Below are 57,671 nucleotides of genomic sequence, written 5' to 3'. Positions count from 1 at the left end.
CAGGAGCTGCACCAGTACGTTCGCGAAACAGCCTTGAAAACAGCTTCTGAAAATGGAATGACGGCGCAAGTCTTGCAAGCTGTGAGCGACAACGGGATTACGCTGCAAATTCAAGAGGTGATGTATGACGGTGATCGTCTCTCCATCGGTTATATACAACAGGTTGAGGATGGATTCTCCGGTAGGCATGGTTTCATAGACGGAATCAAATTCAAAATTGACGGCAAGCCATACGCAGACCGTGTCGGTGGCAGCGGTCCTCTACCTATTGATAGCCAAACAGGAATTGGACAAATCAGCTTGCTGCCATTCAAACAGAAGTTACCGGATGAATTCGAACTAACGATCGAGGTAGCAAACGTGGACGGAGTTAAAGGTCATTGGGATTTTTCAATTCCCATTAAAAAGACCGTTTCCGGAACGAAATCATGGATGCCGATGAGGAGTGCAACGGATGGAGAAACCACCCTGCTGATTAAGAAAATAGGCTTTAAATCCGGTACGGGTACGATGGACGTGGAGCTAGTATACAGGCGGCCGGCAGCTAAAGCGCAAGATCCCATGTATGATATCCTAGCTATTACTGATACTGGAATGGAGTTCAAACCTTATGAGATGGTAGGAGATGGCTACGTGGAAGACGATACACATATTCAATTAGGAATCTTTCAATTTAAAGTACCCTTTGTTACGCCAAAGTCCATTACGTTCCGTCCGTATTTGCGCGGGGATGTGCCGGTATATGGAATTAGAGTGCCGATGAAGCATGAACCGTCGACCGATCATCCTCTAATTATTCCTCAAGGGGAATTAGGCCGCCTGTTAGTGACGAAAGTGGAACGCTTAAAAGATAAGACGATCGTACATTACCGGAAAGAAGTCACTGACCCCCTTCAGCAAACCGAGTTGATCCTCGAGGATTTGGAAGGCAAGTACAATTTTTACCCATGGGACATGTACATCATTCCTTCCGAGGAAACGAAGACGAGGTTAATTGATGCCAAAAATAATGCTTACGTAACCGAATTCCCGGCCTTAAATTCGGATCAACAGCCAGTCTTTGTCACCCATGAATACAAAAAACCTATTTTCCTGAAAGAGCTCGAAATGACAATACCGCTTCAATAAAGTAAGCATAGGTCAATTGATGGCATTTGCGGAAATAAAAATTCAACTTCTTTTCTGGAATAAGGGGGTTAGGGGGTTATATCTACCGAGTATTGCAGCAAACACGGAAACGTTTGACACCACCGCCAAACCTATGTACAGTAATAGTCAATAGAATAGGAAGTCCACTAGGGGAGCCGTCAGCGGCTGAGACAAGAGCGTATCTTGGACCCTTTGAACCTGATCTAGTTCGTACTAGCGTAGGAAAGTGGAGCCTTCACGGATAGAGTCCTTTTTGCGCCTGCTTCTGCCGGGCAAGAGGACTATTGCTGAAGCCGCTCCGTTTTTCGGGGCGGCTTTGTTTGTCATGCTCCGAAGAACGTAAATTTTCTGCATCTTCGTTGCCCAGCACGATAGCGCACGAGTACGAGCTAGCAGCATGCAAGGTTGCCATATGCCGTGCATAAAGGGTTGGCCGAGTACATAAAGGGTTGCCGGATATACACATGTAGCCGGGTACAACGGCTGCCGGATCTGCAAAGGTTCCCGGATGCAACCGTTGCCGATATGAAAAAGATGCGGGGTATGCGAAGGTTGCGGGACATACAATAGATACTTGGCTGCCAATGCCCGGATTACCGGGATTGCCGGGTCGCTAGGAGGACTTCCTGCTCTTCATTTCAAGATGGAGGTGGGGATAACAATGACGTTTACCCAAGAGCTTCGCCAGCAGGCGGACGGAATTTTCGAGGCGATTATAAACCATCCCTTCGTGCGGGGAATTGCCGCCGGGAAGCTGGACAGCGACCAGCTGATTCACTACGTGAAGCAGGACTTCGAGTATTTGAATGCCTACATTCGCATTTATGGCATCGCCATATCCAAGTGCACGAGCCGGGAGGATATGGCGGCGTTTAACGAACAGATTGCGTTTATCCTCAACAGCGAGGTGCATCCGCATCAAAATTTCTGCTCGGTCGCGGGAGTGAACTATGAGCAGCTCCAGGGCTACCCTCTTGCACCGTCTGCGCACCACTATATCCGTCACATGCTGACCGTTGCGCATGAGGGAACCCTCGGCGAAATTATGGCGGTCCTGCTTCCTTGTCCGTGGACGTATTATGAGATCGGCCGCAGACTGCTGGATGAAGTTAAGCCGGATCGCACCCATCCGTTCCATGAATGGATTCATTTTTACGGGAATCGAGGGGAGGATGCGGCAGGGAAGTTCCTTGGCCGTGTGGATGCGTGGGCGGAAGGAGCGACGATGAAGGAGCGCGAGCGGATGCGCGAGCATTTCATGCTGAGCTGCCAGCTGGAGTATATGTTCTGGGACATGGCTTACAAGCAGGAGGAATGGCCCGTGCCGTTCCAGCCGTTGGTCAATGCCAAGGGGTATGGGCGCTGAGCATTTGAGTTATGGGACAGACAGGGGTTACGAAAGGTCATGCATTTTGAGAATGAATCAGAATTCGGGTTGAGATGAGATTATGGGTTTCATATGTCGTATGTCATATGCCAAAAACCAAGAAAAGAATGGGAAAGGATGATGGCAATGAGCGGAAATACATGGGATTCGGAGCTTGCGGGGCTTTTAACGAAGGTGCAGCAGCAGAAGCCTCTTGTCCATAACATGACCAATGTGGTGGTTACGAATTTTACGGCCAACGGCTTATACGCGCTGGGCGCGTCGCCGGTAATGGCATTTTCCCCCGACGAGGTGGCGGATATGGCCCAAATTGCCGGAGCGCTCGTGCTCAACATCGGCACGCTGTCCCGCGAACAAGTGGATGCGATGATCATTGCCGGGCAATCCGCCAATACGCATCGCGTCCCGGTTCTCCTCGATCCGGTAGGAGCGGGGGCCACGCCGTTTCGGACCGATTCGGCCCTGCGGATCATGCGTGAAGTGAAGGTTTCCCTGGTGCGGGGCAATGCGGCCGAGGTTGCCAATCTGATCGGCGAAGTCCGGGTGATCAAGGGGGTCGATGCAGACGACTCTGCGTCCGGCGGGAACTTGGAGCTGGCGCTGCGGGCTGCACAGCGGCTAAATACGGTGGTGGCCATTACGGGAGAGGAGGACGTGATCAGCGATGGTGTTTCGGCGCGAATCATTCGCGGCGGGCATGCGATGCTGACGAAAGTAACCGGGGCGGGCTGCCTGCTCACGTCCGTGCTCGGGGCCTTCGCCGCTGTGGAGCCGGATTTGCTGCTCGCGGGAACGGCTGGCCTTGCCTTCTATGGGGCAGCAGCCGCCCGCGCGGCCGAGCAAACGGCCGGACTCGGGCCGGGCAGCTTCCAGATCGCCTTCCTGGATGAGCTTGCAAAGCTCCACTCCGGTTCGCTCGAAGGGCACGCGTCGGTCCGCGAAGCGGACATCCTGACGGAAGGGAGCGTGTCCCGATGACAGACGCGCGGATTCCGAGAGCGCTGACGATTGCCGGGTCCGACAGCGGGGGCGGCGCAGGTATTCAAGCGGATCTGAAGACGTTCCAGGAGCTGGGCGTATTCGGCATGTCGGCATTGACTGCAGTAACGGTGCAGAATACATTGGGCGTCCATGGCGTCTATCCGCTCCCGCCGGAAGCGGCGGCGGAGCAGATCGAGGCGGTGGGCGGCGATATCGGCGTGGACGCCTTAAAGACCGGGATGCTGTTTCATGCGGATGTTATCCGCCTGGTCAGCGCTAAGATCCGGTCGTTTGGCTGGGAGAACGTCGTTGTCGATCCCGTGATGATCGCCAAGGGCGGTGCGGAGCTGCTGCGTACTGAGGCCGTTGATGCACTAAAGCGGGAGCTGCTTCCCTTGGCGATGGTGGTGGCGCCTAATATTCCGGAGGCGGAGGTGCTGGCGGGAATGGGAATCCGCACGAGGCATGACTGCCGGGAAGCGGCTCGCCGCATCGGCGGGCTCGGTCCGCGGATCGTCATCATCAAGGGCGGTCATGGCAGCTTCGAGGAGGATGGAGATCAGGTGGTGGATCTGGTATATGACGGCACCGGCTTTACGGAACTCAGCGCCAAGCGCGTGAACACCGTTCATACGCATGGGACCGGCTGTACGTTCTCTGCAGCCATTACGGCAGGTCTGGCCCAGGGCTTGAGCGCCTTCGATGCGATTCAGAGCGGGCGTTTATTCATTCAAGCGGCCATTGAGGACGGATTAAACTTGGGGCAGGGACAGGGCCCGACCAATCATTGGGCATACAATCGCCGCCGTCAGGAGGTGCTGCAATGACAGGCAGAGTGGCACCTGAGATGATGAGGCGGCATCTGCGGATGTACCTCGTGCTCGGCAGCGTGAACTGCATCGTCGAGCCTAGCTTGGTCGTGCAGGAGGCGTTGGCTGGAGGCGCAACCATGGTCCAATTTCGTGAGAAGGGACATGGAGCACTCAACGGGGAGCCGATGCTCCGGCTGGCTCGCCGGATCCAGGAGCAGTGCCGGCAAGCACGCGTACCCTTCATCGTCAATGACGATGTAGAGCTGGCACTGAAGCTGGACGCCGACGGCGTGCATATCGGCCAGGACGACGAATCTGCGGCTTCGGTACGTGAACGGATCGGCAACCGGATGCTGGGCGTCTCGGCGCATACGGTGGAGGAAGCCCGGCGCGCGATCCTCCATGGTGCCGATTATCTTGGCATCGGACCGATCTATCCGACCCGCTCAAAGGATGATGCCAAGGCTGCTCAAGGCCCGGCAATTCTCCGTGAGCTGCGCGAAGCTGGAATCCGATTGCCGATCGTTGGCATTGGCGGGATTACCGTGGAGCGCGTGGAGGAAGTGATTGGAGCGGGTGCGGATGGCGTCGCGGTGATATCCGCCGTGACGGGAGCGGCGTCGGCGCAGGAGGCTGTGGAGGCTTTTATGGGAAAGATACGCCGAGGAGCCGAAGGGATTTCTTAAGTTGTACGAGGATTATAAGCGGATCAAGAACAAGGGTGCCGACTTTTGAGGCATCCTTGTTTGGTTTACCTTATCGCTCCGTTTTCCTGTCAACAAGCCCTTTTATAGCTCCCTTCCCGTGTAACGTCCCCGTTCAGATTGCCATAGCGACCCGGATATGATATACGTAGGACGATGTACCTGCTCTACGAAGCGTGAGCTCTCCCAATAAGCTGAATAGGAGACCGGAATGAATAACAGGCAAAAAGAGATTTTTCGCAACTTGTTAATGGAAACGAACCGCCAATGGCTCGTTCAGGATCTCGCGGATCAGACCGAGTGCTCGGAGAAGACGATCCGTAACGATCTGAAGGTGATTGAAGAATATATCGTTAAGCACTCCAGTGGCCGTCTGGTGAAAAGGCCGGGACTTGGCGTCTATCTGGAGATTGAAGAAGCGGATCGGGCTGATTTGTTCCACCGTTTGTATTCCAACGAGCGTACCGGCGAGGATGAATCCGATGAGGGAAGGGTGCTGCACCTGGCATATCGGCTCTTGATGAACGCGAAGCCCGTAACCCTGCAGAGCCTGGCTTCGCCGTTTTACGTGAACAAGGCGATTATCCGACGGGATATGGACAAGATTGCGGACTGGCTGCGAAGCTTTGATCTGAGTTTAGTGACGAAGCAGCGCGTAGGTTTCATGATTGAGGGCACGGAGAAGAACAAACGGATGGCGCTGGCGCGGCTGAACCAATTGATCAACCGTCCGGAGTTGACGGGACAGATGATGCGTAACCAGTTTGAACCGCACGAGATTGCAGCCGTGTCCCATGAGTTGAAGGCGCTGCAAAAGCAGCATCAGCTCCGCTTCACCGATGAAACCTTTGAAAGCCTGATGCTGCATATTCTGCTCATGGTCAAACGGACCAAGCTGGGTCAGCCGATTTCGCTCTCTGATCAGGACATGGCCTTTTTGGAGAACAAAACGGAATTTGCATGGGCGACGGACTTTTTGAAGCAGCTGCAAAAACTGTTTGCCGTCCCTTTCTCCAAGGAAGAAACCGCTTATCTAACCCTGCACCTGCTTGGCGGGAAGATCCGATACACGCAGGAGAATGAGGGCGTTGGACGAAGCGATCTGGCAGACAGCCACCCCCTCTTGCCCCGCCTGGTTGAGCAGCTGACCCAGCGGATGTCGGAGCTGAATATGCTTCCTTTCTCCAGGGACCCCGTATTGCTGAACGGGTTAAAATTGCATTTGTACACGACCATGAACCGTCTTCATTATGGTCTGCCTGTGTCCAACCCGATGCTGGCTGAGATCAAAAAGATGTACCCGTATATGTTCGATCGGGTCATTATGGCACTGGAAGAGGTAGGGGAAGCGTTCCATCTGTATTTTCCCGAAGAGGAGGCCGCGTACTTGACGCTGCATTTTCAGGCGTCCGTGGAGCGGCTTCACCAGAATGAAAGTCACCCTCAAAAGGTGATTATCGTGTGTCATATGGGGGTAGGGATGTCCCAACTCCTTCTCGCGAAGGTGGAGCGGAGATTCCCGTCCGTGCATGTAGAGACAACGATGTCCAAAGCGGAGGTAGAGGATTATCTGGCAGCTCATGAGGTGGATCTTGTCATAACGACCGTTGATCTTCCCAAGTTAAAAATACCGCATATCCTCGTTTCCCCTCTGCTCGAGGCCAGTGACGAGCGGAAGCTGGAGCAGGCGATCCGTCGGCTTGATGAGCCGGACGGCAGGGCGGCTGAGGAATCGGTTTTTTTGAAATATACGACACCTTTTCTCATCTTTCCTCAGCAGGAGCTAGAGCGTCCGGAACAGTTAATCTCCAAGTTTGCGCAGATGCTGGTGGACAAAGGGTATGTCCAGGCCGGGTATACGGAAAGTGTGCTGGAACGTGAGAAACTGTCTGCTACAACGATAGGAGGAGGCATTGCCATCCCTCATGGCGGCTCGGAGTGGGTTACACAGTCCTGCATCGTTGTCGTTACTTTGAAGCAGCCGATTACCTGGGGGACCGAGAAGGTAGAGCTTGTGTTCTTGCTTGCGATCCAGCATGATGAGCGAAAAGAGATGCGGCAGCTGTTCAAGGAATTGTCGCGCATCAGTGAGCAGCCGGCACTGGTCAGTGCGTTGTCTAAGGAAACGGATGCGATACGATTGCTGAATAGGTTAAAAGGGTAACATGAATGGTAGAAACGGTGATGATCAAGCAGGACGGCATACGTCCTGCTTTTTACATTTTTCAGGATGCTGCAAAGCGTTTGGGATAAGCATCGTTGCATAGGCCCGTTTTGAGGGATATTTTGCTTGCGAAATAAATCCGTTTTTTCCGGAAGTTCCGGTAATAAGTTCATCCGATAACAGCGCTTTCAGCGTGTACACTATAAATGTAAGCGGGAACATGACAGCGAAGGAGAATGACGAACATGAAAATACTAGCGATTACTTCATGTCCTAACGGAATTGCACATACCTATATGGCCGCCGAGAATCTGCAGAAGGCAGGCGCGAAGCTTGGCGTTGAGATGAAAGTCGAGACTCAAGGCTCCATCGGCGTAGAGAATCAATTCACGGAGCAGGATATCCGTGAAGCCGACGGTATTATTATTGCAGCGGATAAGACGGTGGTGAAGGACCGGTTTGTGGGTAAAAAACTGCTTGTCGTCGGGGTGCAGGACGGTATCCGTCGTCCGGAAGAGCTGATCCAACGGATGATGAAAGGGGATGTGCCCGTCTATCAGGCACAGTCCAAGTCAGCTGAAGATACGACAGGGGAGAAGAAACCTAAACAAAATCCGATTTACCGCCACTTGATGAACGGCGTATCCTATATGGTGCCGTTTATCGTGATCGGTGGGCTGCTCATCGCAATCGCACTGACGATGGGCGGCGTGAAGACGCCGGGTGGTTTGGTTATACCGGATGATTCGATCTGGAAAACGATTGAAAGTATCGGCGCGGCTGCGTTTACCTTCATGGTTCCGATCCTTGCCGGATTTATCGCCATGAGTATTGCGGACAGGCCGGGCCTTGCGCCAGGTATGGTCGGCGGGTTCATTGCCGCGAACGGCAGCTTTTATGGAAGTGAAGCAGGGGCTGGATTCATCGGGGGGATTATAGCCGGTTTCCTGGCGGGTTATGTTGCACTTGCTATTAAAAAGATCAAGGTTCCTCGGTCGTTGCAGCCGATTATGCCCATTATCGTTATCCCGGTACTGGCTTCACTGGTCGTAGGGTTAATCTTCGTCTTTGTGATCGGAGCTCCGGTTGCGGATCTGTTTGAGGCATTGACCGTTTGGCTCGCGGGAATGCAGGGTACAAGTTCGATTCTGCTCGCGCTTATTCTGGGCGCGATGATTTCTTTTGACATGGGGGGGCCCGTGAATAAGGTTGCATTCCTGTTCGGCTCGGCCATGATCGGGGAAGGAAACTATGAGATTATGGGCCAGATTGCCGTTGCCATCTGTGTTCCTCCGATTGCAATGGGATTGGCAGCAATGATAAACAAAAGAAAGTTTACACCTTCGGAACGTGAAGCCGGAAAGGCAACATTTACGATGGGACTGTTCGGTATTACCGAAGGAGCGATTCCATTCGCGGCGCAAGATCCTCTACGCGTCATTCCGAGTATCATGGTCGGTTCCATGACGGGCTCGGTGATTGCCATGTTGGGCAATGTCGGTGACAGCGTAGCCCACGGCGGTCCGATTGTAGCCGTGCTCGGTGCCGTTGATCATGTGCTGATGTTCTTCTTAGCGGTCATGGTCGGCGCAGCCGTATCGGTGATCATGGTGAGCCTGCTTAAGAAAAATGTTGCGGCAGTGACTCCGGCAGTTGTTGGAGAAGGAGCAGAAGCAGTAGCAAAGCCAGCCGGAGCCGAAGCGGCCCCAGCTGCAGCCGTGGCTGCGGACGCAACCGAAGCGGCTTCAGCCAAGAACAGTAACGGTACAACGACGGAAGCATCTCCTATCCGCGTTGAGAAATTGACGGATATCGTAACACCGGATCTCATTAACCTGAATCTGGCCGGTACGACACAGGATGCTGTTATCGACGAAATGATTGCTGTATTGGAGCGGAATGGGGCGGTCAGAGCTGACGGTGATTTTAAACAGGCCATATTAGCCCGGGAACAAGAAAGCTCCACCGGCATCGGCATGAATATTGCGATTCCTCACGGTAAATCGGATGCTGTCCTGAAACCAAGCGTGGTCTTTGGTATTCAGCGGGATGGTGTCGACTGGAAGAGTCTCGACGGCAGCGAAGCCAAATTGATCTTTATGATTGCCGTGCCGCGCAATAGTAAACAAAATGCGCATTTGAAAGTGCTGCAGATGCTGTCCCGTAAGCTGATGGACGATGATTTCCGAGAAGCGCTCTTGGCGGTGACATCGAAGGAAGAGGCCTATCGATTGCTCGATCAGGTGCAATAATTCAAGACGCTAGAATGACTTTACCTGGCCATTGGTTGGGTGGGCAGCAGCCCAAGGAGCTTGGTTTAAGCAAAAAATTAATGGCTGTCGTTAGACAGCGATGAAAGGGCCGGCCATCGGTAAAAGATGGGCCGGTTCTTTATTGATTAATTAGTACGATCGTACTAAAATATAAACATGAGTACTAAAAATAAAGCAAATGACCCCAATGACTTGTCGTTTATCGAAAAAGCCCGCCGTGCTCAAATCGTCCAATGTGCGATCGAGACGATTTCCGAAGTCGGCTATGCCCAAGCTTCCATCGGGCAAATCGCCAAGCGCGCCAATGTTAGCAAAGGGGTGATTACCTATCATTTTGCCAGTAAGGATGATCTGCTGGAAGAAGTGGTGGCGGCTTACGCGATCTCGGCGGAGGCTTTTATCCGTCCAGTTGTGGCTAACGCAGCCACACCGAAAGAACGGCTTAGGAAGTATATGGAGGCGAATCTGGCGTTTATTGCGGAGCACCGGGAAATGGTATTTGCCGTCGTGGAAATCGCGGCAGGCATGCGAACGAAGGATGGAAAGCTTCGGTTCTCAGCGGATGCGGACGAGGGCATCTATCAGCCTATTGAGGAGATTCTATATGCGGGTGCGGAGGCTGGATGCTTCCGGACATTTACCCCGTTGTCGGCACGGGTCACGGCGCTAGCCATTCGCCATGCCATTGATGGATTCAGCCTTGAGCTGATGCGTACTCCGGATCTTAGCGTGAAGGAGTACACGGAGGAGCTGATCGGCATCTTTGAGCGGGCCGTAAGTAACGTAGATTACGAATGAGGAGGGGGCGGGGCATGCTGTTCTACGAGGTGGAATGCTTCTGCTGCAAGAAGAAATTCCGGATTTACGAAGGAAGCGCGGGTTACGCTAATTTTAAGGAAAACAACCAACGCGGGAAGTATACCTGCGAGTCATGCAGCCATACGATCCGACTGGAGGCGATTTTCAACCTGCTGCGAAAATGATGAATACTAACGCAACCAAACATGCGGGATCGCTGAGAAAAGGCAAGGATCCATACTTGCCTCAAACGATCCCTCCCTATACCCCAACAACAAGCCTATAAGGTATAATCATTTTAAAAGTGATTGAAAGCGCTTTATTTAAGAACCCTGGAACGGCGGCTTGAACAGCACGATTCTCTACAGGTTCCGGCATGCAATGTACATATTTCGGGACAAGGGGGATAGGGATGATGTCTCAGCTGAGAACCTGGATCGATTCGATTGGAAGAATAAAAAGGCGTAAGTTCTTTTTAAAGTTAATCGTCACGACCGTGTTGATTACCGTGCTCCCAAGCTTGGTGTCCAATATCTTCGCTTATTACAGAGTATCTGACATTGTCGAGGAAGAGACGGGAAACAACAAGCTGCAGTATTTGAACCAAACGATCAACACGCTTGAGATTCTATTGAACCGGATTAAGGAAAATTCGAATTTGCTTGCGCTTAACCGTTCTTTTATCAGCTTCGAGAATTTTCCTAACGGTGCTTATTACGAGAGCCTTCAAGGGGAGATCCCGAAGGAGGATTTGCCTGCGCTGTATGCTTATTTGGAGGCTAAAAAGAACACCTTCCTCACGATGAACTCATTTAAACTTTCGGATCAATTCGTGGATTCCGTATATTTTTACGACAGCAGCAAAAACCTGGTGATTACCTCGGACAATGACCGCTCGAACCGCCAGTTCCGCCGAGAGGACTTTTATGATCAAGGCTGGTATGAAGCCGTGCAAAACATGCAGATGAACCCCGTTTTCCTGGACACCCGAGTCGCCAAGCAATACCCTCAAGGCGAGAAAGAGCTCCTGTCCGTGATCTACAAGTCCAAGAAAGCCAACAATGCGATTATCGTTAACCTCGATGCATCCATGATTTATGCGGATATTATCAGCAAACTGAACGCGAATGACGACATGTATGTCGTGTCCTCCAGCGGAAATATCGTGTTCCGCAGCCAAGCTTCCGGTAAGGATGACTTTCCGCGAATCGGATTATCCGAAGCGCTCCAACATGCAGGCGGGGCGGGATCTTACTCCATTGAGCTGGACGGCGGCAAAAAGCTGGTCAGCTACTCCTCCTCGAAACTGCTGGATTGGACGTTTGTCAACGTCTCCGATATGGGGGTATATACCCAGGGCACGATTGACATCAAACAGACGATAACTTATACAGCCGGCGCCTTAATCCTCTTTTCGCTGCTGCTGTCCTATTTTTCGTCCAGAAGCTTGTATAAGCCCATTTCCCGCTTGAATGCGCTGGCGAAAGTCAGGGAGGATGATATCCGGCCGGATCGTGGAAAGGGTAACGATCATCAGGATTTCAGGCACCGTAAAGGGAGCGTTCACGTTTCGGATCATACGCATAAGGGGGCGAATGATGAACTCAGCGTCATCGGCAGCTTTGTCAGTTCGACCATCGATGAGCGCAATTATTATAAAGAACGGCTGGAGGAAAGCCTGCCTTTCCAATTGGAACGGTTTAAACAATCATTGCTGCAGCGGCATGCCATGAGTCTTGAAGAGATTGAAGCGAAGAAGGATTATCTTGGGCTCGACATCAGCCTTCATGATCTGTCCGTATTCTTGCTGTCTATTGATGAGGAGCTGGCCTCGAATGGCGAGGATATGCTGGCTCAGGATCTGTGCAAGATCAAAATCATGGATGCCCTGCGGGACAGCAGGGTTTTGGGGCAGGAGACCGCATTTTTCGTGGTCAATGTGGAAAAGGACAAGGTCGCTGTTGTTTTTCATTTTCCCGGCAAGGGACGCCAACCATTATTCCACCTGGCGCAGCAGCTGCTCGATGAAGTCAATGCCAGATTGGGAGCCCAATGCTCCCTCGGCGTTGGAAGCATCTGCAAGGGGATCGGCGAGCTGCCGCTTGCGTATGAAGAAGCGGCGGAGGCGCTGAAATATCGCATTCTGTACGGCAAAGGCTATGTTATATCCATGGACGATATCCGTGCCGACAACGGGCAGACCTTTATTTATCCAAGCCAGCTTGAGGAGAAACTCAATAATTACATCCGGACCGCCTGCTTGGAGGAAGCACTCTCGACGTTCGGGGCCTTTGTGGCCGAGATCGAAGCCTGCAAGAATAAGCTGCATTACAACCAGATCCAGCCGATCTTCATTCAATTGCTTACATCAATCCGGCATTCCTTCAGCTCGTTCGGAACGGACATCGAGATTTTGTTCGGGGACGGAACAGATCCCTATCGGGAGCTGCTTGATCTGGAATCGCTGGATCACATTGTCCTCTGGTTTCAATCGCTTATAACTCGTGGAATTGAATGCATCCGTCAAGAAATTCATGCCAGGGGCAATCAGCATATCGCCAAAATCATCGAGATCCTGGAGAACGAGTACGATAAAGATATTTCGCTCTCGTGGGTAGCCGAGCGGTTGAACCTCAATCCGGCTTATATCAGCAGATTGTTTAAGCAAAGCACCGGTCAGCCCTTCATTGATTATTTGAAGCAGGTTCGGGTCGATAACAGCAAGCGTCTGCTTGCGGAAGGCAGGCTTAAAATCAATGAGATCGGCAGACAGGTCGGATTCGGCAGCGCCCACTATTTTATTAAAGTGTTTAAGGAAATAACCGGACTCACCCCCGGCGAATACAAAAAAATATACTCTTAACCATGATCCCGGCTCCTTACTCCCGCAAAGGAGTACCGGGATTTTTAGCTTCCATAACAAATAATTGATAAGTAGAAATGTTGTTATAAATGTACGGCGTTTTTCATTTAAAGCGTTTACAATCCGTGATAAGGTGTCACCTGACAGAAGGTCCCGGCCATGTTGGAATCGTGGACCCGCAAAGTAGAAGGAGGGATTATGATGAAAAAATTCGCACAGACCACGCTGACGGCCATGCTCGTCCTGGCGATCGCGGCATGTGGCGGCGGAGGGAGCGGGGGCAATGGAACACCAAACGGATCCAAGGAAGCTGATGGAGGTTCCAGCAAGGGCTCCGGGGAAATGCCCAAAATTTATATTTACCAGAATACCGGGGCTTTGAATCAGAAGCCGGAAGGCAGCGTACCGGACGCGTTGGAGGAAATGAAACAGATGTATATGGAAGAGCTCGGCATTGAGCCGATCGCCATTGTGCCTCCGAAAGGCTCCGAGGGCGAAAAGCTGAACCTGCTGCTCGGGTCCAAGGATCAAGTGGATGTATTTCAGGGGGATTGGGATCAGTATGCTTCGAAGGGGGCCATCATTCCGCTGAACGATTTGCTGGAGGAGCACGGCCAGGATATTTTGAAGGCATGGCCGCAGGAAGCCTGGGATTATATGACGGATAAAGACGGGACGATCTGGGGGATTCCCCGCGGCTTGCCTTCCGTTCATTATCCGGTATGGATTCGCACAGACTGGCTGGAGAAGCTGGGCTTGGAAATGCCGAAAACGATCGATGAGCTCGAGGCGGTGATGAAGGCGTTCCAGGAGGGCGATCCTGACGGCAACGGCAAAGCGGATACCATTCCCATGATGACCGATATCAATGGAATCAATAATGCGCTCATGGGCGGCTTCGTTGAAGGCGGCAACAGCAACTGGCTCGACCCTGCCGATAACAAAATCAAGCCGGTCGAGCTGGCGCCGGGCTACCGGGATTTCTTGGCCAAGATGGCGGACTGGTATCAGAAGGGCTACATCTACAAGGAGGCTTTTGCAAAATTTGACCCGCTCGAGCTGCTGAAGACCAACCGGGTGGGCATGTCTTCCATGTGGTATTCAAGAATTACGCTGCTGTTCCCGCAGATCAAGCCAAACCTTCCGGAAGGCGTGGACTATGCGATTGCGAGAGATCTTACGGGTCCTGCCGGCAAGCTGATGACGGCGTCGCGCGGAAACACAACGGGCATGCTGGTCACGAAAAAGGCCAAAAATCCGGAGGCCGTAATCAAGTTTATCAATTATCAATACAAGGACTTGCCGACCAATACCCTGAATGCAGCCTTCGGCAAGAATTGGAAATATTTAGATGACCAAAAGTTCGAGATCGAGCTGCTTAGTCCGGAGCTTCGGTATGCCGGCGAATATATGCTCTCTTTGGGCCTTGCGACGGAGAACAAATACGCCTTCCGCGATCCGGTGAAGAAGATGCACGCCGATTATTTAAATCATGAAATTACGAATGTAAGCGCCGCCAAAATGCCGCTGGATGCGACCGTCGTCTACGACAAGGAGCGGCTGAAGCAGAATGTTCCCATGCTGGAGGACCTGGATCGTTTGCGGAGCGAGGAGCTCGTAAAGTTTGTGACCGGCGTAAGACCTTTGAGTGAATTTGATCAATACATTGAACAATTGAACAAGGCGGGGCTGCAGATGTGGATTGATGAATACACGAAGCAATACCACGAGCTGAAAAAATAAAAGCGGGAGGGCACGCCTATCATGGAGCTTAAAGCAGCGACGGTTTCCCCGCCGGAGTCCAAGAAAAAAAGCCGATGGCCTGCAGTGAAAAAGCATCGGTTCTACTATTACTTAATCCTGCCCGGTCTATTATATTTTCTTATTTTTGATTACGTGCCCATGTTTGGCGTCATCATTTCGTTCAAAGACATCTCGCCGTTCGAAGGAGTACGCGGGATATTAACGGGCGAATGGGTAGGCTTCGATCATTTTGTCCGTTTCTTTCAATCCTATTATTTCTGGAATGTTCTCCGCAATACGTTCCTGATCAGCTTCTACAATCTGTTGTTCGGGTTTCCGGCTGCAATCGTATTGGCACTCTTGATGAATGAACTGAAGAACGGGCTGTTCAAGCGGTTCGTTCAAACCGTCTCGTACTTGCCGCACTTCATCTCGACCGTCGTGGTTGCAGGACTCATCATGATGATGCTGTCCACGGACAATGGATTGCTTAATGCGATCATCGTGTTTTTCGGCGGAGAGCCGATTCTGTTCCTAGGGGAGCCCAAATATTTCCGGTCCATCCTCGTTGTATCCCATGTGTGGCAGACCGTCGGATGGGGCACGATCTTGTACTTGGCAGCCATGGCCGGGATTGATCCGGGACTGTATGAAGCCGCAAAAATCGATGGTGCCAACCGGCTTCGTCAAGCATGGCATATCACGCTGCCAGGCATCTCGCATGTCATTGTCATTATGCTTATCCTGTCGATCGGGGGATTGCTGAATGCGGGGTTCGAAAAGGTGCTGCTGCTGTATTCGCCTGCGGTATACGAGGTGGCTGACATCATCGATACGTATGTGTATAGAGAGGGCCTGACATCGCTTAACTATTCATTCGCCACGGCGGTCGGTTTATTCAAAAATCTTCTGGCCATGACGCTCATCTTGGGTGCGAATTATTTCGCGAAGCGAATGAACCAAACGGGAATCTGGTAAGGAGGGATACGGTGGGTGGAATAAAGCCGACGAGAAGCGAACGTATTTTTGATGCTGCCAACATTGTTTTCCTGATCTTTTTGTCCCTCATGTTCGTCATCCCGTTTCTGGCGGTGCTGTCGACGTCGTTCATCAGCGCAGCGGAATCCATGCGCCGGGGGGCATTCGTGCTGATCCCGGAAAGGCTCGACTTTACGGCCTATGACGTGCTTCTTAACCGGGGGAAGATCATTTTGAATGCTTATCAGGTTACGCTTTTCAGGGTCATCGTGGGCACGTTCCTCAATTTGCTGTTCACGTCCATGCTGGCATACGGTTTGGCGCGCCGGAGCTTGCCGGGCCGAAACGGGCTGGTGCTGTTCATCTTTCTGACCATGATCTTTCAAGGCGGCTTGATCCCTAATTATATGCTGATGGATACGCTGGGGCTTAAGGATACGCTTTGGGTGCTTATTTTTCCAAGCTTGGTCAGCGCGTGGAATTTGTTTATTCTTCGGAATTTCTTCATGGGTCTTCCGGAGGAGCTGGAGGAGTCCGCCGTCATTGACGGGGCTACGCCTCAGCTGATTCTGTTCAAAATCGTCATTCCTCTTTCCATGCCGGCTATGGCAACGATCGGCTTGTTCTATGCGGTTCATCATTGGAATGATTGGTTCGGGGCATCGATCTATATCAATGACATTAACAAGATGCCGATCCAGGTCATCATGCGCAATATTTTGCTAACGGGGATTACGCAAAACGAGGCACAGCTGGAATACGTGCGGAATCCGCCGCCGGCCGCCACTTTGAAGTCAGCGGTTATTATCATCAGCACGCTTCCCATCTTGTTTGTGTATCCGTTTCTGCAGAAGTACTTCGTTAAAGGGGTTATGGTCGGCTCCATTAAAGGTTAGGAGGGTTCGTTTATGATGAGGCCGCTTCGCAAGGCGTTTATTGGCTGGATGGTGTTTATTGTTATGGCTGCCTGCTTCCCTCATGGCCCCGTTAGCTTAAGTAATGCTGCCAAAGCTGAGACAGCGGCCGACGGGGAAGCGCAGTTTCGCAATATCGATTTGTTCGTGGCAGGAACGGAAGGGTATCATACGTTTCGCATTCCAACCGTGTTGACGACCATGGACGGAACCCTGCTGGCGTTCGCCGAGGGGCGGAAAAACAGCGCTTCCGATACGGGAGACATCGACCTTGTGCTAAAGCGCAGTATGGACGGCGGCACGACATGGGGGTCGCTCCAAACGGTCTGCGATATGGGCGCGGATACCTGCGGCAATCCAACAGCGGTACAAGATGAGAGCAATGGCCGCATATGGTTATTTATGAACCATAATTATGGCGAGGACACGATCGAGGAGATCAACAATGGAACGAGCAGGGGCGTACGGACGATTTGGAGCGCATACAGCGACGATGACGGCGCTTCCTGGTCGGAGCCGGTTAATCGGTTTGAAGAGGTGCAGCCGCCTGATATAAGGTGGGATGCAACAGGGCCTGCCATCGGCATTCAGCTTCGGCATGGACCTAACCAAGGGCGGCTGGTGATTCCCGCGATTGGCCGGAACATCCAGAGCGACGATCATGGCTTAACCTGGTATCAGAGCGGCTATATTCAAGGGGATACGAACGAGGCCACCGTGGTGGAATTGACGGACGGCACCTTGATGCGGAACGACCGCTTGTCCGCCAACAAAGAACGGAAACGGAGGGCGATCTCGACAAGCAGAGATCAAGGAGCGACTTGGTCACCTGTGTATTATGCGCCTGAGCTGATTGATCCGGTCGTGCAAGCGAGCATTGTGCGTTATTTGCCGGCCGATAATGATCTTGGCAGCAGGCTGCTGGTATTCGCCAATCCGGCCAGCGAGAACGTCAGGGAAAATATGACGGTCCGCCTAAGCCATGACGACGGAGCCACCTGGCCGGTAGCGAAAACGGTATACAGCGGGCATTCCGCCTACTCCTCGCTCACCGTGCTGCCGGACGGAACGATAGGTCTGTTGTTTGAAGGCGGGGGTTATACACCTTATGACAAAATCATGTTTGCAACCTTCAATTTGGCTTGGTTCGAAACGGAGGATGTGCAGCTGGACGGCCTGGTGTTCTCGGAAGGCTCGCTGTCACCCGTGTTTAGGAGCGATATCGAGCATTACCGCCTTACATTGTATGAAGGAAGCGAAGCAGTGACGGTTACGCCGATCGCATCGAAAGCTGGCGTCGAAATCGAAATAGCGGGCGAGCCGGCAGCACCAGGAATACCAAGGACGATCCGGCTGGGCGAACTTGATAAGCTTCTCGTTACGGCCCGGCTTGGGCATCGCACGCGCACCTATACGATTGAATTGGATAGGTCCAGACCGCGTCCGGAGCTGCTGCTGCACTGGGATTTCGAGCAGGTTAGCGTTGGGGGCGTGACGGATGTGACAGGCAGAGGGCATACCGGCTTGCTGAAGAACGGCGCGGCGATCCTGCCTGGGGCGGTGCGTTCCGATGGACAGGGCCATGTTCTGCATTTGGATGCCATGCAGCGTTCGCACGTCGAGATCACGAAGGCCGATGATCTTCATTTTGGAACCGGCGATTTTACCTTCGCGACATGGGTCAACCCCGAGACGCTTTCCCGGCAGCGGCATCTGTTGATATGGTACGGAACGGCCGGCCGGGGCGTCCCGCAGTGGTGGATGTCGGTTGAACAGAACGGTGCAGTCCGGATGAATCTGAACGGGCTGCCGCTGAACAGGGAGATTGGCATAGCAACGCCGTCCGGTCTGGTCAAGACCGGGGAATGGACGCATGTTGCCGGTGTCCGGCAGGGCGGCAATCTTCTGGTGTACGTTAACGGGGAATTGGCTGCGACATCGGCCCAATTTGACGGTGCCGCTATGAACGTGACGAACGAAGACGCTCCGCCGCTGGTCGGCTTTGATAAAGGCACAGTTGCCAATCGGGATTGGAGCGGCAGTCTGGACGATGTAAGGATATATCGCCATGCGCTGGATCCATCCGACATCAGGAAGCTGTATCAGCTTCCGTTCGACGCAGCCGCCCCGGTCACGGAAGCTGTCGTTACGCCGAACGAGCCGGACGGAATGAATGGATGGTATACGTCCGATGTGACGGTGGAGCTCACGGCAGCGGATCAAGGCTCCAAGGTGACTTACACGGAATATCGGCTGAATGGCGGGGAATGGACGAATTATTCAGGAGCAGTCTCCGTTTCTGCGGAAGGAATCACCACGATGGAGTACCGGGGCCGGGACGGAGCCGGCAATGTGGAAGAGACCCGGACCCTGGTGCTTCCCATTGACAAGACGGAGCCAGAGCTCACGGTCACTCCGAATCTTGAGGTTCTCTGGCCGCCTAACCGCAAGTGGGTGCCGATGGAGATAAGGCTTGACCCCAAGGATGAATCATCCGGAATCGATTCGATTGCATTGGTGTCTGTCACAACCGAAGGCACGCCGGACCCTCTTGAAGGAATTCGGGATGCGGACATCGGAACAGCGGATACGTCCTTTCAGCTGTTGGCCGCAAACCATCGGCGCGGAGAGAAGCGGGCGTATATCATTACCTATGAAGCAAGGGATAAGGCCGGGCATTCAACGACGAAGACAATAACCGTGGAAGTGGCGAGAACGGTTAAGGAGGATGAACGTTAATGGCGATTGAAAAGTTTGCGATCAGCAGAGACGAGGAATGGTATGAAGCATGGCCCGATGTAACGCTAACTGCAGCGGGCAAGCTGGTATGCGTATTTTCCCAATGCACGCATCACGGCGACAGGTCGGCTACGCGCCTGATGCTGACTGAAAGTACGGATAGAGGAAGAACCTGGAGTGACAAGAAGCCGTTTACCTCATGGACGAAAGGATTTCCCTACTGGAACTGCGCTCGGATTTCGAGACTGCGGGATGACCGGCTTGTTATCGTCGCAGATCTGATTAGGGAGAAGAAGGAGAACGGGGGACGGAATTATATATGGATTGGGGATGCCGAAGGGAACCGCTGGTCCGAGCCCATCGAGACGCCGGTTACCGGTATCGTGCCGGATAAGCTGTGCGAGCTTGCATCCGGACGGTGGCTGCTGTCCGCCCATGAGCGAAATGCGGAGACAGGCGTCAGCGAGCAGCGTCTATGGTACTCGGATAGCCAAGGCGAAGATTGGTACGGACCGGTTACTGTGGCCTCGCATCCGGATCTGAAGCTGTGCGAGGGGAGCATACTTCCGCTCCCGGATGGAACCCTGGTTGCCTTCCTGCGGGAGAACTCCGGGCAGGGGCTCGATTGTTACAAATCGATTTCCTATGACCAGGGCGAGACTTGGAGCGGACCCTACCGCGTCCCCATCCCCGGGTGTCATCGTCCGGTTGCAGGGATGCTGCAGAGCGGAAACATTATGATCGCGTACCGTTTCATGCAAGGCGGCAAAGGCTGGCTCGGCACCTGGACGCAGAACTTCTTTGTCGCACTGACGGATCAGGAATCGGCAAAGGCGACCGAGCGGCGGGAGCAGTGGACGAGAATCATGCCCATCGATTATGACCGCAGCCCGGCAGCCGATCTCGGTTATTCGGGATGGGTGCAATTTGAAGATGGGGAAATCTATGTTGTCCAATATATTGCCGACGATGCGCCGAAAGCGCAAATTCGCGGGTACAGCTTTTATGAGGATGATTTTCTGTTAAGACCTAATCCATAAGGAGGGGACTCCCCTTGAACCTGGTAACTGGAGAACGAAGCAAGTTTAAAGGCATATTTACCGCATTGTTGACCCCTATGCACGAGGACGGATCCATCGATTTCGAGTCGTTATCGCGTTTGGTGGAGCATCAGATCTCGCTGGGAATTACGGGCTTCTATGTTGGAGGAAGCACCGGGGAAGCGTTTATTTTGACGACGGAAGAACGGAAGCAGGTGCTTGAGTCCGTCGTCAAGACGGTGAACGGCCGGGTGATCGTGATCGCGCATATCGGCTGCATCAGCACCATGGAGTCGGTTAAGCTTGCCCGCCACGCGGAAGAGCTTGGCGCAGATGCCGTTTCGGCCGTCGTCCCGTTCTATTACAAAGTAACGATGAAAGAGATCCGGGAGCATTATGAAACGATCATGTCCGCCGTGCCGTTGCCCATGCTGGTCTATCATTACCCGGGTGCTACCAGCGTGAGTCTGACGATGGATTTTTACACGGACATGAGCAGTCATTCCCAATGTATCGGCGTGAAATTTACGTCCTTGAACCTGTTTGAGATGCAGCAAATCCGCGCCTTATGCCATGAGCGGTTCATGATTTTTAACGGGCATGACGAGGTATATTTAAGCGGGGCTTGTGCCGGAGCCGATGGCGCGATCGGGAGCACCTTCAATATGATGCCGGGACCATTCATTCAAATGCACGATCATATCAGCACTGCCCAAAGGCCTGATATGAGCCTCCTACAGTCTTTGCAGACGGAGGCCAATGCGGTGATCTCGCACATGATCCAATACGATGTTATCGCGTATGAAAAGTATATTTTATATCTCCAAGGGGTACTGCGCTCCCCGAAGGTACGCCAGCCCTTAAAGCAGCTGACGGATGGCGAACGGCGGCAGATTGATGATTTCTATCGGAATTGCGCCTTGCTGCAGGACCACCGTGTCAGCGTTTAAGCCAGCTATTGGGCAGAGCCTATGTAACGTTCTGGTTAATCGTGGAAGGATGAATCCGTCATTTTGGCACGCTCGTCTACGGTAAAACTTGATCCATGATAAAGCATCAACAGGCCGGTCGTGACCGGCCTGTTGTTTTGATGTTCGTTGCGTTGGGACGATTCAGATCCATTTGAATATCAACATGAATAGCAATATTAATAACAATATCAATATCATCAATACCAATATCGACCATGCCTCCCCAAACAAAACACAACCCCAACGCAAAAAAACAATCAATCGGCACCTGCCGACATCCTATAATGAAGCCATGAACGACCAAGAGCTGCTGATGAATCAGGGCAAGGAGGGCGAGCATGAAACGGGATGAATACATGGACGGTGCTGGACTAAAGACAGGGCCGATGGAGGCGCAGGGATGGAAGAGGGATGAGTTTGCGTCCGAATTCGACCGGCGCATAGCCTGGTGGAGAGCGGCCCGGTTTGGCATTTTCGTGCACTGGGGGCCTTATTCGATGCTGGGCGGCATGTGGAAGGGGAAGCGCGTAGAAGCGAATTATGCAGAGCATATCCAGCTGCGCGGGAAGATTCCCGTTGCCGAGTACGCCGAGGCTGCCGCAGGGATGAAGCCGGATGCCTTTGACGCATATGAATGGGTGTCACTGGCGAAGCGGGCCGGTGCCAAATATATGATTGTAACGGCAAAGCACCATGACGGATTCGCGATGTACGACTCCAAGGTCAGCGATTATTCCATCACTCGCCACGCTCATTTTCCGAGCGACCCCCTCAAAGCGCTGGCGGCGGCCTGCGAAGCAGAGGGGATTCGCCTTGGAATCTACTACTCCCACGCGATGGATTGGCATCATCCGGATTCGCAAGGCAATACGCTGGACTACCCGGACAATGTCGGCGCGTGGGACCTGCTGGAGGATTGGGTGGATGACGACGGCAAAAGAACCCGCTTCGAGCGCTATCTTCAGGAGAAGGCATTGCCCCAGGTCGAGGAGCTGTTGACCGGTTACGGCCCGATCGGCGTGATGTGGTTCGACTGCGGCCATAAGATCAGCGATGAGCACGCCGAATGGTTCCGTGACCGGGTGCGCAGGCTTCAGCCGGATTGCCTCATTAATAAGCGCCTTCGGGACGAGCGGTTTGCGGATTACGGCAATCCGCACGATAATCAGCTTCGATTCCGTCCGGTGCAGCCGGACTGGGAGTCGATCCACACCTTGAACGACTCCTGGGGCTTCCGCTATGACGATGATAATTGGAAGAGCCCGGATGAGCTGATCGAGCAGCTGCTCCGGGTCGTAAGCGCGGGCGGCAATCTCGTTCTGAACATTGGGCCGATGGGAAGCGGGGCGATTGATGATACGTCAAGGCGCCTGCTGGAGACGGTAGGGCGTTTCCTGGAGTACAGCGGCGAAGCGATTTACGGGACAGAGGAAAGTCCGATCGGCGTGCCGCAGTGGGGCTGGTGTACATGGAAGCCGGACGAGTCCGCGTTATATCTGTTTGTAAGAGATTGGCCTTCGGACGGGCGATTGATCCTGCCCGGTCTCGCGAGCCGGGTCCAGTATGCGCAGCCGGTAGGGGGCATCGGAGAGCATGAGCATCCCCGCAGCCTTGCCTTCCGGCAGCTTGGGCCTTGGGACGTGGAGATTGACGTTCGTTCGGTCCGGAAGCATCCGTATGCAACGGTGATCAAGGTCAAGATCCTGGGGGAGCTGAAGGCGGATCCGACCCCCAGATTCATTGCCGGAATGCCGAACACGTTCTGGGCATACGATGGACGGATTGAGGGAGGCGTTCATTACGATAACGGCAAACGCGGGCATGACGGCGTAACTGGCTGGGCTGATCCCGGTGCAGCTGTTCACTGGACATTTCGTTCGGAAGAAGAAAGACCTGTCCGATGTCGTCTTATGGTCACATTATCCGCCGATGCCGAGCAGGCGGGCGGCCGGTTCGAGGTGTCGCTTGATGAGCAGAAGGTGGAGGCAACGATAGAGGAGACGGGCGGCGACGGGAGCTGGGGAGAGCTCGAGACGGGCCCGCTTACGGTAAGCTCGCGGGGACTCCACCATCTTGAAATCCGGGGCTTATCACTAGCCGGAAACTCTTTAATGAAGTTGCGAAAAATAACCTTGCTGCCTATAGAAGAAGGAGGGAAAAGCCATGAGGCTGGTGTTTGATCCTGCACCGGCAGCCGGAGGCTTCCGCATGCCGGGCTATTGGGTCTGGTGCGGAAGCGTAATCGAGGGGGAGGACGGCCGATACCATATGTTCGCTTCGCGCTGGCCGAAATCGCTGCCCATGCATCCCGGGTGGCTTGCGGCCTCGGAGATCGTCCGGGCGGCTGCGGATCATCCGGCCGGCCCGTACCGATACGAGGAAACAGTGCTTGGCGCCAGATCCCCGGCCTATTGGGACGGATGCAGCGTGCATAATCCGCACATCGTGAAGGTGGACGGGATATATGTGCTCTATTATATGGGCACCACGTTCCCGTTCCCTCTGCCGGAGGACGGAAGGCAGCTGCGGCCGGATGATCCGCTTGCCGTTGCGGCAAGAGCGAATAAACGAATCGGCATCGCGACGGCGCCATCCGTTGGGGGGCCGTGGACCCGGCCGGACCGACCCGTTTTGACGCCGCGCCCGGACCGCTTCGACAGCTACCTGGTGTCCAATCCGGCTCCATGCATCCATCCGGACGGCCGGGTGCTGCTCATCTATAAATCCCGACCTTATGCCGGGCATTCTTACGGAAACATGCAGCTTGGGGTGGCCTGTGCAGGATCGGTGCACGGTCCTTACGTTCGCGGCGATGAGCCTCTATTTCCCCCGTCGGTTCATGTTGAGGATCCGTTTATATGGCGTACACCACGCGGATACGAGATGATTGCCAAGGATATGGACGGCTCGCTGTCCGGGGAGCGATATGGCGGCATCCACGCATGGTCCGCTTCCGGCGGCCGATGGCAGTTGACGACGACGCCCGGGGAGCCGGCGTACTCCCGCAGGGTACGCTGGGATGACGGCACCGAGCGGCTGATGGGCAATCTGGAGCGCCCGTTTCTGCTTATGGAGGGAGGGCGCCCTGCCTGGATGTTCGCGGCGACTTCGGATGGAAGCCGCGGATTTCATGACTGCACGGAGACCTGGAATATGGCGATTCCGATCCGGGAAATCCTTCATCCGGATGAATAGCGGCAGCATTACGCGCCGTTAGGCAGACGAGTCTCGCAAGAAGGATGCACCAGCGATGCTGATTACGCGTCGATCCCGGCTGATGGAACGAGCAAGCCGGTATTGCATCGCGCCTTGTCTCTCAGGCGTGCTCTCATTTTTCGCGGGATTCAAGCATGGCCGGCAAAAAGTCGACAGACTGATGTAGAGATGTTTATATCAATCGCTTTTTAAGCGTCCTTTTCCGTAATCCGCGGTTCTTCACCGTGGTTTGGGATTGGACGCTTTTTCACATATAGCGATAATAGCGAGCCTCTATGATGTAATCGGATGGAACGACGCCTCCGTTTGACGGTTGTTCCTGGTGAGAGCTTGTACGTAATGGCAGAGAAAACCGCGTGCAATCTGATAACACTGATAACAACCGCTTCGTACCTACAACGCCATTAAGCGTATTATGGGTTTGATGATCCGCACAGCTTTTGGTCACGACTGGGGCGTCGGCGTTAAGGGTTGTTCTGCGCGGTCGCGCATTGGAATTCGTACTCGTTCGCACTATACTATATCAATAACCTGAGGCTGTTTTTCGCTGCAGGTTCGCCTGCGGGAGATTGCCATGACCAACCAGATAGGGGGGATGGACACAATAATCGGCTCGATCAAGCCGGATCGTAAAAGAACACACAGGATCATAAAAAACGCCAATACGGAAATGAGGCGATTTAGGCTACCATGAAATTGATTTTACGTAAGCGCTTACCTTTGAGTGGCAGGGTGACTGATTGGGCATGGCTCGGCATGGATAAGCGACGGATAGGCATGGACAGATATGAATCATAAGGATCGAGATGGATCGATGGCATGTTGGAGCTTGTTTGATCTCCAAATGAAATGAACGGTTGATGATTTCGTGGAAAGGGGAGAGGTTGATGAAGAGAGGCTTTTCGGTTTTGCTCGTGAGCTGCCTGATCCTAACGCTGCTGGCAGGCTGCGGAGGAAAAGCGGGTGAGGGCGGACAAGCGGGAGCTCAGCCGGGAGCTAAGGATGGGGCGGCCGCATCCGAGAAACTGTCCTTCTCGATTTCATTCTCTACGGGCGGCAATATCTATATTGAATCCTCGCCGGATATCAATAACGACAAATGGGTGCTGAAGCTGGAGGAAATGACGAACACCGATCTGGATATCCGTTTGATGTCGCACAAGGAATTCGACCAGAAGATGAGCCTGATGTTTGCCGGCAACGATATCCCGGATGTTGTGGGAAATATGCGAGGCGGGCCTACGACGGCCTCCATGTCGGGCTCGGTGGAAGCCGGCGTATTCATGCCGCTTGATGATTTGCTCAAGGAGCATGCGCCGAATCTGATGAAAATGGTGACACCGGAGGCATGGGAGGAGGTGTCGTATAACGGCAGCATTTACGGCATTCCCTCCTGGCTGGAGAACCTGTCGCGCCGCGCTACATTTATCCGTACGGATCTGATGGAGAAGGCCGGCATCAAGGAAGCGCCGAAGACGGTCGAGGAGTACCTGGATATGCTGCGCGCGTTCAAGAAGCTGGGCGTTGAGCATCCGTATCAGTATCGCGAGAATTTCAAATATGCGGATACCTTCCTTGGCGCTTACGATGTGCTGCCGTTTCAATTCATGGAGCTGAACGGCGAGGTGGTGCCGAAGTTTTTCGATGTAGAGAATATGACCAAGGCGCTTCAAACGTACAAGACCATGTATGACGAAGGGCTGATCCCGAAGGACTTTGCCTCGCTCTCGCAGGTTGATTACAGGCGCAACATCAATTCAGGCAAGTCCGGCATGTGGGCTTCCAACGGCGAAGGGCTCATCGGCTTTCGCACGAAGCTGAAGGAAGTGGACCCTTCGATGAAAGTAGATATTTATCCGTCTCCAACCGGGCCGGACGGCAAAGGCGGCCTGGGCTTATACAGCTCGATCTCAACGACGTTTTACATCAACAGCAAGGTCGGCAAGGAAAAAGCGATCGAGATCATTAAGTTTCTGGACTGGATGCTGACAGAGGAAGCGGATATGTTCTTCTCGTTCGGGATCGAAGGCGAGAACTACACGACTGAGAACGGTAAAGTCAACTACACATGGCCGGTAAAGAAGGAGGAAGTGGATGAAGCCGGGTTCCGGGCCAACCAATTGTGGTTTGTGCATGAGCTGACCTACAACAAGAAGCAGACAGCCCTTACGGAAGACGGCCAGGACGTAGTGGCCGCATTCCGCGATGTGCTCAGCAACGAAGGGCGCGGCGGCATTACCTTTACGGCGAACCTGAACAGCTTCTCCAAGTTCCCGGACCTTGCCTCGACGGGAGATACGGGACCGAAATTCATTCTGGACAGCATGGTCAAAATGATCTACGGCAAGCAGCCGATCTCCGATTGGCCGAAGGTGCTGGAGGAATATCGGGCCAAAGGCGGGAACGAGATCATTAAGGAGGCAACGGAGCGCTGGAAGAACAAGGAGAATGTCGTGGATCGCACAAGATGACTCTACTGGCGCGCAGCCTCGGTACCCTGCAAAATAGCCGGCAGGACTTATCAAGCAAAGGCGAATTTTTCTATACAATAAAGCCGATATGTAAGCGTTTCACCTGATGTGGGCTGCGAAAAAAATAGGTATCCGCCGGTCAAGCCGCTTGTCGGCTGACCCAGGAGGGTACCTTCTCGTCCCGCCGGCGAGGTTGTTCATCGGAATCATTCGAATTCTTCTACATACAGGAGGCTGATAATAATGCGGTTGCTTATTGCTGATGATGAACCCGTCATTCGGAGAGGGCTGGTTAAAATGGCGGAATCTTACCGCCTGCGGTTTGACGCGATTGATACGGCCGTAAACGGCGAGCATGCTTTGTCGCGGATCAAGGAGGCCGAGCCGGACGTGCTCTTGACCGATATTCGGATGCCCAGAATGAACGGGCTGGAGCTGTGCCGGGAGCTTCATGAGCAGTACGGGCACATTCAGATCGTCGTCATCTCCGGGTATGGCGAATTTCAGTATGCCCAGCAGTGCTTGGCTTATGGCGTAAAGCATTATCTGCTGAAACCGGTGACGGGGGCGATGCTTCATCAGGCGTTCGATGCGATCATGAAGCATCGTCACAAAGGGATTGTGTCCCTTGCTTCCTATGTCGACTGGATCGAAAATATTGGACAGGAAATTTGGATGCTGCAGACGGAACGGCTGGATCAGCTGTTAAAAGAATGGAGAGAGCAGCTGCTGGCAGCCGGGCTCAGCGTCCAGCAGCTGCAGCAGCTGCTGGATGACGCGGTGGGCATGATCTACCGGCGCTTGGTGTCCAAGGGATACATGGAGCTGACGGCCATCAAGCCGCTGGGTCATGGGGCGGCTCCGGAGCCGCTGCTCCAAGCGTTTGAACTAAGGGTCAAGCAAATGACCGCGGATTTGATCACCCAGCGCTGGGGCAACTTCAAAAATCCGCTGGAGGAGGTGAAGTCCTACATCGATTCGCATCTGTCCGAGGAAATCACCTTGGAGGAAGTGGCTGAAATGGCGGGCTACACGCCCACGTATTTTAGCGCGATGTTCAAGAAGATGACGAACGAAACCTTTGTCCGGTACCGTATCCACAGACGGATGGAGCGGGCAAAGGAGCTGCTGGCGCTGCCGCATATGCGGATCATCGACGTCGCCGCGAATGTAGGCTATGAGGATTACCCCCATTTTACGAAGATGTTTAAGAAAGTGACGGGGCACACCCCGACGGAATACCGGTCCATGCTGGGGTTTAACGGATGAGCAGCAAGCTGTACCGCAAGCTGTTTCTGTACTGCGTGTCCATCATCGTACTGTCCTCACTTCTAATCGGCATTGTCACTTATTCCCGTTCATCGGCAGAACTGGACCAGCAGCTGGACCGGCATATGTCACAAACGGTACAGAATGCGCTGATTCATACGGATATGTACATTAAGTCGTATGACCGGACGATGATTACGCTGCTGACGAACCGGGAATTGAAAAAATTCGTGGATCTGCCGAATCCCGCCGACAACTACGAGTACTATCATATCAGCTCGACGATTAAGGAAATGGTCTTTCGCCCGCAGATGGATCGGGGGCCGGATTTGCTGACCATGTATATTCTCTCCAACGACGGCAATGCCGTCTACAGCTTCAGCTCCGACGTTGCGGAGCCGGTGTTCAGCGCGGAGGAGAAGTCGGCACAGCTTGCGGATCTGCGCAGGCTGACAAAGGATGAGAGCGGGCTGATGATCGATACCGCAAGCATCATTCCGGGAAGAGGCGGCAGCGTGGTTCGGATGACAAGACAGATCAAGGGCCTGTCCTCCATCGCGGAAAAGGGCGTGCTGGCCATGGAGGTACGGTCTCAAGAGCTCTCGACGCTTTGGCAAGGAATCGATCTTGGGGAGCAAGGATACTTCTACATCGCCGATGCCGACGGCCACGTGGTGTACCAGCCGGAGAGCCTGGTGGGCGACGCTTCATCACCTGCACAGGATCCGAAGCTGAGGGACCGGATTATGGATGCGGGCGAGGATTCCTTCCGGTACACGACGGCGGATGGCGAGGAGCGGGTATTCATGGCAAGAATGTCGCCTTATTCGGGCTGGCGTCTGGTCACCTCCATACCGCTGGAAGAGTGGCGCAAGCCCATCGCCAATATCCGCACCACCGTCTGGGGCATCGGCCTTGTCAGCCTGCTTGCAGCGTGCTTGCTCGCTTACCGGTTCGTGCGTTCCATCACCCAGCCGATCCAGACCATCATCCGGGGGATGCGGCAGACGGAGCAGGGCCGCTGGACGCCGCTTGAGCTTCCCGAGCGGGACGATGAATTGACCGAGATGATGCAGCGTTACAATTTGATGGTAACCCGTCTGTCGGAGCTCATCGAGCGGGTGTACGAAAGCGAGCTGCAGCAGCAGAAGATCATTATCGCCAGGCAGCGTGCGGAATTCCAGGCTCTTCAGCTGCAGATCAATCCGCATTTTATGTATAACACGCTGGAGACGATCGTCTGTTACGCAGAGGTCAGAGGCTCGTCCGAAATTACGGAAATGGTATCCTCTCTTGCTTATATGATGCGTTACTCCCTCCTTACGTCTCTGGAGGAGATTACAGTGGCTAATGAGCTGAACCATGTGCTGAGCTACATGACCATCATGAAGCATCGGCATGAACTGGAATTTGACCTGCGGGTGGAGGTGCCGCCTGAGCTGCTGCTATTCAGCATGGTTCGCTTGACGCTGCAGCCGTTGATCGAAAATGCGTTTCAGCACGCGTTTCCGGACGGCATCGACGAGTCGAGCTGGATCACGATTTCAGCAGGCCTGAGCGATGACATCTTCTGGGTCAGCGTGACGGATAACGGCGCAGGTCTGTCCGCTGAGAGGCAGCGTGAAATATTAGACCGGTTCTCCCATGCTCATGAGTGGGACGCTGCGACGGCAGAATCCTCGTCAGCTGCAAGCGGAGACGCGTGGGGCATCGGAGGGATTGGAGGCATCGGGCTGCTCAATGTGCACCGCAGGATCCAGCTTGTGTTCGGTGAACGCTATGGTCTTAGGCTGAGCTCGGAAGGCGGGGGGATGGGCACCACCGTCAAGATGATGATGCCAAGTCCGCAGTCTGCTTAAAGCCGGCTTCTCCTAGGAATCGAAAACAGGTGCGATCACCCATACCTCAACTTCTCTTGCCTTAAGGCTTCCCTCGGTTTCAAGCCGCTTAATCATGGTCGCACAGCTTCCTGCAGCCTCATGCAGCCTCATTGTAACGGATGTAACGCCAACGGCACATGCGGCTCCGTTCGTTTGCGATTGTGTTTTCTTAGGAGAGCATATTTCTTAAAAAAACACCCTGTCTCCGCAAGTTACGGCATGGCGTAACGGGCCGGGCAGCCCTACGATGGAATCATAATCCGCTAAGTGGAGGAAGGAGGAGCGCGTCAATCACGGATCGATCGTCAATCACGACATTAGACGAAGGATGGGGGATGAATGATGAAAAAGGCACGAAAGCGCGATGGATGGGAAAACCGCAGGATTGCCGTCCTGCTGCTGGGCGTTCTGCTGCTCTCCTTGGGAAATTTGCCGGTAAAAGGGGACGCGGCCTTGACTGCCGGCGGCGCTCCCGTGAATCTTGCGCTCGACAAGCCGGCCATGGCCAGCTCTGCCGTAAGCGGGCGGGAAGCCGGAAAAGCCGTTGACGGCAGCAGGGATACCTATTGGCAGCCGGCAAGCACGGATCGCGAAGATATGAGCGTGCATATCCAGGTCGAGCTTGGAAGCGGACAGCCGTTGAACCAGGTCATACTTGATTTGAACCGGGGGGATAACCTGAAGGCTGTGGAAATCGATTACTCGCTGGAAGGGGAGTCATGGAGCCGCGCGTTCACAAAGACCGAGGGCATTCGGGCGGACGGTCAGGAGCGTATTTCATTTGATGCCGTAACGGCCTCTCAAGTCCGTATCACGCTGCAGCTGTCGCGGAACCTGAACGTGCAGCTGAAGGAGATGGAGATTTATATGCAGGACGGCAGCTCGGAGATTCCGGTCGATGTAACGGAGCTTGCCTTCGTGAAGGGGGACGGGACTCCATTTGGCAACAATGACGAGCTAAGCTTGGAGATTGGCGGTACCACTCCTCTCGAGGTCCGAGGAAGAGGGGCGAACGGGGAGTGGGCGGCGCTGCCTCCTCACCAAATCCGGTATCTAGCGGATGGAGCCAGCTCGACGGTTACGCCAGACGGGACTGTGACCGGCCGCAAAGTCGGCGCGACCCGGATCTACGCCGAAGCCAGCGTGGGCGGCAAGACGGTCCGTTCGCCGGATTTATGGTTCGTCGTGAAGGATGAGCACGAATTCGAAGATGCGAAATATGTTGCCTTCACTTCCTTTCGTCATCCGGCATTGACGCAGAGAATCGGCGAGGCGGCGATTCTGGAGGAGACCAAGACCTTGCCGGTCGTCATGATTGCACCGAATCTAAGCGGAAGCGTCTCCACGAGATGGCTGAGGGACGGCCAATCGAGAGGAAATCTCGGGACGAAAACGCTAATCGCTGGCGAGGATGCCTCCATACAGCTTCCAGGCGGTATGAAAGTGCCGGGAACCTATGAGATCCAAATGACGTTCCATATGTCGGACGGCGGGACGTACTACGACAGCCTGTATTATACCGTCATGCCCAAGAACGGGGTGCCTGACGGGCAGAGCCGGATCGCCTACGTCGGCAAAAACGGACGGATGGTTTACGTTCCCGACTATAAAGGCAATCGGATCATCGACTTCTCTCATGTCGGATACCAAGGGGGCGGCGTAAGGCTGCCGGATGTTCAGGCGGAGGTTGCCGTGGAGCCGACCGGCGGGGACGATACGGCGATGCTGCAGGCGGCGATTGATGAAGTGTCCCGGCTCCCGCGGGATGCGGACGGGTTCCGGGGAGCCGTGCTGCTAAGAAGCGGAACGTATTTCGTCGGCGGAACCCTGCGCATTCAGGCAAGCGGCGTCGTGCTCCGGGGCGAAGGCAAGGACGACAATGGGACGATCATCCGCGGCACGGGGACAGCTGCCCGAAACCTGATCGAGGTCGGCGGTACGGCCGGTCCGTCGATCGTGGAGGGGACGGAGACGGACATCCAGGACTTGTATGTTCCGGCGGGCTCCCGAACGTTTCATGTTCAGGATGCTTCGGGCTATAAGGCGGGGGATTCCGTTATCGTCAGACGGATCGGCAGCGAGCGCTGGATTCATGAAATCGGCATGGATCATATCTTTATGAGGCCGCTCACCGGCGGAACGAAGCAATGGACGCCCTTTAACCTTGATTTTGACCGGGTGATCACCGCAATTGACGGCAACCGGATTACGGTTGACGCACCGCTGGCCAACGCCATCGAGCGTCAGTGGGGCGGCGGCAAGCTCTTCAAAGCGACGGACGAGGAGCGGATCGAACAGGTCGGCATCGAGAACATGCGGGCCGTATCCGATTTTGACCCGAGCAAGACGGACACGAAGATGGATAATGACGTTCTGGATACGCCGTATTATTCGGATGAAGACCACGCCGAGCGCTTTATCATGATGAACAGCGTGAAGAATGCCTGGGTTCGCGAGGTGGAAGGATACCACTTCTCTTATGCCTTGGTGCAGGTCGGCCGGCAGGCCAAATGGGTAACGGTGCAGGACAGCGAAATGTACGACATGGTGAGCATCATCACCGGGGGAAGACGCTACAGCCTCTTCATTCAGGGGCAGTTAAACCTAGTCCAGCGAAACTATACCGAAACCTCCCGGCATGCTTACGTCATTGAGAGCCGCGTACAGGGACCCAACGTAATGTACGATAACAGGGCGACCCGGGAGTACAATACGAGCGAGCCTCATCACCGCTGGTCGACGGGCGGTCTGTACGACAATGTCAGCGCACGGATCAGCGTTCGCGACCGGGCTTGGCTCGGCAGCGGACACGGGTGGGCAGGCGCCAATTACGTCATGTGGAATACCGAGGGCGGGCTCGTCGCTCAGAAGCCGCCGACTGCTCAGAATTACGCAATCGGGCATGTTCCGACGGAGGACGGCTTGAACGTCAGGCCGCTCGTGCCGAACGACTACGACCCGCGTCCGCGGGAGGACGGTTATTGGGAGTCGACGGGTCGGCATGTTGCGCCGCAAAGCTTGTTTATCCAGCAGCTGAAGGATCGTCTCGGCCAGGAAGCGGTGGATCATCTCGCCCGTACGCCGGTGGGAGGCGGTGCTTTGGATGTACCGGAATTACCTTGATCTGATATAGGGGAAGAGGGGATGTTCAGCGATGTCTGGAGTCCCCTTTTCCATAGGAATGGGAGGCATGAATACGTATGGGCAACCAGGGCTCGAACATGGACGGGAGGCAGCGATTCGATGCAGAGGTTAAAGCAAGGATCATGGGGACTGACGAGGCGTCATTATCAGGAGCCGTTGAGCGGCCTCTGCGGTTATGGTATACCTCGCCTGCGGCGGAATGGAATGAGGCGCTGCCGATCGGCAATGGACGGCTCGGAGGGATGGTGTTTGGCAGAACCGGCCTTGAGCGGGTGCAATTGAACGAGGATTCGCTATGGTACGGCGGACCGGGAAGGGGGGGCAACCCGAATGCTATCCCGTATTTGGGCGACATCCGGCAATTGCTTCAGGATGGCCGTCAAGCGGAGGCCGAGCATCTGGCCCGGATGGCAATGACCTCTTCGCCGAAATATGAGCAGCCCTATCAGCCGCTGGGCGATCTGCTGCTGAAATTCCTGAACGCCGAAGCACCGGCGACGCACTATGAGCGGGAATTGGACTTGCAGCGTTCCATGGCGGCCGTGACCTACACATCGGGGGGAATCACTTACCGCAGGCAGTACTTTGCAAGCGCGCCGGACGGTGTGCTGGTCATCCGTCTGACGGCAGACCGCCCCGGCAGTTTGACCTTTGCCGCAAACCTGATGCGCCGTCCTTTCGACTGCGGCACCCGATCGATCGGGAATGACACCCTGACTATGAAAGGGGAGGCCGGGGCGGACGGCGTCTCCTTCTGCGCTTCTTTGCGCGGAGCCGCTGAAGGGGGGAATATCCGCATCATCGGCGATTTCATGTCCGTTGAAGGTGCGGATGCCGTAACGCTGCTGTTATCCGCTCAGACGACGTTCCGGTGCCGGAAACCGGAAGAGATGTGCCTGCAGCAGCTGGACCATGCGTCTTCGATCCCCTATGAGCGGTTGTTCAGCCGCCACGTGGAGGAATACAGGGAGAAGTTCGGCAGGTTTTCGCTGAAGCTGGAGGTGGACGCCGGCGCGCGGGATTATGCTTCCCTCCCTACCGATCAGCGGCTGAACCTTTTGAAGGAGCGGGTCAGGGTCAGTAACTCGGGGGCGAATCCGGAAGGAAACTCAGGCGCAGATCCGGAGGGTAACTCTGGGGCGTATCCGGATGATGACCCTGGACTAATTGAATTATATGTGCAGTACGGCCGGTATTTACTGCTGTCCAGTTCCCGGCCGGGGTCCCTGGCAGCCAATCTCCAAGGGATATGGAACGACAGCTTTACGCCGCCGTGGGAGTCCAAGTACACGATTAACGCGAACATCCAGATGAACTACTGGCCCGCGGAGCTTCTTGGATTGCCGGAGTGCCATGAGCCGCTGTTCGATCTGATTCACCGAATGCTGCCGAACGGCCGGAAGACGGCCGGGGAGATGTACGGCTGCCGCGGCTTTGCGGCCCATCATAATACGAATGTATGGGGGGAGACCAGACCCGAGGGGATCTTGATGACCTGCACCGTGTGGCCGATGGGAGCCGCATGGCTGTGCTTGCACCTGTGGGAGCATGTCCGCTTCGGAGGAGATGCCGATTTTCTCCGCGACCGGGCATACCCCGTCATGAAGGAAGCGGCCATCTTTCTGCTGGACTATATGACGATAGACGGGGAGGGCAGGCGGATTACCGGGCCCTCCGTATCTCCGGAGAACCGCTTCGTGCTTCCGGATGGTGCCGTGGGCAGTCTCTGCATGGGCCCATCCATGGACTCGCAGATTGCCCATGCTTTATTGCAAGCCTGTCTGGAGGCCGGGCGGCTGCTTGGGGAGGACACCCGCTTTCTTGACGAGCTTGAAGCAGCGATCCGTAACATCCCGGCTCCGCAAATCGGAAGGCACGGAGGCATCATGGAGTGGCTCGAGGATTATGAAGAGGCGGACCCGGGCCATCGCCATATCTCTCAATTGTTCGCCTTATATCCGGGGGAGCAGATCGACCCGTTTCATACGCCGGAGCTGGCCGAAGCCGCCAAGAGGACGCTTGAGCGGCGGCTTGCGCATGGAGGAGGACATACCGGCTGGAGCCGGGCTTGGATCATTAATTATTATGCGCGGCTATTGAACGGAACGGAAGCGTACGGGCATTTGCTTCAATTGCTTGCCTCTTCGACATTCCCGAATATGCTCGATTGCCATCCGCCTTTTCAAATCGACGGAAATTTTGGGGGAATTGCAGGCGTTGGCGAGATGCTGCTGCAGTCGCATGCAGGCGAGCTGAGGCTGCTGCCGGCGCTCCCGTCTGGATGGAGCAGCGGCGATGTGAAAGGGCTGCGCGCCCGGGGAGGCTGGGTCGTGGATATACGATGGGAGGATGGGGAGTTATCCGAAGCGAAGGTGTGTGCATCGAGAGCAGGCCGGTGCACGGTGTGGTCCTCCACGCCCCTTGTTCCCGTTCCCGTGGAAGCGTCGAGCACGAACGAGGAGGATCGCCACGATAACTCTTCTGGCGGCCATCGTCTGTCGTTTCTTATGAAGGAAGGGGAGTCGTATATTCTGAGGAGGGACTTCGGAAAGCCCGGCGGTGATCCATCCATGCAAACCGTCCCGATATGAAAGGATGGCGCCAGCGCAAGCAGCAACCAGTAACTATGAATCCAGGCAGGGCAGAGGGGCCAAGCTTCTCTGCTTGTCTACTGCTCGGCGTCTTCTCTATTAGAAACGGCCTATTTAAAAACTCACAGGACAAGTCTCGCCAAGCGGTGGGATTTACGCGTTTTTGCTTGATTTTATCCTAATTGTGCCGCCCATCTGCATACATATGTTGTGTAGAGGAGCGTGAGATGCGATGGATGTGAAGTTGCGAAGATACTATCAACTCAAGCAAAAGCAAAAAGAGCTGGAGCAGGAATTATCGGAGCTGCGCGGGCAAATCATTGAGCATTGCCAGCAGCAGGGGGTCCAGGAGCTGGAGGCGGGGACGTATCGGGCTAAGCTGGTCCTTCAAGACCGGAAGGAGTTCGATGAGCAGAAGCTGTACGAAGCGCTGCCGGATCCGGATGTATGGCGGCTGCTCTCCAAGCCGGATGCGTCCAAGATTGCCGGGCTTATCAAATTGAACGTGATTTCCGAAGACGCCATCAAGGATACCTATGCGGCAAAGCGCATTACGATACTGCAAGTGGAAAAAAAATGAGGAAGGAACAATAAGCATGCACGGAGCCCCGCGATGTCGCGGGGTTATTGCATGTCTGGATACAAGCTTCGAGTAAAAATCGCCTATACCCATTCTCCCCCATCCGCGGCGGCTGCCGCTCCTGTACAATGACATCAAGGAAGGGACGTATGAACGTCCGGGCCTTGAAGGAGCCATGGAAAGGGGTGACGTTGTTGAATACGCATTTCATTCACAATCGGATACAGGAGAGAGGGCTCGGGATTTAGGGATATACGCTCGGTCCTCTCGCGCTGTCATGGGAGGAACGCTTGAGAAGATGATGAGGTTAACGACAATGGTTCGAGGTCTGGCCGGCGATACGGTGGCCCGCGAAATGGCGAAGCGATGGGAGCATGACGAAGGGACGATGAAGCTCTGGAGAGCAAGCACCAATTTCGTGTATGTGCTTGACCGTCAGGGCGTCCGGTATTTTCTGCGTTTTAGTTCGGATGAGGATCGTAGCATGGAACAGCTGACCGCCGAGCTGGATTATATGCGGTTTTTGGCCGAGCGGGGGTACCCGTGCGTACTTCCTGTGCCATCATCCGGCGGAAATATCGTCGAAACGGTACGGACCTCGGAAGGCACATACTACGGTGTCGTATTTAGCGCGGCCATCGGTGCCGTGCTGAACAACGAGACTGTGTCGAAGCGGCAGTGCCGGGATTGGGGGAGGGCGCTTGCACGGCTTCACAGGTTATCTTGTGAATACGAGCCGGGGCTATACCGGCGGAGAGGTCCGGAGCAGATCCTGCAGTGGATCGACGGGGTGCTGAAGCGGCATCCCGAAGAACGGGAGGCGAGGGAAGAGCTGTACCGCATCTGTCTATGGCTGCAGTTCATGCCTGCGTCCAGACAGAGCTTCGGTTTGATCCACTATGATTTCCAACTGGATAACGTATTCTATCAAGCGGATCAGCGCTCGTTTCAAGTTATCGATTTTGACGACTCGATGTATCATTGGTTTGCGATGGATATCGCATCAACGCTGGCGGATACGGAGTGCCGGATCCAGCGGGAGGCATTTCTTGAAGGCTATCGCTCCATCCGGAGCTTGGAGCCGGAAACCGAAGAGGAGCTTCCGAGGTTTCGGCGGTTCGGACGCCTGTATAGCTTCGCCAGAATCCTCCGCGCCTTGGAGCATAGCGATCTCGTTCTTGACGACGCGCCCCCTTGGTATAAGGGGCTTCGGGATAAACTGATTGCCTATTGCGACGACGATCGCGGAAGCTTCAGTGAACCATGGTAAATTGCAGCTCTGTTTCGCTGTGCTTCTCCCGGAGTGCGGTGTAATGCTGACTGTAGCACGATGATCAGCGTCAACTTCGGATTACAATCATGGGGAAGTGAAGGGCGCAACGCAGCGATTATTAGCAAGAGGATAGCCGAGACTTGTTACAGACAGGTCTTGGCTTTGTTCGTTAATAAGGAATCATACATATTAACCGTCTCGTTTCATATTGCTGGAATCCAAATAACGTTTGACTCTCCTCTTGGAGGAGGCTTTAGACTGATAGCTGAAAGGAGGTTAACCGCATGCTGTACACGGTAAAGGAAGTGTCGACATTGTCGGGCGTGACCGTCAAGGCACTGCATCATTACCATAAGATAGGCCTTCTTATGCCCGCCGAAATCAGCGACGCTGGCTACCGATTGTACGGGAAGCGCGAGCTGGAACGACTGCAGGAAATTTTATTCTACCGGGAGCTCGACATTCCGCTGGATAAAATCAAAGAGCTGCTGGACGGCTCGCAGAACCGTCGGACCATCCTGTCGGAGCAGGAAGAGCTGCTTGCAGCTCGCCTGGACCGCCTGGACACGATACTGGACACGCTCAGAAAATCAATGAAAGAACTGGAGGGAGGACAACCGATGAAACCAGAGGAAATGTTTAAAGGCTTTGATAGCGATGAAGCCTGGAAGGAAGCGTTAAAGGAACAGAATGATTACTTGAAGGACGCCTATGACGTTGATTTGCTTCAGGATGAGCAGATCCATGCAGCGGATCTGAACGAGCAAGCGGCTGAGGCCTCCGCATTCATGGCGGCGATGGCCGAGTCGTTAACGTCCGGGGTCAAGCATAACGATGAACGCGTACAGCGCCTGATCGGCAAGCATTTGGCATTCTTGAACGCCCATGGCCATTCGATAACGCCGGCGGATTTTGCGGCGCAGACGAAGTTTTTCCTGCAGGATGACTTCCATCTCCGGATGCTGGAGGAGCAGCAGACCGGTCTTGCGTATTATCTTCATGCAGCCGGGGAGCAATACGCAGCCCTTGCCTAATCGAAGCGGCAGAGATAGCAGAATAGACGAAAAAGCGAAACAAACAAGCGGCAGGAATGCCGTTTGTTTGTTTATTCCAGGATGTTAGGTAGACGCGGAAGAGGGGATCACCGCAACCGATTCCTTTTTCCAGCGTAATAAGAGGAAACCAATACGAAAGAAGGAATATTCCATGTTAATTTCAACAACATCCACCCTTGAAGGTTATCCGGTTCAACGTTATATCGGCGTCGTGACAGGCGAAGTGATTATGGGCGCTAATGTGGTGAGGGATTTTCTGGCCTCGATCACCGACATTGTCGGAGGGCGTTCGGGCGCATATGAGAACAAGCTGCAGGAAGCAAGGGACGCAGCCATCGCCGAAATGAAACAGCAAGCCGATCATATGGGAGCCAATGCGATTTTAGCCGTCGACATTGATTATGAGGTCATTCGCGAAGGCATGCTGATGGTCGCCGTCAGCGGAACGGCCGTAGTTGTTTAGCAGAGAAGATCCCGGGGCGGTTATATAACGATAACGCTGCTCGTTCCCGAGCTGTCTGCGGACAGCCAGCGGTTCGATTTCATTTTGTTCGGGGGCGGCTGCTAGGACAATCGGTGCATCTTTAATATGAAAGGGTTAGGCAGAGGGCTCGAAGCCCGATCTGCCTAACCCTTTTTTATCGTAATCGGTCCTAATCCGACGTTTATCCTGCCCCCATATAGAGCGTTATATCATTTGCGCTTTATTGCTCTAGGTCGTTATTGCTCTGAGTAGCAATTGGCACGGTTGAAACATGGGGAGGTCTTAAAAAATATTAAACTTGCAGTACCTTAATCAGATTCGTGTTGCCGGATTGGCCGATCGGCACGCCGGCGGATAATACAATAATATCGCCTTTTTCAATGTAGCCTGTCTTAATGGCATTCCGGGTTGCGGATTCAAACATTTCGTCCGTTGTCGTAACCTTGTCGCCTTTTACCGGAATGACGCCGGAGAGCAGGCAGATTTTCGCCAGCACTTCCTCGTGCTGCGTGACGGCGATAATCGGCGCCTTCGGCCGGTACTTCGAAATCATCCGCGCGGTAAATCCGCTCTCCGTCGCCGTAATAATGGCTTTCGCATTCAAGACAAGGGAAGAGCTGACCGCTCCCTGGCTGATGACTTCCGTAATGTTAGCCACTTGTTGTCTGGATTTGAAGGCGAATTGATCTTTGTAATCGATCATCGTCTCGGCGCGGCGGGCGACGGCCGCCATGGTGCGCACGGATTCCACCGGGTATTTGCCCGCGGCGGATTCCCCGGACAGCATGACAACGTCCGCGCCTTGAATGACCGCGTTAGCCACGTCACTTACCTCGGAGCGGGTTGGGCGGGGATTGACCTGCATGGATTCGAGCATGTGCGTGGCCACGATAACCGGTTTGCCGGCGAGGTTGCATTTATCGATCATTTCTTTTTGCATCATAGGCACTTCTTCGACTGGCACTTCGACGCCAAGATCTCCCCGGGCAACCATGATGCCGTCCGATGCTTCAATGATGTCATCCAGGTTCTGCATGCCCTCTTCGTTCTCGATCTTGGCGATGATCTGCACATGGTCCGCGCCGCGTTCTTTGAGGATGCGGCGAATCTCGCGAATGTTATCGCCCTGGCGCACGAAAGAGGCGGCAATGATCTCAATCCCGTTCTCCAGTCCGAAGCCGATATGCTTCACGTCCCGCTCGGTGACCCCGGGAAGCGTCGTTTTTATTCCCGGCAGATTGACGCCTTTACGCGGTTTGAGCACGCCGCCGCTAATGATTTTGCAATGGATGTCGTGCCCGTCGATATGCAGAACGTTCAGGTCCACGAGGCCATCATCGATGAGTATGCGGTCTCCCGGCTTGACCACTTGATGAAGCTCTGGATAGTTGACCGAGATGCGGCGGGCGTCACCTAGAATTTCCTCCGTCGTCAGGATGAGCTCCTGACCCGGCTCCAGCAGGCAGGAAGGCTCTTTCAGCTTGCCGATCCGCACTTCCGGTCCTTTAATGTCCATCATGATAGGCACATACTTGTTTAACTCGGACGCGGCCTGACGAACATTCCGGATCCGGGTCACGTGATCTTCCGGCTCCCCGTGGGCCATATTCAAACGGGCAACGGTCATTCCCTCTTGAATCATATTCTTCAACACCTCAATGGAATCGCACGCAGGTCCCATCGTACAAATGATTTTTGTTTTGAGCATGATTATTGGATCCTCCTTTGTATTCGTACTATTTTGTACCCTTCAGTCTGTTTCCGTTATACAAGTTCAATTCAAACTTTCCTAATGATGACATTGTAGCCTGTCTTGTCGAATCATGATAGGAACTATAATACAATGATTAGACTATAGTATCGTATAAGAGGTGGGTTATGGTCACTCCGATAGATGTAAGGCAAATTAACGGCGTCGATTGGTATGAAGAAGCAGACCCGGCGAAGAGAGCATGGCGGTTAAGCCTTGTGACATATGGAACATGCGTGTATTGGCTGAATGGGGATAAGCAGATCATGAAGAAGGGCGAGCTTCTGGTTATTCCGGCGGGCGTTCCGTTTTATGCCAAAAGCATCCCGACCGTAACGCATACGCAAATCGTCGTTGAATGGACGGAAGACGTCTCCCGGGCTTTACCCGTGCTCGTACGGGAAGACGTTTTGAAGCATAAACCGGGCTGTTATGAATTGCTCCTGGAACGTATGAAAGGGATCCATCAGCAGTGGCAGGAGCGCCCATCGTATTATGCCATGATGATAGAAGCATTATTGACAGAAGTATTGATTTATATCAGCCGCGAGCTGGACAGGGGGGCCATTCCGCCCGAAAAGCACTTGCATGCGGAACGGATGAAGTCATATATCGAGCGGCATTACCGTGAGAAAATAACGAAAGAGGAGCTGGGTGATGCCATTGGCAAAACCCCCAATTACGCGGCGGCGCTCTTTAAGAGCGTAACGGGGCAGACGATAAGCCAGTACGTGCACGCTCAGCGGATGAAACGGGCAGCCTTTTTGTTAACCGAATCGCAGCTGACGGTACAGGAGATTGCCGTATTTTTAGGATATCAGGACCTCTCCTATTTCTATCGAACCTATAAGCGTGTCATGGGCACCGCTCCGTCGGATTTATTGCATGAGCGTCCACGGACGATATAGGCATTCTTGGGGAAGGACGATGCTTGGCGGATTAGCAGTCCGGTTGGAGGGGGACCGTATAAATTGACGAAAATATTGGTTTACGCTTTTAGCCGCGCGGGTCGCGGCTTTAATTATTATGAACGGAACATAGAAGCTTACGCGGACTTCATGATGCACAACTGTTTAATATCGATGGGTCCGGGTAAGAAATAATCGTTCGATCCATATCAATCCAACCCTGAAGGAGGACGACTTGATGTTTATTCACATGAAAGAACTTCAATACCGCGCAAAACCGGAAAGACCGGATCCGGTATTTGCCCGGAAGCTTCAGGAAGTGCTGGGTGGACAGTATGGCGAGATGTCCGTCATGATGCAGTATCTGTTCCAAGGCTTCAACTGTCGTGCGGAGCAAAAATATCGGGACATGCTGCTTGATATCGGGACAGAGGAGATCGCGCATGTCGAAATGCTGAGCACGATGATCGCTCAGCTGCTGGACGGTGCACCGGCGGATCAAGTCGACGAAGCTGCCAAGGATCCGGCTATTGCCGCCGCGCTCGGCGGTATGAATCCGCAGCATGCGATCGTGTCAGGGCTTGGCGCAATGCCGACGGACAGCAACGGCTATCCGTGGAACAGCAAGTATATTATCGCGAGCGGCAATCTGCTGGCCGATTTCCGGGCGAACCTGAATGCGGAATCCCAAGGGCTGCTTCAGGTCGTGCGACTGTACGAACAGACGACGGATCCTGGCGTCCGGGATATGCTGTCGTTCATGATTGCGCGTGATATTATGCACCAGAATCAATGGCTGGCAGCCATCGAGGAGATCGAAGCGATTGACGGTCCGATCGCACCGGCGTCGTTCCCTCGGGAGCGTGCGGTTACGGAGGCAACCCGGCAATTCATGAACTTCTCCGTAGGCGAGGAGAGCAGCATGGGACGCTGGGCGAACGGGCCGATGCCGGACGGTACGGGCAACTTCGAGTATGTGGCCAACCCTACGGCTTACGGGGAAGCGCCCGTTCTGAAGCCGGCTGCCAAGCACCAGCATTCGACGCCCGGAACCGGGCCATACGTCGTGAACGAAACCGTGAAGAATTAAATAATCGTACGAAGGATATCGAATGTTTCACCCCAGTGGGAATGGTTAAATATGAGACATAGCAGTAATCAATAAAACGACTAGGAGTGATGAAACATGGCTAACAACGATAACAAAATGAGCAGAGAAGAAGCAGGACGCAAAGGCGGAGAAGCAACGGCCAGAAATCACGACAAGGAGTTTTATCAGGAGATCGGCCGCAAGGGCGGCGAGGCCACGTCTAAATCGCATGATAAGGAATTCTATGAGGAAATCGGCCGTAAGGGCGGAGAGTCCCGCGGCAATAATAACGACTGAGGATTTCCTGCTGCGCTAAAGAAGCGTGGAATCAGGAAATGTTGAAGCCACAAGCAGCAGATGAAACCAATACAGCATAAATAAACAGCGGCCGTTCCCGATACGGGGACGGTCGCTGTTCTATGTTTCTTGCATATTTTGCACCGGGTGTGCTTTTGGCCGCAAGCGAGCCAGGATGAATTCATGGCTTCTAAGAGCCTTTGCTCAATCGAGGCGATATGTCGCAAACGGCTTGCCATGAACAAACGGTTCGCTGATTTCATCCAGGCTGCTCGCAAGCGAATCGTCCATCTTAATGTCCAGGCTCTTCAAATTGTCATCAAGCTGCTCGGTCTTCGTTGCGCCGACAATGACGGTGGAAACCGCAGGACGATGGATCAGCCATGCCAGGGACAAAGCGCTTGGGGAGTGCCCATGCTCGGCAGCCAGCTGGGAGACCTGAGTGCCGAGCTTGAGATTGTGATCCTCAAGGAAACGCTGGAAGTTCGGGTCCGTATCCGCCCGGGAACCGGACGGCACCCGGTTGTCCTGATTATATTTCCCCGTAAGAATCCCCCCTGCCAGCGGAAAATACGGGATAATGCCGACGCCTTGATCCAAGCACAGCGGCACAAGCTCCCGTTCAGGCGTGCGGTCGGCCAGCGAATAGCTTACTTGTGTGGATACATACCGGGCATACCCCTTGAGCTCGCTGATGCCGAGGGCCTTCATGATCTCCCATGCCGCGTAATTGGAGGCGCCGATGTAGCGGACCTTGCCCGCAGAGACCATGTCGTCCAAGGCGCGCAGCGTTTCGTCCAGCGGCGTGTGCGGATCGAAGGTGTGGATCTGATAAAGATCGACATAATCGGTCTGGAGCCGCTTTAAGCTGTTGTCAAGCTCCTGCTGGAGATGATAGCGGGAGGAGCCGCGTTCGTTCGGGCCCGTCCCCTTTATCAACCCCGCTTTGGTGGCCAGCACGACATGTTGCCGCTTCCCGGCTAGCGCTTGTCCGATAATTCGCTCCGATTCGGTGCCCGCGTAGATGTTGGCCGTATCGATAAAGTTAATGCCGTGATCGAGAGCATGTTCGATAATGCGGATCGAGGTCTTCTCATCGGCTCGTTTGCCGAACGCATTCGTGCCGAGGCCAAGCTCCGACACCTTAAGCCCGCTGCTGCCAAGACGACGGTAGTTCATCATGATCGACTCCTTTTATGTACGTAAATTGTATAGTTTTTCTTTAGTATAAACAGTTTGGCCGAACGGGTTCAAATCATCGGGAGGGCCATGGGACTGAGGGGTTACCCAAAAAACATTCTTTTTTAGCGGCATAGGAAAAAATATAGATTAACTTCCATGTCATGAAATGGTAATATAGTCATAGGATAAAAGAAGTGGTTTTGTCTATCGGATTCCTACCTAAGAACTGCACGAGAATATGAGAGACTGCTGCTTTTTTCACTATGAATCATGGGATGTGAAATGGTGAAGATTTATTTAAAGAATGATGCGGGGGTCACCAAACGAGTGAAGCTGGGGTTTAGCTGGACTACCCTTTTCTTCGCGTTTCTTCCGGCTTTATTCCGCGGGGATTTGAAATGGGCAGTTATTATGTTTATTATTTCTGCAGTTTTTGGTTCATTTACGCTCGGGCTCGGGGCATGGATTAGCGGAATCGTATTTTCCTTCGTCTACAACAAGATTTATATCAAGGAGCTGTTGGAAAAAGGTTACCGCCCTGCTGATGATTCAGCCCGTACCGCTTTGGAACGCAGCCAAATCATCGCAAGAACGGCGGCGTAGTTACAGTAGAGCAATAAAGCTTGTATTTCCCCTCAAGAAAGAAGGGATACAAGCTTTTTATTTTCGATATCGACCGACTGAAATGTATCTCCCCTCACGGGAACACGCCTATTCTTGCGAACTCTATGGAATTTCGATAGGATAGTTACATACGATTAGAAAGGAGATATCAGATGATGAATGAAGCATTGCTGAATCAACTGGATTTTGCCAGAGCATCGACCCTTGCAGCGGCGAAGGATGTAACGGAGCAGGAGGCCGACATCGTGCCGGAAGGATTCGCGAACAGCATTCGCTGGAATCTGGGGCATATCTACACCGTTCATGAACAGTTTGCCTTTGCGACGGCAGGCGAGAAGCCGCATTTGCCGGAGGGATTCGAGGCTTGGTTTGCAACGGGGACCAAACCGGCCGATTGGACCTCCAAGGCCCCTGCACTCTCTGAACTGATTGAGCTTCTGGAAGGCCAAATCAAGCGGATTCGGGATACCTTCCAAGGCCGCATGGACCAATCCTCGGCGCATCCGGTCACCATTGGACCGCTCACGCTTCAAACGGTTGGCGAGTTTCTTTCGTTCAGCTTGTTTCATGAAGGGATGCACACCCAGACCATTAAAGCCTATAAGAAGCTGATTCGAAAATAAGTTATACCGAGAGCGATAGTAGGGCTGCCTGACCGCAGTTGCCAACTATCGTTTTTTTATTTGTAGCTTGCCCCTTTCGTCTTTATAATTGAGAAACGATAGCAAGGGTTTAACGAGTGGAGGCGAATAGGAGTTATGGCGGTTGAAATCGAACGGAAATACCTGCTGGGCGAATACCCTGCAGCTCTTATCGAGAATGGGGCGCTTATCGTCGAGAAGGAGCAGCAAATCGAGCAGACGTATTTGGCGTTGGACGGCGATCAAGAGCTGCGCGTGCGCAAAATCATCGACATGAGGACCGGGGCGGTGGAGTTCACCCATACCTTTAAGAAGGGTTGGGGGCTGGCCAGGGAAGAGGTTGAGTATTCCATTTCGGAAGGGCTGTATGAACAGGTGGTGACGGCGCACGGGGCGATCCCGCTTACCAAGAGGAGAGTCACTGCCCGCTGGGGAGAGCGCATCGTTGAAATCGATGACTACAGCCAAATCGAGCTGCTGGTGCTGGAAGTGGAGTTTCCTTCGCTCGAAGACGCTGAAGCGTTCGTGCCGCCGGCATGGTTTGGCAGGGATATCAGCATGGAGAAGCAGTATAGCAATAAAAAGGTGTGGCGGGATCTGCAGGCACGCTCTGAAGCTTGATACCGGCACAGTCGATGCGGGCCGTTGAAGCGGAGGACCGCTGCGCTTCTCGCTTGGCATTTTTCAGTCGGCGCCCGACGAGGCTCTTTCAACAGGTCAGCTATGACCGGTGTGAAAGGGCCTTTTTTTGCGTTTGGCTGATGCAAAGGAGTGTCGTTTCGTTCAGGGGGAATTCGTGCAATCGATTAGAGTTCACTTCGTATGGCGTCACGCCACTTCTTGATGTTGTCGATCGCCATCGCTTCCCCGCCGATGTAAACATCATTGATCGTGCGCGTCCAGCTTCTCTGGCTGCGGGATCTCTCCTTACTTGAGAGGGGATTCGCTATTTTGCCTACGGTTTGAATCCGTTCGCGGTTTTCCCGTAATATCGTTGCCGCATCCCAATTGTTGTCATAAGCATCTCGAAATAAGTCGACTAACTGGTCGTACCCTGCATCGGTATAATTGGAAGGGTGCTGGATCATATAACAGGAGACAAGCCAGAAATGAAGGGCGTATAATTCCGGATCCTGATGCTCCCAAGCGAGAGGAAAGCCGAATTGTTCATAACAAGAGTACTGATCAAGCTCCATTGCCCCGCATTCCATACACCGTCCGTTCATCATGATGGTTGAATGGTCAACCATGACGTTCCCCTCCCATAACTGTTTTCATGAATATGTATGAATAGGATAAACGATGACGTAACGTTAATGTCCAGAGCGAGAATTGATTTTAAAATAAAAGTTGTAAACGTTTCATTTGTATAATATAATATTATCATGATAAATAATTATTATTTATGCAGTTATGACATTATACAATTACACTCAACAGAAAGGAGAACGTTCCATGAATGAGACCCGGCAGCTGCTCGAAAGCTATTTTCCGATTGCTTCGTTCATCGCGGCAATTATCGGGCCGAAATGCGAGGTGGTCGTGCACGACATCAGTGATCCGGAACGCTCCATCATTTTTATCGAGAACGGGCATATTAGCGGACGCAAGGTCGGTGATGCTTCAACCGACCTCGTATTGAAGATTCTGAAGGCGGAGGCATACCGCGAAGAGCAATTCATTGCAAACTATAAAGCCTCCGGTCCGAGAGGGCAGACTTTCAGGTCGGCAACGTATTTTATTAAAGACCGAAACGGCGGGCTGGTGGGCCTCATGTGTCTGAATATTGATGTTACGCATATGGATGTTGCGGCCGAATGGATCAACAGTATACTGCAAGGCGCTTCACTGACGCCGCCGACATCGATCGATGCTCCGAAAGAAGAGAAGCCGTCAACGGAATACCTGCAAGGAAACGTCGACGATTTGCTTCAGCACATCATCCAGTCTGTTCTTAGCAAAATCAGCATGCCGGCTGATCGGCTATCATCCCAAGAGAAGATCGATATCGTGAAAGAATTGAATGAACAGGGCGTATTTTTGCTAAAAGGCGGAGTTTCCAAAGTCGCCGCAGCCTTATCCATATCCGAGCCTACCGTGTACCGATATCTGCAAAAGCTGAAATAACCTGCTTTAGTCCATCAATCATCATGAACGAAAGTATAACAACCAAGGAAGGTGACATCATGACATTCAACTTCGACCATATTGTCAGCAGGTTTGGTACGAACAGTGCGAAGTGGGACGGAATGGCGCAAAGCTTGGGCAGCGACATGATCGCCCTCTCCGTAGCCGACATGGATGTGCCGGCGCCGCCAGCCGTTGTGGACAAGGTATGCGAAATGGCCCGCCACGGTATTTACGGATACACAGATCCGTTCCCGACTTATTATGAGGCTGTCCGTCAATGGATGGATCAAGCTTATCAATGGAAAGTAGAGAGGGATTGGATCGTCTATTGCCCGAGAATTATTCAAGCTGTTTCGGTATTGATCCAGAAATGTACGGAAGTCGGTGACAGGGTGCTGATCCACTCGCCGGTTTATCAGCCTGTTGCGAAAGCGGTTACGCTTAATGACCGTGTCCTGACCGAGAGTCCGCTGCATCTGGTGAACGGCCGGTATGAGATCGATTTTGCGGACATGGAGCAGCGCATGCGGGAAGGTGTCAAAATGGTTCTGCTCATTTCCCCGCATAATCCGGTAGGACGGGTATGGACAAGGGAGGAGCTGGAGCGCATCGGCAGGCTCTGTATCGAGTATGATGCATTGATAGTCTCCGATGATATCCATGCGGATTTCATTCATCAGGGACATGAGCACACGGTCATCGCCAAGCTGTCGGAAGAGATCGCGGAGCGGTCCGTCATCTGTACGTCGCCCGGCAAAACCTTTAATTTGGCCAGTCTCGAAATCGCTAACATTATAATTCCGAATCGCGATCTGAGGGAGCGGTTTAAGCAGGGATTGCTGCAGGCGGGCATCCACAATCCGACCTTTTTTTCCGTACCTGCGCTCGAAGCAGCCTATACCTCGTGTGAGGAGTGGTTAACGGCACTTCAAGGATACATTAAGGACAATATTGCTTTTACGAAACAATATATCGCCGAGCATATGCCCGAACTAAAGATTATTGAGCCGGAAGGAACTTATTTGCTGTGGATCGACTGTTGGGCCGTCAGCCGACGGGAGAGCGATCTGGTGGATTGGATCCAGGAGAAGGCCCGAGTAAGCGTCAGTTATGGCACATCCTTCGGCTCAGGCGGTGAAGGCTTCATCAGGGTCAATATCGCCGCTCCGCGAGGGATTATTCAAGAAGGCTTAGCGCGGATGGCTTCGGCATATCCGTTAAACCGTTAAAAAACAAACGTTTATTTACATCCAGGGGGAATTGATATGGCTAAGCCGAAAAAGGAACGAGTAATTAAGCAGCCTACCATGTTTCTTGCGCTGCTTCCGATATTTACGATGGTGATTCTGCTGTGTCTTGGTTACGTTTTATTTGAGCTGCCTCCGGAGCCGTTGATTATCACATCGGCCATTGTCGCAGGCATCATCGCGATCAGGCTGGGTTACAGCTATAACGACATATTGGAGTCCATCTCGCAAAAAATAGCGAAGACGATGCCGGCCATTCTTATTCTGATCGTCGTTGGATTCATGATCGGCGCATGGATGGTCGGCGGTACCATTCCGATGATGATATTCTACGGGCTCAAAATCATTGATCCGCAGTTCTTGTTAATTACCGCCTTTCTGGTCACATCCGTCGTATCGGTGTGTACCGGTACATCCTGGGGATCGGCCGGTACGATCGGAGTTGCCTTCATGGGCGTTGGCGCCGGTATGGACGCCAATCTTGCTGCCGTGGCAGGTGCGGTAGTGGCAGGCGCTTATTTCGGGGACAAGCTGTCCCCGCTCTCGGATACGACCAATATCGCGGCACTGTCCACCGGCGTTAACCTGTATGAGCACATCGGCCACTTGCTGTACACGACGCTGCCGTCCTTTTTCGTGGCAGGGATTGTATATGTAGTGACAGGATTGAACACGCATACATCGAGCAGCGGAGTTCCGGAGAAGGTCACCGAGATCATGAATACGCTCACCACGATCTACGACTGGAATTTGCTGCTGATTCTGCCTGTTCTGATCGTACTATACGGCTCCATTACCAAAAAACCGACGATTCCGGTTATGCTGATATCCTCTTTTGTCGCGATGGCGAACGGTATGATCTTCCACGGATTCACACTGCATGATGTAGTAACCTCTGTGGTAAGCGGATTTGATATCGCAATGGTACACGTGAGCGGCTTTGATCCTCAGGCGGTCATTGCGGACATTCCACGGCTCATTAACCGGGGAGGCATGAGTTCCATGATGGGAACGCTGCTTATCTGTTTCAGCGCCATTACATTTGCCGGCACGATCTCGCTAACCAAGTCGCTGGAGCTGATTGTCGATAAGCTTCTGAAACTCGTCCATTCCACCGGATCGCTGATTCTGGCTACCATTGCAACGGGTCTGACGATGATCGGGGTAACCAGCAACGGCCAGGTATCCATCTTAATGCCGGGCGAGATGCTGCGTGAGGCGTATATCCGGCGGGGGCTGCATCCGAAAAATCTGGGGCGGACGGTTGAGGATTCTGCCGCCATTACCGAGCCGATCCTGCCATGGACGGCGGCCGGTGCCTATATGGCAGGAACGCTGGGCGTGGCGACGCTGTCCTATCTGCCTTGGGCCGTGCTGTGCTGGACCGGCATCATTTTTGCAACGATTTGGGGCTTTACCGGGTTCGGGATCGCGAAGCTGACGCCTGAGCAGCAGGAGGAAATGCTAAAGGAGTATGGGGGCGATCAAGAGCGAAGCCTCAGCAAGCCTAACGCAACCACAGCATCTGCCAATTAAGAATTACCCTGAAGGAAATGCACCAAGTACCATCAAAAAATATAAATGCGTGCTTAGACACGCTAATGAGGAGAGAGACAACATGACAGAACAACAGAGAACAACCATTTCCACAAACCAAGCTCCAGGTGCCATCGGCCCTTATTCGCAAGCAGTCCAATACGGAAATATGCTGTTTACCTCCGGTCAGCTGGGAATGGATGCAGACGGACAATTTGCGCAGACGGCCTCAGAACAAGCGGAACGTTCTTTGCTGAACGTCAAGGCGATTCTGGAAGCTGCCGGCTTCGGGATGGAGCATATCGTCAAGACCACCGTATTTTTAAAGGATATGAACGATTTCCAAGCAGTCAATGAAGTCTATGCTTCGTTCTTCACGGAGCCTTATCCGGCACGCAGCGCTGTGCAGGTAGCGCGTTTACCTAAGGATGGATTGGTCGAGATTGAAGTGGTGGCGATCAAGTCATAATCGGATTTCTCTTTATATTGACCTCTATATAAGCGAACAAGGGCCGGGCATAATGCCCGGCCCTTGTTCGTATGATCCACCATGATAAGGGGACCCGGCTATTTATATCTGCCGTACTGCTTGCCATAAGAAATGACGCGGTTATACAGACTCTTGTCCTTCAGCGTCAGGAGCGGGTAGACCTGCGGTCTCGTGTTCACCTCGAGAATCCATGGACGCCCGTTGAAATCCAGCGCAACGTCGAGTCCAAGCTCCTTAAAGCCTTTGTAGTGACGGTCAAAATTATGGCCAGTCGCTACGCCGACCCGTTTCAGCTCGGTCTCCATCTGGGAGATGAAGGCGGGGTTGAAGCCGGCGCCCTCCATCGTATGCCGGAACGTGCCGATTTTGCCTCCCTGATTGTAGTTGGTGGCGACTTTGCCGGGACTGCCGACCTTTGTAAACAAGGCAGTGCCGACCCAGCTTCCCTTCTTGGTCTTCTGGACCATCACCCGGATATCGAACGGCTTGCCGTTGCTCTTCGCGAGTCGGATGCCTTTCTGAAGCAAGTAGGAACGGTTGCCGGCAAAACGCTTCAGCTCCTGATACAGCTGATCGATGCCGGAATAATACGTTTTTTTCGTTTTGAGCTGCTTTTGATAGCCCCCATCGGTTTTGCGGATCCGAATAATGTTCTTGCCGCCGGACCCGTCGGTCGGCTTAAAGAAGACGGTATTATAGTCGTTCAGCATGGAGGTCAGGTTTTTTTTGCTAAAGAGCAGGGTTTGCGGGACATAACGCCGAAAATAGGCGTCCTCTAACAGCCACTTCGTTTTCTTCCATTTGCTTTTGATGGTGCTGCTTTTATAGGGCATATTCTTAGAGGCTCACCTCTCTTTTTTGTTCAGCATATGCCGGGAAAGATGAGCAAGCCTCCACGTTGGCCTTGAGCCAAGCTGTGAGATTGAAAATAATTTTTTATCGGATAAGCGCAAGGTGATAACTAATGTCATGGCAATGAGCAGGAATCCTGCGGAAATGATGAACTAACCGTGCGGGAGTGACCGAACATGATCGAACACGAAAGCAGGAACAAATCATGGACAAGGATGGTAAGGAAAATTATGATGTAAGGTAGTCCCGAATCTATCGGTTCGAATGATTCTATGATGAGTCTATTTTTAGAAGAGGAGAGTGGTCGCTTGCGAGACCCGATTATGGCGTACTGCCTTTCAAAAAAGGGAGCCCTGGAGGATTATCCGTTCGGTCCGCTCCCGGTCGTCATGAAGGTCGGCGGCAAAATGTTCGCTCTGTTAACGATAGCGGACCAGAAGGTCAGTCATATTTCCTTGAAATGCGATCCGGTGATTGCAGCGAACTTACGGGAACAGCATGAAGCCGTCCAGCCTGGATACCATCTGAACAAGAAGCATTGGAATACGGTCACGATCGACGGTTCCTTGAGCGAAGCCGATCTGCAAGACATGATTGATCATTCTTACGACCTGGTGCTGAATACGCTGCCGAAGGCAAAGCGTCTGGCGATTACGCAGCGACTGGTGTCATTGGATGGAGAGGCTACGTAAGCGGTAATCTGCATAGGCGTCGCGCCTGTCGATCGCGCAGCGATTGGATTATCGGACAGCAAGGCAGTTTACGACGGTAGGCTGCATCAGGAGCCCTGCCCGTCGATCGCAAGGGTTGGCATTATGGGATTCAAGCCTGCGCACGATGGTAAGCTGCAAGGAGCACCACCAATCTTCCGACCGGCGGTGCTTGTGTCGGGTTATCCCGGCAATGGAGGCGACGGTTAGAAAGGTCTCATGCCGAGCGTATCCACCTTTTCGCCCGTAATATCGACGCCCATCCGGGCGGTAATATCGCGGTAGTGCCCTGCCCGCCGCTGGACCGGACTTCCTTCGGTTTCACCTAAGTTTGCTTCCAGACCGTTCAAGACGATAATCGTTGTGCCGAAGCCCGGGTCGCCGAGGCCTCTAAATTTATCGAGTGCGGAAGGCTTCCATTTGCCGACCATGACGTCATGGGCCGAAGGCTTCGGATTCTGCGGCGTCATCCAGAATAGAATCGCGGTCATATAACCGATCTTGCCGTCGGCTGCGACAATCTCCGGCTGGTTAAGGAGCACGCTTTTGTCCCCGTAAATGATGGAGCTGAACAGACCGTAGTTGAAATTCCAGCTGAGCATGATCGGTCCGCGGCCGTAATAACGCTTGCCGGGCGTTCCCGGGTACAGCTCGGCTGACGCAGGATCGACGAAGGCGTCCGGATTGGCTCCCGTCCGGCCCGCGATGTTCTCATTCCAGAACAGTCCCCAGCGCAGCGGGCCTCCAGGCGCCGTCGCCCATCCGCCGCCCGTCTCGTGCGACAGGTTGGCGAGGAAGGCGGCCAGCTCGCGTTTGCGGTCCTTCTTGAAGCCTTCTTTCAGAAACGTACCGCCATCAATGACAACGGTTTCAATCGGCTTGCTGCGATTCTCCGGAGCGTTAAAGTCTGCCGACCGCAGCACAAGCGTCTCGATCCGGGCCTCCTTGTCCAGCCGTTGGATCTCTTGAGCTGAAGGGGCTCCTTGTCTCGTGCTGATTTTGATCTTCAGATTCGATACGTCCGCGACCGCGGAAATAAGATTGCCATATGAGAAATAATCCGTCTGGTCGGCCTTATAATATTCCTTCCCCTTGGCGACCTGGAACCACGCTTCCGAGCCGAGCCGATAAGGGAACAGCTGCTCAAAGTCTTCCTCCGAGAGCAATGATTGAACAGCATCGATGGCCTTCTCCGGTGCATAATCCGGATCCAGATCATCCCATTCCTGCATCAGCTCCTTACGGTTTAGAAAACGGTGTTCGCCAACATCCAGCAGGCTGCCCTCAATCACCGGTTCGTGTCCGGAAGGAGCAACCGGCTCGGCTTTCGCGGATTGGCTGGACGGGGAAGCTTCGGGACTATGCGCGGAATTGGCAGCAAAAGCTTCAAGCGGAGAGATGAGAAGCGCCGTTCCCAGCACGGCAATCATACTGCGTTGAATCATCTTGGTGGATAACGGATATTTCCACACGGTCATACACATTCTCCTTCATTCCATAATTTGGATTGGGAATCCATTGCCATCATATCTACGGTATGTTGGTTTGTACATAGTCTGATGCGACTACGAAAGTCAGCCGGAATGCCGCCTCATCAATAGGTAGATTCATATCCATAGCGATTGCTATGACGTGTGGCAGGGAACATGCTGCGGAATCGGGAGGAATGCCGTCGAAGACGGACAGCTGCCATTCGCAGTCCCCTACGACTTCGCGACTAGTTTTTTACCCTAAAAACATTATAATGTTATTATGTCCGCTCCAAATCTATGAATCTATCGCCATCGTTTGCGTCATGAGTGTGTTTCGATTCCGATTGTTCTTTTCATTTTCTGCAATTCATATATATTTAAATAAAATAAATAGACATCCTATAGACGAAGAAGGGTAGACGACATGAGTTTATTTGTGCGCGAGAGCGGGTTTTACCGGCGATTTTTCTGGCTGACGCTTGTGATCGGGATGCAGAACCTGATATCGGTTGGAGTGAATTTATCCGATAATATGATGCTTGGCGGTTACAGCGAGACGGCTTTGTCCGGCGTCGCGCTTGCGAACCAGATTCAATTCCTGCTGCATATGCTCGTGATGGGAGCCTGCGAGGGGCTAGTCATCATGTCCTCCAGGTTCTGGGGGGCAAAGCGGATCGATTCAATAAAACAAGCAGCAAGCATCGGCATGCGGATGTCGATAGCGCTCGGCGTCATGATGTGGCTGGTGGTTTTCTTCTTCCCGCAAGAGGTGCTGTCCCTGTTCACGAAGGACGCGAACGTGATTGCCGCCGGTGTCGAGTATTTGAGGATCATGTGCTTCTCCTACATCTTCTTTGCCGTGACCAGCTCGCTGCTTGCCACGCTGCGGAGCGTGGAGACGGTGAAAATCGGATTTATCGTGTCGTTATCCACGCTGGTGATTAATATTGTGCTGAATTATATTTTGATTTACGGTCACCTGGGCTTTCCCGAATTGGGCGTTCAAGGGTCGGCGATCGCCACGCTAACGGCGCGCATTCTGGAATGCATCATCGTCTGCTTCTATATCAAACGATTCGACCGGAAGATCGGGCTCGCGCTTCGGGATTTCCTGCATATCGACCGGGAGCTGTTCAAGCAGTATATCCGGGTTGGCTCCCCGATTCTGATGTCCAATGCGATCTGGGGGCTGGCCATGGCCGTACAAACCGCTATTCTGGGGCATATGGGGGAATCCGCCATCGCGGCCAACTCCATTGCGAACACGATCTTCCAGATGGTTACGGTCATCATCTACGCATCAGCCAGCGCGACCGCGGTGCTCATTGGGAAGACGATCGGCGAAGGCATGATGGATAAAATTATAGCTTACGCCAAAACGCTGCAGATTTTGTATGTATTCCTTGGCCTCGCGACAGGCGCGGTCCTGTTCCTGCTGAAAGGCCCCGTCCTCGGCTTCTACTCCATCTCCGAAGAAGCGAAGACGCTTGCCGGACACTTCATGACGGTGCTATCGATTACGGTCGTCGGCACCGCCTATCAGATGCCGGCCCTGACAGGGATCGTCCGCAGCGGCGGAGACACGCGCTTCGTGCTGTACAACGACTTCATCTTTATGTGGCTCATCGTGCTGCCGTCCTCGGCGCTCTGCGCTTTCGCGTTCGGCCTGTCGCCGCTGATTGTATTCATTTGCTTGAAATCGGATCAGATTTTGAAGTGTTTTGTGGCGATCGTGAAGGTCAACCGGTTTAAATGGATACGATCCTTCAGCTCATGAGCGATAGAAGGATGCCTAAAGGAAATCGAAAAGTAAAAGGAACCTCGGGTCCACAGACCGCGAAAGGTTCCTTTTTTTATATATGTTACATTCACTCTTCCAGCAGATTTAACGACTGGGCTTTAACTAAAGCCTGCGTTCGGGTGGTCACCCCGAGCTTGCCGTACAGCCTGGATAAATACACCCGGATCGTTCCTTCGGACAGGCCCAGGGCAGCGGCCATTTGTTTATTGGCGGCACCCTGCCGGATCAAGCGCAGCAGATTCATTTCGTTCCGATTCAGCCCTTCCGGAAGAACCGGCATGGCCGGCTTGGCGGTAGAAGGATCCGTTAAGGAAAAATGCTCCATCAGCGTGCGCGCATAGTCAAGGTTCTGCAGGGCTTCCGAGTTCAAGCTATCTTCCTGCCCAGCCTGGTTGGAATACAGCTTCAGAAGCCGGTACATATCAGCACCTTCGTCCAGGAAGGTACGGACATAACCGTTTTGCGCTCCCACATGCAAAGCATGCCCAAGAAGCTGAAGCGACTTCCGTCGCTGACCACGCTGATGCTCCAGCAGCGCTTGAAGGCTCGTGATCTCGATGATGCTGGACCGCTGCTGCTCGCGCTCCGCCTGGGGCTTTAACAGGTCCAGCAGATGAAGCGCTTCGGCTTCCCTGCCCTGTCTGCCTAACAGGCGGATGAAAGCCAGGTATTCGGTTTCCCGGCTATAGGCAGGCCTGTCCTTGACCGAAACGTGAAGGGCGGAAATTTCCTTCCGGGCTTCGGATATCCGCCCTTCCCGGAGATAAAGCAAGCCCCGTACGGCCTTTAACGGAGGGAGCCATAGGTTTGATCTTCCGGAGAGGACAGCGGCCTGCGCTTCATCGAGCGCATAATGGGCAAGATGGAATTTGTCCTCCGCTGCGTACAGCTTGGCTTCGGTAGTATGCAGCGGCACAAGCAAACCCATTGTGTCTTCGGCTGGCGGGGCGTTTCGAATGTGAACCAGCAGCTCACGGCATTCGGTAAGGCGATTCCATTCATAATACCCCTCGCACAAAGATTGCTTCACGTATAAATTCATAAGCGAATGATCCCAGCCATGGGATTCGAGCACGCCGGTAAACAGATGGGCAATTTTCTCCGTATCGGCCGATAGTGCACCCTTCATGCCTAGCGGAGTTCGTCTTACGTATGGCTCCCGCCGATTGTAATCGAACTGATAGTATATGGGATTGTCGGGCATCAGGTTATTGAGGAAGCCTTCGCTGAAGGCGAGCCATTTGGCGAAATCCCCGTTCAAAAACACGAGATTGGAGCGCACGAACAATATGCTGCTCTGGAGCTTCTCTCGTCGATCCGAAGGCGCGAGTGCAGCGCACGCTTCTTCAATCCGCGACAGCATGCGCTCGGAGCGAATCAGATCCCCTGTAAGAACCACGATAAAGGCATGCGCCAATGATAATTCGGGTGTCATCGGGTATTGAGGGGGGATTCGGTCAAA

45 protein-coding genes, 1 pseudogene and 1 riboswitch (1 of these 47 running past the window's edge) are annotated in these 57,671 nt (G+C 53.5%); of the genes and pseudogenes, 39 read left to right on the top strand and 7 right to left on the bottom strand.

All coding sequences use genetic code 11. The features are described 5' to 3' along the window. From NST44_RS30495 to NST44_RS30420, 16 genes are all read left to right on the top strand, one after another. On the top strand, positions 1 to 1,128 hold the 3' portion of the coding sequence (locus NST44_RS30495; protein ID WP_340901474.1) for a DUF4179 domain-containing protein. It extends 276 nt beyond the left edge of the window; the window shows 1,128 of its 1,404 coding nt (coding positions 277-1,404); the start codon falls outside the window, past its left edge; its stop codon occupies positions 1,126 to 1,128. Between the two features lie 159 nt (positions 1,129 to 1,287). Then, a riboswitch (TPP riboswitch) is annotated at positions 1,288 to 1,391 on the top strand. Between the two features lie 419 nt (positions 1,392 to 1,810). Next, the gene (gene tenA / locus NST44_RS30490; RefSeq protein WP_340901473.1) at positions 1,811 to 2,515 is read left to right on the top strand and encodes a thiaminase II; all 705 of its coding nucleotides are present in this window, start codon (positions 1,811 to 1,813) and stop codon (positions 2,513 to 2,515) included. A gap of 147 nt (positions 2,516 to 2,662) precedes the next feature. Then, the gene (thiM, locus tag NST44_RS30485) at positions 2,663 to 3,514 is read left to right on the top strand and encodes a hydroxyethylthiazole kinase (RefSeq protein ID WP_210095378.1); all 852 of its coding nucleotides are present in this window, start codon (positions 2,663 to 2,665) and stop codon (positions 3,512 to 3,514) included. After that, positions 3,511 to 4,344 (top strand): bifunctional hydroxymethylpyrimidine kinase/phosphomethylpyrimidine kinase, encoded by an 834-nt coding sequence (gene thiD / locus NST44_RS30480; protein WP_340901472.1) that lies wholly within the window; start codon positions 3,511 to 3,513, stop codon positions 4,342 to 4,344. The genes thiM and thiD overlap by 4 nt, the downstream gene beginning before the upstream one ends. After that, the gene (gene thiE / locus NST44_RS30475) at positions 4,341 to 5,015 is read left to right on the top strand and encodes a thiamine phosphate synthase (protein WP_007131223.1); all 675 of its coding nucleotides are present in this window, start codon (positions 4,341 to 4,343) and stop codon (positions 5,013 to 5,015) included. Before thiD ends, thiE begins: the two co-directional genes overlap by 4 nt. Before the next feature lie 229 nt (positions 5,016 to 5,244). Further along, a complete protein-coding gene (locus tag NST44_RS30470) occupies positions 5,245 to 7,197 on the top strand; it encodes a BglG family transcription antiterminator (RefSeq protein ID WP_340901471.1) in 1,953 nt (650 codons plus the stop codon). 245 nt (positions 7,198 to 7,442) lie between these two features. Continuing rightward, entirely contained in the window at positions 7,443 to 9,449 is a 2,007-nt protein-coding gene (locus NST44_RS30465; protein ID WP_213614781.1) for a fructose-specific PTS transporter subunit EIIC, read from the top strand. A gap of 177 nt (positions 9,450 to 9,626) precedes the next feature. Further along, positions 9,627 to 10,268, top strand: coding sequence for a TetR/AcrR family transcriptional regulator (locus NST44_RS30460; RefSeq protein ID WP_028405423.1), 642 nt, complete (start codon positions 9,627 to 9,629; stop codon positions 10,266 to 10,268). 14 nt (positions 10,269 to 10,282) lie between these two features. After that, positions 10,283 to 10,453, top strand: coding sequence for a hypothetical protein (locus NST44_RS30455; RefSeq protein WP_007131227.1), 171 nt, complete (start codon positions 10,283 to 10,285; stop codon positions 10,451 to 10,453). A gap of 227 nt (positions 10,454 to 10,680) precedes the next feature. Continuing rightward, positions 10,681 to 13,131, top strand: a complete 2,451-nt coding sequence (locus NST44_RS30450; protein WP_210095382.1) for a helix-turn-helix domain-containing protein — start codon at positions 10,681 to 10,683, stop codon at positions 13,129 to 13,131. A gap of 159 nt (positions 13,132 to 13,290) precedes the next feature. Next, positions 13,291 to 14,874: an extracellular solute-binding protein gene (locus tag NST44_RS30445; RefSeq protein WP_210095383.1), complete on the top strand. Its 1,584-nt coding sequence runs from the start codon at positions 13,291 to 13,293 to the stop codon at positions 14,872 to 14,874. A 21-nt stretch (positions 14,875 to 14,895) separates the two neighbouring features. After that, positions 14,896 to 15,852 (top strand): ABC transporter permease, encoded by a 957-nt coding sequence (locus NST44_RS30440; protein WP_007131230.1) that lies wholly within the window; start codon positions 14,896 to 14,898, stop codon positions 15,850 to 15,852. An 11-nt stretch (positions 15,853 to 15,863) separates the two neighbouring features. Continuing rightward, positions 15,864 to 16,748, top strand: coding sequence for a carbohydrate ABC transporter permease (locus tag NST44_RS30435; protein WP_340901470.1), 885 nt, complete (start codon positions 15,864 to 15,866; stop codon positions 16,746 to 16,748). 12 nt (positions 16,749 to 16,760) lie between these two features. Further along, on the top strand, positions 16,761 to 19,505 hold the full coding sequence (locus NST44_RS30430) for an exo-alpha-sialidase (protein ID WP_210095384.1): 2,745 nt from the start codon (positions 16,761 to 16,763) through the stop codon (positions 19,503 to 19,505). Next, positions 19,505 to 20,545, top strand: coding sequence for a sialidase family protein (locus NST44_RS30425; protein ID WP_210095385.1), 1,041 nt, complete (start codon positions 19,505 to 19,507; stop codon positions 20,543 to 20,545). The genes NST44_RS30430 and NST44_RS30425 overlap by 1 nt, the downstream gene beginning before the upstream one ends. A gap of 14 nt (positions 20,546 to 20,559) precedes the next feature. Continuing rightward, positions 20,560 to 21,495: an N-acetylneuraminate lyase gene (locus tag NST44_RS30420; RefSeq protein ID WP_210095386.1), complete on the top strand. Its 936-nt coding sequence runs from the start codon at positions 20,560 to 20,562 to the stop codon at positions 21,493 to 21,495. A gap of 106 nt (positions 21,496 to 21,601) precedes the next feature. On the opposite strand, the gene NST44_RS30415 is transcribed toward NST44_RS30420, so the two are convergent. After that, on the bottom strand, positions 21,602 to 21,784 hold the full coding sequence (locus NST44_RS30415; RefSeq protein WP_210095387.1) for a hypothetical protein: 183 nt from the start codon (positions 21,782 to 21,784) through the stop codon (positions 21,602 to 21,604). Between the two features lie 70 nt (positions 21,785 to 21,854). Here NST44_RS30415 and NST44_RS30410 point away from each other — a divergent pair, with 70 nt between their 5' ends. From NST44_RS30410 to NST44_RS30360, 11 genes are all read left to right on the top strand, one after another. After that, positions 21,855 to 23,696 (top strand): alpha-L-fucosidase, encoded by a 1,842-nt coding sequence (locus tag NST44_RS30410; RefSeq protein ID WP_007131235.1) that lies wholly within the window; start codon positions 21,855 to 21,857, stop codon positions 23,694 to 23,696. After that, complete coding sequence (locus NST44_RS30405) at positions 23,680 to 24,711, top strand: glycoside hydrolase family protein (RefSeq protein WP_007131236.1); 1,032 nt, start codon at positions 23,680 to 23,682, stop codon at positions 24,709 to 24,711. The genes NST44_RS30410 and NST44_RS30405 overlap by 17 nt, the downstream gene beginning before the upstream one ends. Before the next feature lie 908 nt (positions 24,712 to 25,619). Next, positions 25,620 to 27,203: an extracellular solute-binding protein gene (locus NST44_RS30400; protein WP_028405413.1), complete on the top strand. Its 1,584-nt coding sequence runs from the start codon at positions 25,620 to 25,622 to the stop codon at positions 27,201 to 27,203. Between the two features lie 243 nt (positions 27,204 to 27,446). Next, positions 27,447 to 28,472, top strand: coding sequence for a response regulator (locus tag NST44_RS30395; RefSeq protein ID WP_144878200.1), 1,026 nt, complete (start codon positions 27,447 to 27,449; stop codon positions 28,470 to 28,472). Continuing rightward, positions 28,469 to 30,331: a cache domain-containing sensor histidine kinase gene (locus NST44_RS30390; RefSeq protein ID WP_007131239.1), complete on the top strand. Its 1,863-nt coding sequence runs from the start codon at positions 28,469 to 28,471 to the stop codon at positions 30,329 to 30,331. Before NST44_RS30395 ends, NST44_RS30390 begins: the two co-directional genes overlap by 4 nt. A gap of 360 nt (positions 30,332 to 30,691) precedes the next feature. Then, positions 30,692 to 33,475 carry a discoidin domain-containing protein gene (locus NST44_RS30385; RefSeq protein ID WP_007131240.1) on the top strand — a complete coding sequence of 928 codons (2,784 nt, stop codon included), beginning with the start codon at positions 30,692 to 30,694 and terminating at the stop codon, positions 33,473 to 33,475. Between the two features lie 77 nt (positions 33,476 to 33,552). Next, positions 33,553 to 36,087, top strand: a complete 2,535-nt coding sequence (locus tag NST44_RS30380) for a glycoside hydrolase family 95 protein (RefSeq protein WP_340901469.1) — start codon at positions 33,553 to 33,555, stop codon at positions 36,085 to 36,087. 232 nt (positions 36,088 to 36,319) lie between these two features. Next, positions 36,320 to 36,667, top strand: coding sequence for a hypothetical protein (locus NST44_RS30375; protein ID WP_007131242.1), 348 nt, complete (start codon positions 36,320 to 36,322; stop codon positions 36,665 to 36,667). Between the two features lie 298 nt (positions 36,668 to 36,965). Beyond that, positions 36,966 to 37,937: a phosphotransferase enzyme family protein gene (locus tag NST44_RS30370; RefSeq protein ID WP_040739224.1), complete on the top strand. Its 972-nt coding sequence runs from the start codon at positions 36,966 to 36,968 to the stop codon at positions 37,935 to 37,937. Positions 37,938 to 38,224: 287 nt separating this feature from the next. Beyond that, on the top strand, positions 38,225 to 38,974 hold the full coding sequence (locus tag NST44_RS30365; RefSeq protein ID WP_007131244.1) for a MerR family transcriptional regulator: 750 nt from the start codon (positions 38,225 to 38,227) through the stop codon (positions 38,972 to 38,974). Between the two features lie 172 nt (positions 38,975 to 39,146). Next, positions 39,147 to 39,458, top strand: coding sequence for a YbjQ family protein (locus tag NST44_RS30360; RefSeq protein WP_007131245.1), 312 nt, complete (start codon positions 39,147 to 39,149; stop codon positions 39,456 to 39,458). Between the two features lie 313 nt (positions 39,459 to 39,771). On the opposite strand, the gene pyk is transcribed toward NST44_RS30360, so the two are convergent. Further along, entirely contained in the window at positions 39,772 to 41,187 is a 1,416-nt protein-coding gene (gene pyk, locus NST44_RS30355; RefSeq protein ID WP_007131246.1) for a pyruvate kinase, read from the bottom strand. Positions 41,188 to 41,357: 170 nt separating this feature from the next. On the opposite strand from pyk, the gene NST44_RS30350 reads away from it, so the two are divergent. The 3 genes and pseudogenes from NST44_RS30350 to NST44_RS30340 all read left to right on the top strand — a co-directional run. Beyond that, the gene (locus tag NST44_RS30350; RefSeq protein WP_007131247.1) at positions 41,358 to 42,137 is read left to right on the top strand and encodes a helix-turn-helix transcriptional regulator; all 780 of its coding nucleotides are present in this window, start codon (positions 41,358 to 41,360) and stop codon (positions 42,135 to 42,137) included. A gap of 238 nt (positions 42,138 to 42,375) precedes the next feature. Then, the gene (locus tag NST44_RS30345) at positions 42,376 to 43,227 is read left to right on the top strand and encodes a manganese catalase family protein (protein WP_007131248.1); all 852 of its coding nucleotides are present in this window, start codon (positions 42,376 to 42,378) and stop codon (positions 43,225 to 43,227) included. A 96-nt stretch (positions 43,228 to 43,323) separates the two neighbouring features. Further along, positions 43,324 to 43,521: pseudogene (locus tag NST44_RS30340) on the top strand (KGG domain-containing protein); the annotation flags it as partial. A gap of 207 nt (positions 43,522 to 43,728) precedes the next feature. Here the strand turns inward: NST44_RS30340 and NST44_RS30335 are convergent. Continuing rightward, positions 43,729 to 44,703, bottom strand: coding sequence for an aldo/keto reductase (locus NST44_RS30335; RefSeq protein WP_007131250.1), 975 nt, complete (start codon positions 44,701 to 44,703; stop codon positions 43,729 to 43,731). A gap of 288 nt (positions 44,704 to 44,991) precedes the next feature. Here NST44_RS30335 and NST44_RS30330 point away from each other — a divergent pair, with 288 nt between their 5' ends. The 3 genes from NST44_RS30330 to NST44_RS30320 all read left to right on the top strand — a co-directional run bounded on the left by NST44_RS30330 (position 44,992) and on the right by NST44_RS30320 (position 46,592). Next, positions 44,992 to 45,309 carry a hypothetical protein gene (locus NST44_RS30330; RefSeq protein ID WP_028405404.1) on the top strand — a complete coding sequence of 106 codons (318 nt, stop codon included), beginning with the start codon at positions 44,992 to 44,994 and terminating at the stop codon, positions 45,307 to 45,309. A 173-nt stretch (positions 45,310 to 45,482) separates the two neighbouring features. Further along, complete coding sequence (locus NST44_RS30325; protein ID WP_244152748.1) at positions 45,483 to 45,953, top strand: DinB family protein; 471 nt, start codon at positions 45,483 to 45,485, stop codon at positions 45,951 to 45,953. Between the two features lie 135 nt (positions 45,954 to 46,088). Further along, positions 46,089 to 46,592 carry a CYTH domain-containing protein gene (locus NST44_RS30320; protein ID WP_213614769.1) on the top strand — a complete coding sequence of 168 codons (504 nt, stop codon included), beginning with the start codon at positions 46,089 to 46,091 and terminating at the stop codon, positions 46,590 to 46,592. A 185-nt stretch (positions 46,593 to 46,777) separates the two neighbouring features. Here NST44_RS30320 and NST44_RS30315 read toward each other — a convergent pair whose 3' ends face one another. Continuing rightward, complete coding sequence (locus NST44_RS30315) at positions 46,778 to 47,221, bottom strand: DUF5946 family protein (protein ID WP_213614767.1); 444 nt, start codon at positions 47,219 to 47,221, stop codon at positions 46,778 to 46,780. Between the two features lie 205 nt (positions 47,222 to 47,426). Here NST44_RS30315 and NST44_RS30310 point away from each other — a divergent pair, with 205 nt between their 5' ends. The 4 genes from NST44_RS30310 to NST44_RS30295 all read left to right on the top strand — a co-directional run bounded on the left by NST44_RS30310 (position 47,427) and on the right by NST44_RS30295 (position 51,353). Further along, complete coding sequence (locus NST44_RS30310; protein WP_144872711.1) at positions 47,427 to 48,098, top strand: helix-turn-helix transcriptional regulator; 672 nt, start codon at positions 47,427 to 47,429, stop codon at positions 48,096 to 48,098. Between the two features lie 59 nt (positions 48,099 to 48,157). After that, complete coding sequence (locus tag NST44_RS30305) at positions 48,158 to 49,330, top strand: MalY/PatB family protein (RefSeq protein WP_213615016.1); 1,173 nt, start codon at positions 48,158 to 48,160, stop codon at positions 49,328 to 49,330. Between the two features lie 36 nt (positions 49,331 to 49,366). Then, positions 49,367 to 50,884 (top strand): Na+/H+ antiporter NhaC, encoded by a 1,518-nt coding sequence (gene nhaC / locus NST44_RS30300; RefSeq protein WP_213614765.1) that lies wholly within the window; start codon positions 49,367 to 49,369, stop codon positions 50,882 to 50,884. Positions 50,885 to 50,966: 82 nt separating this feature from the next. After that, the gene (locus NST44_RS30295; RefSeq protein ID WP_213614763.1) at positions 50,967 to 51,353 is read left to right on the top strand and encodes a RidA family protein; all 387 of its coding nucleotides are present in this window, start codon (positions 50,967 to 50,969) and stop codon (positions 51,351 to 51,353) included. Between the two features lie 98 nt (positions 51,354 to 51,451). Here NST44_RS30295 and NST44_RS30290 read toward each other — a convergent pair whose 3' ends face one another. Further along, entirely contained in the window at positions 51,452 to 52,207 is a 756-nt protein-coding gene (locus NST44_RS30290) for a YheC/YheD family protein (RefSeq protein WP_213614761.1), read from the bottom strand. Positions 52,208 to 52,534: 327 nt separating this feature from the next. Between NST44_RS30290 and NST44_RS30285 the strand changes: the two genes are divergently transcribed. Further along, entirely contained in the window at positions 52,535 to 52,918 is a 384-nt protein-coding gene (locus NST44_RS30285; RefSeq protein ID WP_007131260.1) for an MmcQ/YjbR family DNA-binding protein, read from the top strand. Positions 52,919 to 53,142: 224 nt separating this feature from the next. On the opposite strand, the gene NST44_RS30280 is transcribed toward NST44_RS30285, so the two are convergent. Next, entirely contained in the window at positions 53,143 to 54,414 is a 1,272-nt protein-coding gene (locus NST44_RS30280) for a chitinase (protein WP_213614759.1), read from the bottom strand. 418 nt (positions 54,415 to 54,832) lie between these two features. Here NST44_RS30280 and NST44_RS30275 point away from each other — a divergent pair, with 418 nt between their 5' ends. Next, a complete protein-coding gene (locus tag NST44_RS30275; protein WP_210095396.1) occupies positions 54,833 to 56,185 on the top strand; it encodes an MATE family efflux transporter in 1,353 nt (450 codons plus the stop codon). Positions 56,186 to 56,276: 91 nt separating this feature from the next. Here the strand turns inward: NST44_RS30275 and NST44_RS30270 are convergent. Then, on the bottom strand, positions 56,277 to 57,671 hold a 1,395-nt coding region (locus NST44_RS30270; RefSeq protein WP_340901468.1), incomplete at its 5' end, for a LuxR C-terminal-related transcriptional regulator.

Origin of the sequence: Paenibacillus sp. FSL W8-0919, assembly GCF_038003785.1 — a bacterium.
Taxonomy (GTDB): Bacteria; Bacillota; Bacilli; order Paenibacillales; family Paenibacillaceae; genus Paenibacillus_AQ; species Paenibacillus_AQ lactis.
This window is presented reverse-complemented; position numbering and strand designations above follow the sequence as displayed.

What these genes read in the sequence shown, in the direction of transcription:
- NST44_RS30320 (WP_213614769.1), top strand. Translation starts at nt 46,089, where the DNA reads ATGGCGGTTGAAATCGAACGGAAATACCTGCTGGGCGAATACCCTGCA.
- thiM (WP_210095378.1), top strand. Translation starts at nt 2,663, where the DNA reads ATGAGCGGAAATACATGGGATTCGGAGCTTGCGGGGCTTTTAACGAAG.
- NST44_RS30290 (WP_213614761.1), bottom strand. Translation starts at nt 52,207, where the DNA reads ATGCCCTATAAAAGCAGCACCATCAAAAGCAAATGGAAGAAAACGAAG.
- NST44_RS30310 (WP_144872711.1), top strand. Translation starts at nt 47,427, where the DNA reads ATGAATGAGACCCGGCAGCTGCTCGAAAGCTATTTTCCGATTGCTTCG.
- NST44_RS30425 (WP_210095385.1), top strand. Translation starts at nt 19,505, where the DNA reads ATGGCGATTGAAAAGTTTGCGATCAGCAGAGACGAGGAATGGTATGAA.
- NST44_RS30370 (WP_040739224.1), top strand. Translation starts at nt 36,966, where the DNA reads ATGATGAGGTTAACGACAATGGTTCGAGGTCTGGCCGGCGATACGGTG.
- NST44_RS30375 (WP_007131242.1), top strand. Translation starts at nt 36,320, where the DNA reads ATGGATGTGAAGTTGCGAAGATACTATCAACTCAAGCAAAAGCAAAAA.
- NST44_RS30470 (WP_340901471.1), top strand. Translation starts at nt 5,245, where the DNA reads ATGAATAACAGGCAAAAAGAGATTTTTCGCAACTTGTTAATGGAAACG.
- NST44_RS30395 (WP_144878200.1), top strand. Translation starts at nt 27,447, where the DNA reads ATGCGGTTGCTTATTGCTGATGATGAACCCGTCATTCGGAGAGGGCTG.
- NST44_RS30360 (WP_007131245.1), top strand. Translation starts at nt 39,147, where the DNA reads ATGTTAATTTCAACAACATCCACCCTTGAAGGTTATCCGGTTCAACGT.
- NST44_RS30390 (WP_007131239.1), top strand. Translation starts at nt 28,469, where the DNA reads ATGAGCAGCAAGCTGTACCGCAAGCTGTTTCTGTACTGCGTGTCCATC.
- NST44_RS30350 (WP_007131247.1), top strand. Translation starts at nt 41,358, where the DNA reads ATGGTCACTCCGATAGATGTAAGGCAAATTAACGGCGTCGATTGGTAT.
- NST44_RS30440 (WP_007131230.1), top strand. Translation starts at nt 14,896, where the DNA reads ATGGAGCTTAAAGCAGCGACGGTTTCCCCGCCGGAGTCCAAGAAAAAA.
- NST44_RS30275 (WP_210095396.1), top strand. Translation starts at nt 54,833, where the DNA reads ATGAGTTTATTTGTGCGCGAGAGCGGGTTTTACCGGCGATTTTTCTGG.
- NST44_RS30460 (WP_028405423.1), top strand. Translation starts at nt 9,627, where the DNA reads ATGAGTACTAAAAATAAAGCAAATGACCCCAATGACTTGTCGTTTATC.
- NST44_RS30400 (WP_028405413.1), top strand. Translation starts at nt 25,620, where the DNA reads ATGAAGAGAGGCTTTTCGGTTTTGCTCGTGAGCTGCCTGATCCTAACG.
- NST44_RS30335 (WP_007131250.1), bottom strand. Translation starts at nt 44,703, where the DNA reads ATGAACTACCGTCGTCTTGGCAGCAGCGGGCTTAAGGTGTCGGAGCTT.
- NST44_RS30315 (WP_213614767.1), bottom strand. Translation starts at nt 47,221, where the DNA reads ATGGTTGACCATTCAACCATCATGATGAACGGACGGTGTATGGAATGC.
- NST44_RS30405 (WP_007131236.1), top strand. Translation starts at nt 23,680, where the DNA reads ATGAGGCTGGTGTTTGATCCTGCACCGGCAGCCGGAGGCTTCCGCATG.
- nhaC (WP_213614765.1), top strand. Translation starts at nt 49,367, where the DNA reads ATGGCTAAGCCGAAAAAGGAACGAGTAATTAAGCAGCCTACCATGTTT.
- NST44_RS30450 (WP_210095382.1), top strand. Translation starts at nt 10,681, where the DNA reads ATGATGTCTCAGCTGAGAACCTGGATCGATTCGATTGGAAGAATAAAA.
- NST44_RS30385 (WP_007131240.1), top strand. Translation starts at nt 30,692, where the DNA reads ATGATGAAAAAGGCACGAAAGCGCGATGGATGGGAAAACCGCAGGATT.
- NST44_RS30410 (WP_007131235.1), top strand. Translation starts at nt 21,855, where the DNA reads ATGAAACGGGATGAATACATGGACGGTGCTGGACTAAAGACAGGGCCG.
- NST44_RS30465 (WP_213614781.1), top strand. Translation starts at nt 7,443, where the DNA reads ATGAAAATACTAGCGATTACTTCATGTCCTAACGGAATTGCACATACC.
- NST44_RS30280 (WP_213614759.1), bottom strand. Translation starts at nt 54,414, where the DNA reads ATGACCGTGTGGAAATATCCGTTATCCACCAAGATGATTCAACGCAGT.
- thiE (WP_007131223.1), top strand. Translation starts at nt 4,341, where the DNA reads ATGACAGGCAGAGTGGCACCTGAGATGATGAGGCGGCATCTGCGGATG.
- NST44_RS30305 (WP_213615016.1), top strand. Translation starts at nt 48,158, where the DNA reads ATGACATTCAACTTCGACCATATTGTCAGCAGGTTTGGTACGAACAGT.
- NST44_RS30430 (WP_210095384.1), top strand. Translation starts at nt 16,761, where the DNA reads ATGATGAGGCCGCTTCGCAAGGCGTTTATTGGCTGGATGGTGTTTATT.
- pyk (WP_007131246.1), bottom strand. Translation starts at nt 41,187, where the DNA reads ATGCTCAAAACAAAAATCATTTGTACGATGGGACCTGCGTGCGATTCC.
- NST44_RS30345 (WP_007131248.1), top strand. Translation starts at nt 42,376, where the DNA reads ATGTTTATTCACATGAAAGAACTTCAATACCGCGCAAAACCGGAAAGA.
- tenA (WP_340901473.1), top strand. Translation starts at nt 1,811, where the DNA reads ATGACGTTTACCCAAGAGCTTCGCCAGCAGGCGGACGGAATTTTCGAG.
- NST44_RS30295 (WP_213614763.1), top strand. Translation starts at nt 50,967, where the DNA reads ATGACAGAACAACAGAGAACAACCATTTCCACAAACCAAGCTCCAGGT.
- thiD (WP_340901472.1), top strand. Translation starts at nt 3,511, where the DNA reads ATGACAGACGCGCGGATTCCGAGAGCGCTGACGATTGCCGGGTCCGAC.
- NST44_RS30445 (WP_210095383.1), top strand. Translation starts at nt 13,291, where the DNA reads ATGTTGGAATCGTGGACCCGCAAAGTAGAAGGAGGGATTATGATGAAA.
- NST44_RS30380 (WP_340901469.1), top strand. Translation starts at nt 33,553, where the DNA reads ATGGGCAACCAGGGCTCGAACATGGACGGGAGGCAGCGATTCGATGCA.
- NST44_RS30365 (WP_007131244.1), top strand. Translation starts at nt 38,225, where the DNA reads ATGCTGTACACGGTAAAGGAAGTGTCGACATTGTCGGGCGTGACCGTC.
- NST44_RS30455 (WP_007131227.1), top strand. Translation starts at nt 10,283, where the DNA reads ATGCTGTTCTACGAGGTGGAATGCTTCTGCTGCAAGAAGAAATTCCGG.
- NST44_RS30325 (WP_244152748.1), top strand. Translation starts at nt 45,483, where the DNA reads ATGATGAATGAAGCATTGCTGAATCAACTGGATTTTGCCAGAGCATCG.